Source organism: Abyssibacter sp. (assembly GCF_964229365.1).
Taxonomy (GTDB): domain Bacteria; phylum Pseudomonadota; class Gammaproteobacteria; order Nevskiales; family OUC007; genus Abyssibacter.
Genome location: NZ_CAXRDQ010000073.1, coordinates 1 through 57671, shown reverse-complemented (window position 1 = coordinate 57671; position 57671 = coordinate 1). Strand labels below are relative to the sequence as shown.

At 64.4% G+C, this 57671-nt stretch carries 47 protein-coding genes (1 of these 47 running past the window's edge); 22 read left to right on the top strand and 25 right to left on the bottom strand.

Annotated features, from left to right (window positions below; all coding sequences use genetic code 11):
- Both ACE1EY_RS12410 and ACE1EY_RS12405 read right to left on the bottom strand, forming a co-directional pair.
- Positions 1-2195, bottom strand: the 5' portion of a protein-coding gene (locus ACE1EY_RS12410; protein WP_370300289.1) for a PKD domain-containing protein. 6997 nt of this gene lie to the left of the window's left edge; only the first 2195 of its 9192 coding nucleotides appear in the window; it begins with the start codon at positions 2193-2195; the stop codon falls past the left edge of the window.
- 161 nt (positions 2196-2356) lie between these two features.
- A complete protein-coding gene (locus ACE1EY_RS12405; protein WP_291514649.1) occupies positions 2357-2881 on the bottom strand; it encodes a redoxin domain-containing protein in 525 nt (174 codons plus the stop codon).
- Positions 2882-3149: 268 nt separating this feature from the next.
- Between ACE1EY_RS12405 and ACE1EY_RS12400 the strand changes: the two genes are divergently transcribed.
- A complete protein-coding gene (locus ACE1EY_RS12400; RefSeq protein WP_291514648.1) occupies positions 3150-3575 on the top strand; it encodes a hypothetical protein in 426 nt (141 codons plus the stop codon).
- A 1-nt stretch (position 3576) separates the two neighbouring features.
- On the opposite strand, the gene ACE1EY_RS12395 is transcribed toward ACE1EY_RS12400, so the two are convergent.
- Complete coding sequence (locus ACE1EY_RS12395) at positions 3577-4722, bottom strand: aminotransferase class V-fold PLP-dependent enzyme (protein WP_370300288.1); 1146 nt, start codon at positions 4720-4722, stop codon at positions 3577-3579.
- An 87-nt stretch (positions 4723-4809) separates the two neighbouring features.
- On the opposite strand from ACE1EY_RS12395, the gene pip reads away from it, so the two are divergent.
- Positions 4810-5784 carry a prolyl aminopeptidase gene (gene pip, locus ACE1EY_RS12390; RefSeq protein WP_291514646.1) on the top strand — a complete coding sequence of 325 codons (975 nt, stop codon included), beginning with the start codon at positions 4810-4812 and terminating at the stop codon, positions 5782-5784.
- A gap of 24 nt (positions 5785-5808) precedes the next feature.
- Here the strand turns inward: pip and ACE1EY_RS12385 are convergent, their stop codons facing one another.
- Both ACE1EY_RS12385 and ACE1EY_RS12380 read right to left on the bottom strand, forming a co-directional pair.
- Positions 5809-6348 (bottom strand): HD domain-containing protein, encoded by a 540-nt coding sequence (locus ACE1EY_RS12385; RefSeq protein ID WP_291514645.1) that lies wholly within the window; start codon positions 6346-6348, stop codon positions 5809-5811.
- Positions 6345-7535, bottom strand: coding sequence for a trans-acting enoyl reductase family protein (locus ACE1EY_RS12380; RefSeq protein WP_370300287.1), 1191 nt, complete (start codon positions 7533-7535; stop codon positions 6345-6347). Before ACE1EY_RS12380 ends, ACE1EY_RS12385 begins: the two co-directional genes overlap by 4 nt.
- 347 nt (positions 7536-7882) lie before the next feature.
- Between ACE1EY_RS12380 and ACE1EY_RS12375 the strand changes: the two genes are divergently transcribed.
- Complete coding sequence (locus ACE1EY_RS12375) at positions 7883-8155, top strand: hypothetical protein (protein ID WP_370300286.1); 273 nt, start codon at positions 7883-7885, stop codon at positions 8153-8155.
- A 36-nt stretch (positions 8156-8191) separates the two neighbouring features.
- Positions 8192-8743, top strand: a complete 552-nt coding sequence (locus ACE1EY_RS12370) for a YdeI/OmpD-associated family protein (RefSeq protein ID WP_291515151.1) — start codon at positions 8192-8194, stop codon at positions 8741-8743.
- A gap of 46 nt (positions 8744-8789) precedes the next feature.
- Here the strand turns inward: ACE1EY_RS12370 and ACE1EY_RS12365 are convergent, their stop codons facing one another.
- The 4 genes from ACE1EY_RS12365 to ACE1EY_RS12350 are packed head-to-tail and all read right to left on the bottom strand — an operon-like array spanning position 8790 to position 20413.
- Positions 8790-11912 (bottom strand): efflux RND transporter permease subunit, encoded by a 3123-nt coding sequence (locus ACE1EY_RS12365; protein ID WP_291515152.1) that lies wholly within the window; start codon positions 11910-11912, stop codon positions 8790-8792.
- Entirely contained in the window at positions 11909-13108 is a 1200-nt protein-coding gene (locus ACE1EY_RS12360; RefSeq protein ID WP_291515153.1) for an efflux RND transporter periplasmic adaptor subunit, read from the bottom strand. Before ACE1EY_RS12360 ends, ACE1EY_RS12365 begins: the two co-directional genes overlap by 4 nt.
- Entirely contained in the window at positions 13105-15000 is a 1896-nt protein-coding gene (locus tag ACE1EY_RS12355) for a TolC family protein (RefSeq protein ID WP_291515154.1), read from the bottom strand. The genes ACE1EY_RS12360 and ACE1EY_RS12355 overlap by 4 nt, the downstream gene beginning before the upstream one ends.
- Before the next feature lie 52 nt (positions 15001-15052).
- Positions 15053-20413, bottom strand: coding sequence for a hypothetical protein (locus ACE1EY_RS12350; protein WP_370300285.1), 5361 nt, complete (start codon positions 20411-20413; stop codon positions 15053-15055).
- Between the two features lie 228 nt (positions 20414-20641).
- On the opposite strand from ACE1EY_RS12350, the gene ACE1EY_RS12345 reads away from it, so the two are divergent.
- Positions 20642-23134 carry a TonB-dependent receptor gene (locus tag ACE1EY_RS12345; protein ID WP_291514208.1) on the top strand — a complete coding sequence of 831 codons (2493 nt, stop codon included), beginning with the start codon at positions 20642-20644 and terminating at the stop codon, positions 23132-23134.
- A 32-nt stretch (positions 23135-23166) separates the two neighbouring features.
- On the opposite strand, the gene ACE1EY_RS12340 is transcribed toward ACE1EY_RS12345, so the two are convergent.
- Complete coding sequence (locus ACE1EY_RS12340) at positions 23167-23934, bottom strand: DUF1571 domain-containing protein (protein ID WP_291514209.1); 768 nt, start codon at positions 23932-23934, stop codon at positions 23167-23169.
- Positions 23934-24707 carry a hypothetical protein gene (locus ACE1EY_RS12335; RefSeq protein ID WP_370300284.1) on the bottom strand — a complete coding sequence of 258 codons (774 nt, stop codon included), beginning with the start codon at positions 24705-24707 and terminating at the stop codon, positions 23934-23936. The genes ACE1EY_RS12340 and ACE1EY_RS12335 overlap by 1 nt, the downstream gene beginning before the upstream one ends.
- Positions 24708-24895: 188 nt before the next feature.
- Between ACE1EY_RS12335 and ACE1EY_RS12330 the strand changes: the two genes are divergently transcribed.
- Entirely contained in the window at positions 24896-25810 is a 915-nt protein-coding gene (locus tag ACE1EY_RS12330; RefSeq protein ID WP_291514211.1) for a hypothetical protein, read from the top strand.
- Positions 25811-25828: 18 nt separating this feature from the next.
- Here the strand turns inward: ACE1EY_RS12330 and ACE1EY_RS12325 are convergent, their stop codons facing one another.
- The 4 genes from ACE1EY_RS12325 to ACE1EY_RS12310 all read right to left on the bottom strand — a co-directional run bounded on the left by ACE1EY_RS12325 (position 25829) and on the right by ACE1EY_RS12310 (position 35026).
- Positions 25829-27376, bottom strand: coding sequence for a S8 family serine peptidase (locus ACE1EY_RS12325; protein WP_291514212.1), 1548 nt, complete (start codon positions 27374-27376; stop codon positions 25829-25831).
- Positions 27377-27583: 207 nt separating this feature from the next.
- Entirely contained in the window at positions 27584-29026 is a 1443-nt protein-coding gene (locus tag ACE1EY_RS12320; RefSeq protein ID WP_370300283.1) for an OmpP1/FadL family transporter, read from the bottom strand.
- 90 nt (positions 29027-29116) lie between these two features.
- Complete coding sequence (djlA, locus tag ACE1EY_RS12315; protein WP_291514214.1) at positions 29117-29899, bottom strand: co-chaperone DjlA; 783 nt, start codon at positions 29897-29899, stop codon at positions 29117-29119.
- A 75-nt stretch (positions 29900-29974) separates the two neighbouring features.
- Positions 29975-35026 (bottom strand): choice-of-anchor U domain-containing protein, encoded by a 5052-nt coding sequence (locus tag ACE1EY_RS12310; RefSeq protein ID WP_291514215.1) that lies wholly within the window; start codon positions 35024-35026, stop codon positions 29975-29977.
- A 227-nt stretch (positions 35027-35253) separates the two neighbouring features.
- Between ACE1EY_RS12310 and ACE1EY_RS12305 the strand changes: the two genes are divergently transcribed.
- From ACE1EY_RS12305 to ACE1EY_RS12290, 4 genes are read left to right on the top strand one after another with little or no spacing between them, the layout of a single operon-like run.
- Entirely contained in the window at positions 35254-36099 is an 846-nt protein-coding gene (locus ACE1EY_RS12305; protein WP_291514216.1) for an ABC transporter permease, read from the top strand.
- Positions 36096-36854 (top strand): ATP-binding cassette domain-containing protein, encoded by a 759-nt coding sequence (locus ACE1EY_RS12300; protein WP_291514217.1) that lies wholly within the window; start codon positions 36096-36098, stop codon positions 36852-36854. The genes ACE1EY_RS12305 and ACE1EY_RS12300 overlap by 4 nt, the downstream gene beginning before the upstream one ends.
- Before the next feature lie 40 nt (positions 36855-36894).
- On the top strand, positions 36895-37878 hold the full coding sequence (locus ACE1EY_RS12295) for an MlaD family protein (protein WP_291514218.1): 984 nt from the start codon (positions 36895-36897) through the stop codon (positions 37876-37878).
- On the top strand, positions 37875-38810 hold the full coding sequence (locus ACE1EY_RS12290) for a hypothetical protein (protein WP_291514219.1): 936 nt from the start codon (positions 37875-37877) through the stop codon (positions 38808-38810). Before ACE1EY_RS12295 ends, ACE1EY_RS12290 begins: the two co-directional genes overlap by 4 nt.
- Before the next feature lie 27 nt (positions 38811-38837).
- On the opposite strand, the gene ACE1EY_RS12285 is transcribed toward ACE1EY_RS12290, so the two are convergent.
- A complete protein-coding gene (locus ACE1EY_RS12285; RefSeq protein WP_291514220.1) occupies positions 38838-39689 on the bottom strand; it encodes an OmpW family outer membrane protein in 852 nt (283 codons plus the stop codon).
- Between the two features lie 185 nt (positions 39690-39874).
- Here ACE1EY_RS12285 and ACE1EY_RS12280 point away from each other — a divergent pair, with 185 nt between their 5' ends.
- The 4 genes from ACE1EY_RS12280 to ACE1EY_RS12265 are packed head-to-tail and all read left to right on the top strand — an operon-like array spanning position 39875 to position 42845.
- Entirely contained in the window at positions 39875-40627 is a 753-nt protein-coding gene (locus ACE1EY_RS12280) for an ATP-binding protein (protein ID WP_291514221.1), read from the top strand.
- On the top strand, positions 40624-41292 hold the full coding sequence (locus ACE1EY_RS12275) for a response regulator transcription factor (RefSeq protein ID WP_291514222.1): 669 nt from the start codon (positions 40624-40626) through the stop codon (positions 41290-41292). Before ACE1EY_RS12280 ends, ACE1EY_RS12275 begins: the two co-directional genes overlap by 4 nt.
- A 57-nt stretch (positions 41293-41349) precedes the next feature.
- On the top strand, positions 41350-42120 hold the full coding sequence (locus ACE1EY_RS12270; RefSeq protein ID WP_291514223.1) for a tetratricopeptide repeat protein: 771 nt from the start codon (positions 41350-41352) through the stop codon (positions 42118-42120).
- Between the two features lie 17 nt (positions 42121-42137).
- On the top strand, positions 42138-42845 hold the full coding sequence (locus ACE1EY_RS12265) for a hypothetical protein (RefSeq protein ID WP_291514224.1): 708 nt from the start codon (positions 42138-42140) through the stop codon (positions 42843-42845).
- Here the strand turns inward: ACE1EY_RS12265 and ACE1EY_RS12260 are convergent.
- From ACE1EY_RS12260 to ACE1EY_RS12245, 4 genes are read right to left on the bottom strand one after another with little or no spacing between them, the layout of a single operon-like run.
- Positions 42817-43395: a hypothetical protein gene (locus tag ACE1EY_RS12260; RefSeq protein ID WP_291514225.1), complete on the bottom strand. Its 579-nt coding sequence runs from the start codon at positions 43393-43395 to the stop codon at positions 42817-42819. The genes ACE1EY_RS12265 and ACE1EY_RS12260 overlap by 29 nt on opposite strands.
- Complete coding sequence (locus ACE1EY_RS12255; RefSeq protein ID WP_370300282.1) at positions 43392-43934, bottom strand: pyridoxamine 5'-phosphate oxidase family protein; 543 nt, start codon at positions 43932-43934, stop codon at positions 43392-43394. Before ACE1EY_RS12255 ends, ACE1EY_RS12260 begins: the two co-directional genes overlap by 4 nt.
- A complete protein-coding gene (locus ACE1EY_RS12250) occupies positions 43931-44482 on the bottom strand; it encodes a glutathione peroxidase (protein ID WP_291514227.1) in 552 nt (183 codons plus the stop codon). The genes ACE1EY_RS12255 and ACE1EY_RS12250 overlap by 4 nt, the downstream gene beginning before the upstream one ends.
- An 11-nt stretch (positions 44483-44493) precedes the next feature.
- Positions 44494-45087: a DUF2845 domain-containing protein gene (locus ACE1EY_RS12245; RefSeq protein ID WP_291514228.1), complete on the bottom strand. Its 594-nt coding sequence runs from the start codon at positions 45085-45087 to the stop codon at positions 44494-44496.
- Positions 45088-45142: 55 nt separating this feature from the next.
- Between ACE1EY_RS12245 and ACE1EY_RS12240 the strand changes: the two genes are divergently transcribed.
- Together ACE1EY_RS12240 and ACE1EY_RS12235 are read left to right on the top strand one after the other, a co-directional pair.
- Positions 45143-47287, top strand: coding sequence for a protein-disulfide reductase DsbD family protein (locus ACE1EY_RS12240; RefSeq protein WP_370300281.1), 2145 nt, complete (start codon positions 45143-45145; stop codon positions 47285-47287).
- Between the two features lie 26 nt (positions 47288-47313).
- Entirely contained in the window at positions 47314-47919 is a 606-nt protein-coding gene (locus ACE1EY_RS12235; protein WP_291514230.1) for a thioredoxin family protein, read from the top strand.
- A 50-nt stretch (positions 47920-47969) separates the two neighbouring features.
- Here the strand turns inward: ACE1EY_RS12235 and ACE1EY_RS12230 are convergent, their stop codons facing one another.
- From ACE1EY_RS12230 to ACE1EY_RS12215, 4 genes are read right to left on the bottom strand one after another with little or no spacing between them, the layout of a single operon-like run.
- Positions 47970-48425 (bottom strand): MgtC/SapB family protein, encoded by a 456-nt coding sequence (locus ACE1EY_RS12230; protein WP_291514231.1) that lies wholly within the window; start codon positions 48423-48425, stop codon positions 47970-47972.
- A complete protein-coding gene (locus ACE1EY_RS12225) occupies positions 48422-48916 on the bottom strand; it encodes a hypothetical protein (protein ID WP_370300280.1) in 495 nt (164 codons plus the stop codon). Before ACE1EY_RS12225 ends, ACE1EY_RS12230 begins: the two co-directional genes overlap by 4 nt.
- A gap of 4 nt (positions 48917-48920) precedes the next feature.
- Complete coding sequence (locus tag ACE1EY_RS12220) at positions 48921-49688, bottom strand: slipin family protein (protein WP_291514233.1); 768 nt, start codon at positions 49686-49688, stop codon at positions 48921-48923.
- A 32-nt stretch (positions 49689-49720) separates the two neighbouring features.
- Positions 49721-51118 (bottom strand): nodulation protein NfeD, encoded by a 1398-nt coding sequence (locus ACE1EY_RS12215; RefSeq protein ID WP_370300279.1) that lies wholly within the window; start codon positions 51116-51118, stop codon positions 49721-49723.
- A 107-nt stretch (positions 51119-51225) separates the two neighbouring features.
- On the opposite strand from ACE1EY_RS12215, the gene ACE1EY_RS12210 reads away from it, so the two are divergent.
- Genes ACE1EY_RS12210 through ACE1EY_RS12190 form a run of 5 tightly spaced genes read left to right on the top strand, consistent with a single transcriptional unit; the run spans position 51226 to position 55396 of the window.
- The gene (locus tag ACE1EY_RS12210; RefSeq protein ID WP_373928084.1) at positions 51226-51912 is read left to right on the top strand and encodes a hemolysin III family protein; all 687 of its coding nucleotides are present in this window, start codon (positions 51226-51228) and stop codon (positions 51910-51912) included.
- 39 nt (positions 51913-51951) lie between these two features.
- The gene (locus tag ACE1EY_RS12205) at positions 51952-52563 is read left to right on the top strand and encodes a hypothetical protein (RefSeq protein ID WP_370300278.1); all 612 of its coding nucleotides are present in this window, start codon (positions 51952-51954) and stop codon (positions 52561-52563) included.
- A 23-nt stretch (positions 52564-52586) separates the two neighbouring features.
- The gene (locus ACE1EY_RS12200; RefSeq protein WP_291514237.1) at positions 52587-53339 is read left to right on the top strand and encodes a ParA family protein; all 753 of its coding nucleotides are present in this window, start codon (positions 52587-52589) and stop codon (positions 53337-53339) included.
- Between the two features lie 54 nt (positions 53340-53393).
- A complete protein-coding gene (locus tag ACE1EY_RS12195) occupies positions 53394-54161 on the top strand; it encodes an SDR family NAD(P)-dependent oxidoreductase (protein ID WP_291514238.1) in 768 nt (255 codons plus the stop codon).
- Positions 54162-54211: 50 nt separating this feature from the next.
- Positions 54212-55396, top strand: coding sequence for an acetyl-CoA C-acyltransferase (locus tag ACE1EY_RS12190; RefSeq protein WP_291514239.1), 1185 nt, complete (start codon positions 54212-54214; stop codon positions 55394-55396).
- A 305-nt stretch (positions 55397-55701) separates the two neighbouring features.
- On the opposite strand, the gene serA is transcribed toward ACE1EY_RS12190, so the two are convergent.
- The gene (gene serA, locus ACE1EY_RS12185) at positions 55702-56937 is read right to left on the bottom strand and encodes a phosphoglycerate dehydrogenase (RefSeq protein WP_370300277.1); all 1236 of its coding nucleotides are present in this window, start codon (positions 56935-56937) and stop codon (positions 55702-55704) included.
- Positions 56938-57081: 144 nt separating this feature from the next.
- Between serA and ACE1EY_RS12180 the strand changes: the two genes are divergently transcribed.
- Positions 57082-57372 (top strand): SelT/SelW/SelH family protein, encoded by a 291-nt coding sequence (locus ACE1EY_RS12180; protein WP_370300276.1) that lies wholly within the window; start codon positions 57082-57084, stop codon positions 57370-57372.
- The last annotated feature ends 299 nt before the right edge of the window (positions 57373-57671 follow it).

The following is a 57671-nucleotide window of genomic DNA, read 5'->3' as shown; positions in this document are numbered from 1 at the left end:
CACAAACCTTGCAGGTCTGGCCCGGCGTGGGTGTGCGTCTGCCCGAAAACGATGTTGTCGCGTGCAATCCCGCTGGCGGCGGCCACGGCGTCACGCACGCCTTCCTGAATGACGTTGCCCGCGCCGACGGCGTCCAGTACCAGGAACAACACCTGCGTGAGGCTGCCGTCGGCCTGCGGCTCTTCCACGGCCATGGCGCGAATCCAGATGTGCTCCTCGCCCGCATCGCCCAGGTGCAAGCGCTCGGACGCCGGCTCGGTCAGTGACTCGCCCAGCGCGCCAAACGGATCGGGCAGATTCTGCGTGGGGTCGATCCCGAAGCCACCCAGATTGAATTTCTGCAAATGCGTGGCGCCACCGATGCGAGGCTCCTCAACGCCATCGATATGCGCCTGCGTCGGTACGACAGATGCCTTGGCAGCGCCCACACGCAGCTTGCCAACGATGATGGGATAAACGGTGACGCTCACCTCATCCGTGGCCGAGCGACCACGCGTATCGGTGACGGTTACGGCGAACCGCAACACCGTGTCTGCATCGACCTCCGGGGCGGTCAATCCGGCCACCGCAGAACTCACGCCCGAAAGTTCGACGCCAGGACCGCCGATCTGCGTCCAGGCGTAGGCCGCGATCTCGTCATCCGGATCGTCGCTGCCAGCCGCGCTGAGCACCACCATCGAACCCTCGTCAGCGAACTGGTCTGCCCCGGCATCCGCCACGGGCGGCCGATTCGGTTCGATGATCACGTCCAGGGAATCGGTGGCACTGGCGCCTTCGTTGTCGGTCACGACCAGGGTGACTCGCACCGTGGTCGTCGCCGTGACATCCGGCGCCACGAATCCAGCAACCGGTCGGTCACCGTCGATCATGGTCACGGCCTGCGTGTTCGCGCTCCAGGCGTATTGCTGGATAACACCATCGGCATCGGTGCTCGCGGAGCCATCCAGCCTGATCGTCTGGCCCGCAAAACCGGCCTGGTTGGCGCCGGCGTCGGCCAGCGGGGGCGCGTTCACCGGCTCGACCGTGATGGTCACCGTATCGCTCGCCGAGGCGCCGGCGTTATCGGTGACGGTGAGTTCGATATCCAGCGTGAGCGGGGTTGTCGTCTCGGGCGCAACAAAACTGGCCTGGGCGGTATTCGCCCCGTCCAGGGTCAGATCCATGCTGCCGGTGACTCGCCAACGGTAGGCCGCCAGCACGCCGTCGGGGTCGGCGCTGGCCGAGGCATCGAGCCGCACCGTTTGCCCTTCGCTAACGATCTGATCGCTGCCGGCATCTGCTACCGGAGGCGTATTAACGGGTGGATTGCCCGGCAGATCGCGGATCACCACATCCAGCTCCGCGGAGGAGCGAGCGCCCTGGTTGTCGGTCGCGGTGACGCGGAAGCGCAAACTCGTGTCGGCGTTGACCTGGGGAGCCGTCAGGCTGGGCCGTGCCGTATGCGCGGACCCAAGGGCGACGTCCGGTCCACCGATTTGCTGCCACGCAATCGCGGCGATGCTGCCGTCAGCGTCGCTGATCTGTGCTGACAGCCGGGCCGAGCCGCCTTCATCAATATGGCGAGGTGATGCCACTGTGACGACCGGCGGCATGTTGGCCTGACCGTCATCCAGGTCGGTCAGGGTCGCCTCGAAATGCGCCGCGGCATCTTCGGCACTCACTAGTGTCCGCGCTGCCTTCCGGTTGCTTCCGGTGGCCGCATCAATAAACGCCAACACATCGGCGTCCGCGGCAAAGGCCGCATGTGACTGCGCAAAGTTCAGCGCGCGTGCCTGCCCTGCCGCGCGGGCCTGGGCAGTGATCTGCAACCCGTTCGCGGCATCGAAATCGCCGTCCAGGGTCAACATCAGGCGCACGATATTCAGCACCGCTGGTGGGTCGGCGAACAGGTCTTCGCCGGTCGCGCCGGGCACGAGCTGGATGGGCGTGACAATCGCGGCGCCGGTCGTGGCGCCCAGCAGGATGTCGCCGATCAAAAATTGCAGCGTGTCGTCAGCGGCGTAGTCGAACCGCCCCAGCGCGTCGGTTTGTGACCGCCCGGACGGACCCTCGACCTCCAGGCCGGCGACCCGGGCATCGACGAAGACACCGGTTAACGCGTTGACCGGCTCGCTCGATGAACCGCCGTCCCCACTTCCCCCACACGCGCACAGGACAGCTGTCGCCGCCAGCGCAACAACGCGATGCATGCTCATTATGTTGTCTCCCGCTGCCCGCACTGTGCAGGCCGCACCAGCTTTTGTTTTTTTATGACCGCCCGTCTTTAGTCAGACGGGCGTGTTCGGCGACCATAGTCGGCCAAGGGAGACTGTAACGAAATCGTAAAAATTACCCAGTGGCGCTCAAGGAGGACGGGCTAACGGTCGGCGATCAGCGCATCCAGCGCGCCGCGCACGGCCTGATCCTGCCGGTCACCGACGTGGGTTTCGCCGATGAACCGACCACGGATGACACCCCGCGCATCGAGCAGATAAAAAGCCGGCCAATAACGGTTGCCCATCGCATTCCAGTAAGCGTGATCGTTGTCGATCATCACCGGATGCTCTACACCCAGCACCTCACAGCGGCGCGCGACTTCATCCGGTGAGCGTTCGTAGTTGAACTCCGGCGTATGGATTCCAACGACGGTGAGCCCGGCATCGGCGTAGTCATCCAGCAGGGAATTCACCCAAGGGATCGATCGGCGGCAATTAATGCACCCAAAGGTCCAGAACTCGATGATCGCCGGCCCGTCGGACAGATCATCTAGCGTCAGCGGCGCGCTGTTAATCCAATCGCGATGCTCGGTTTGGGTGAATTCCGGGGCGACGGACGCCACCGCACTGGTCTCGGCACCGACAACCGCGAGGCAAGCAGCCCAGATCAAGCACAGAGAACGCATCGGATCACTCCTGAAGAGGGGTTGTGTCTGATTCAGGCAGTAGACCGTACCGGCCCCGGGCTCATCCCACCCGGCAGCAGCCGTGGTTCACCCCGGCTTCACCGCCGACGCGCCGCGGCCGATGAACGGTGGCGCCCACGGCTGAATATCGGGCGTAATCACAGCAAATTTTCACGCAAGATTAAGCGCCGGCCCCCTACTGTGAATTCATCGACAGCATCGTCGATGGTGATGTCGATGTCCGACATCCAAAGAGGGGAGACTCGCGGTGAAAAGCGATGACAACGACCGTAAACCAAAGGTCTGGGACAAGGGTTCGGCGCCCAGGTCATCCTTCGACCAATCGATCGAGCGAGCGGTTCAGGCCAGCCTGCTTCGCGATTCCGATGATTCGTTGAGCTGTCCCAAGCCATTGCGGGAGCTGGTCGACGCGCTGACCGACCGGATCGGCATACGCGCCAACGATGTCATGGCCGCGGTGCAACGCCTGGAGGCGCAACGCGCTGTGGTCGTGATCAGCACCGCCTCCGGCTGGTCCGTCAGGCTCGCCTCACGCGGCCAAGACCATCGGGCAACGGCGAGAACCGCCAGCAGCGACTCGCCTTGGACGATGATCCGTCGTCAGTTAAAGCTGATGCGTGCGGCCGAGGCGCAAGCACCTGTGCGAACCGCTCCGGAGCGCCGCACCGAGTAACTCAGACACAGCGGGCCAGCCGATGGATCAGGGCATCCACGTCCGACCCCGCATGGTAGAGGCCGAAGCCGAAGCGCAGCCGATCGCCTCGCACATCCGTCATCACCTGCGCCTTCGACAGCGCCTGCTGCAACGCCGCGGCACGTGGCGTGCGGAAGGTCAAAAAATTGCCGCGGCTGGCCGGTAGCGGCGGAATCAGTTCGTCCATCGTCAACCCGGCCACCGGTAACGCGGCGAGAAACTGCTGCTGCAGGCTTTCCACATGCAGCCGGATCCGCCGCGGCGTGAGGCCCTGATCTTGCAGCCAGTGCTGCACGGCGTTGAATCGATAAAGCGCGGTCGGGTCGAACGTGGAGCCGGCAAAGCGCATGGCAGAGCGTGCGTAGGGAACGCCCTGCTGGGCGCCCGACAATTCCTCGAACCCTGCAAACCAGCCGGTGTTCACCGGGCGCTCGCCCCAGCCAGGCGGACAGGCCATGAAGCAGGCGCCCTCCCCGGCCATCGCGTACTTGTAGCCGCCAGCCAGGTAAAACGCCCGATCCGCCGAGGCGGACCAATCCACCGGCTGGGCCATGAAGCTGTGGTAACCGTCGACTGCGATCAGCGCGGCGGCGTTCGCCACCGCCCGCACGGCCGCGTGAATATCCGGCACCACAAAACCGGAGTTGTAGAACGTGTGCGACAGGTAAACAAAATCCACGTTCGAGTCGGCCGCCGCCTCTGCCCAGCGGGCGGTGAAGGTGGAAAATGGCTCGACCGGAACGCGCACGGTGTCAGCGACTCCGGCTTCTTCCCAGCGCGCGAGTTGCCGGGCAAACGAGTGAAACTCCCCGTCCGTGGTCAATATGCGCAACGGCCCGTCACGTTCCACCGCGCTTGCCAACCGCACCACGCACTCGTGCAAGTTGGGCGCAAACACCACGTCGGCCGGGTCGGGCAGCTTGAGCAGGCGCGCAACATGTCCTTGCGCCTGCGGCACCACCGTGTCGAACACATGCGACCACTTGGCGTCGATCCATCGGGCGGCGTCGTCCCAGGCCTGCAGCTGCGCATCGCGGGCCACATCAGGCCAGGGGTGGTGGCTATGCGCCGCGAAATGCAGCCGGGTGTCATCGGCCAGGAACCGGGAAAAGGCTGCAGCGTACATGCGGCGCAGTGTATCGCGACCAGCGCAGGGATCGATGTGGCGGGCCGTGGTCTACATGACCCAGGTATCCCGGATAAGATCAGGCGCATGAAATCGCTATATCCAGAACTCCAAGCCCGGCGCACCGGCACGCTGCCGCCCGAAGACGGCCACACGATCTGGTTCGAGGAATCCGGCAATCCGGACGGCATTCCCGTCGTGTTCGTCCACGGTGGTCCCGGCGGCGGCACACAACCGCTTTACCGCCGCTTTTTCGATCCGGCGCGCTATCGCATCGTGCTCTTCGACCAACGCGGCTGCGGCCAGTCCACACCGCATGCTGAGCTCGAGCACAACAACACCTGGGCGCTGGTCAGCGACATGGAACGGCTACGCGAACTGCTGGGCATCCAGGCCTGGGTCGTGTTCGGCGGCTCCTGGGGGTCGACCCTATCGCTGGCGTACTCGCAGAACCATCCCGACCGCACGCTGGCGATCATCCTGCGGGGCATTTTCCTGCTCCGGCAGCAGGAGCTGGAATGGTTCTACCAGGATGGCGCCAGCCGCATGTTTCCGGACGCCTGGGAGCAGTACCTGCAGGCGATTCCGGACGACGAACGCGATGACCTGCTACAGGCCTATTACCGCCGCCTGACCCACCCGGACCAGACCGTCCGCGTGAGCGCTGCGCGGGCGTGGTCCCGTTGGGAAGCCGCCACCAGCAAGCTGATTCCCAGCCCATCGCTGGTCGAGTCCTTTCAGGATGCACGCTTCGCCGAGGCATTCGCCCGCATCGAGAGCCATTATTTTGTCCATGGAGGCTTTCTCGACCACCCGGACCAACTCCTGCACAACGTGGAGCGTATCCGTCATATCCCCGGCTTTATCGTGCAGGGACGCTACGATGTGGTCTGCCCGCCGCAGACGGCTTGGGATCTACACCAGGCTTGGCCGGAAGCCGAATACCACGTGGTGCCGGATGCCGGCCATTCCGCGACCGAGCCGGGCATTGTTGACCGGCTGGTCGACGCCACGGACCGCACGGCTGATCGCCTGTTCGGTCACCAGAGAACCGCTGGCTGAACTGCTCAGAGTTTTCCCTACGGGCTACCAGCGAAACATCGGTAGCGGCGACCACGGCCGACGCAGAAAGCGTTGGCCGCCCAGTTGCAGCAACCGCTTGTGGAACCCGGCATTGGCGAAACGCAGCCGGCCCGCGCGCAGGACATCGGCATCGATGCCGTAGCGAATCAGGCCCAGCATGACATCGGCCGAGTCGGCCCGGCGATAGGGCTCGACCGCCGCCGCATGCGCCCCCCGGTAGGCCCGCAGTTTGTGGTGCCACCGCACCATGGCGGTCACCGGGTCCACCCAGGCAGATTCGCCCATATCGAGCACGGCCTGACGGGCCAGTTCCGCCGAAGGCTCCAGATAATCCAGCGTGCCGTCGGTCCAGATACCCAGGTCGTGGTAAATCGTCGCCACCGCCGCCTGCCGCATCGCGGTTTCGTCCTTCACCATGCTGGCGTATGCGTGAAGCACGCGCGCGCAATGGTTGCGATAAGCGATGTGGTCCCGCCCCAGCTGCTCAGCGAACGGCTTCAAACCGTCGTCCAGGGTGATCAATGCAAGATCGAATGGCGTCATGTTTTGACCTGCTTTCGGCGTGTCCATTGAGTTTCGAAACGCATGCCCGCCCGCTGCAACCGATGGATCAACGCCTCGCCCAAGGCCGCCGCGGGCGTGATCACACCCGCCACAGGCGGCGTGTTGTCCTGCAGCAGGCACAGCGCGGCCTCGGACAGCATCTTGGCGGTTTCGTCATAGCCAGGATCTCCACCGCTCACCTGTGTGCGAATCGGATGCCCGCCGGCATTGGCCATGAACCGCACGCGAAACCAACTGCGTGCGCGGCGTTGCGGATCAGGCCCGTCACCAACGGCCTTTCGGGACAGCAGCCACTGCCGCGTGGGCTTGAACTGGGCCAGCGCGAACACCGTTGAAGCCCCTGCCGCGGTCGCCAGCACGAGGGGCAGGCGTTTGACCTCGAGATAGTGGGCATAACCGAAATCCGGCCCGTAGCAATCCAGCGCCCGCGCCGAACGGCGCACCACCTGGGGATCAATCGTTGGAAACGGCACCGCCCACTTGCGAAGCTGCGGCTCGTAGTGCACGCCCTGCATCAAGGCCTTGACGCGACGCCCATCCGCAGGGGCCACCGCGCCGCGCTGGCGCCGCAACCTCACGTAATGGCGCAACCGCGAGAACGCATGCACCGCCGAGTGCCAGGTGCCACCCGAAATACCCATCGAAACGCGCACGAAGCCACGGATGCGAATCGGCACGTCGGGTGGGCATTGCAGCACGGTGAACAGCACACCGAGATCATGCGGAATGGAATCGAAACCACAGCAGTTGATGATCTTTGCGCCGGAGGATCGGGCCACGGCGTCGTACTTCTGCAAGCACAACTCGACAAACTCCGGTTCGCCGGTCAGATCAACGTAGTGGGTTCCACGTTCCGCGCAGGCGGCGACCAAAGCCTCGCCGTAGTGGATATACGGCCCCACGGTGGAGATCACCACCTGCGTGGATTCGGCCATACGCGCCAGCGCCCTGGCATCGAAGCTGTCCGCCTGGACCAGACCCAGCGATTCGCAACGCGGGTAGGCCTGCGCAAGACGCCGCTTGACCTCCGCCAGCTTGCGCACGCTGCGGCCCGCCAGTGCCCAGCGCAACGACGCCGGTGCGTGCGCAGCCAGATAAGCAGCCGTCAGCCCGCCGGTAAACCCGGTTGCGCCGAATAGAATGAGATCAAATTGCCGTTTAGCCACGCCGTTCTCACAGCCAGTCCAACCATCGCATCCTGCGACAGCCACAGGGATTCGTACGCACTATAGGCCACTCGCCCGCGCCGTTCAGGTGGCGAGTTCATCGCAAGGCGGCGCTCTTAAATTTGGGCATCGGCACGATCGTCCAACTCGAATGTGGCTGAAAAATTCAGACGAGCCACGTACAAGATCGAGTTTAAGCCCGCGGCTGCTGGAGAGTCGGCGTTCCGCCAGTTCGTCTACCCCTACAGGTTGACTCGAGTTTTGAGTGGTTATGAGTCGCAGCAGGTAACCTTGTCATCATGAGTTCAGAACCCAGAGTGGACATTCTCCCTGCGCAGCCCAAGTTGATGACCGGAGCCGGCTGGCCCGAGCATGAAGGGCTGATCGTCGGCAACGAGCAAGGTTTGAGAAACCTGATGGCGGCCTGCCAGCAGGCGCTTGATTCCGGCGAGTGTATCTCGTCAAAGCTGGATGATTTTTCGGGGGTTCGGCGTCTTCCGGAAGGCTGGTTCGAGGAGTCACGGCAGCAGGCATCAAGCGTGCCGACCCTTGTGCTGCTGGTGTTCGTGATTGCGTTGGTGGTGATTGGTTTTGGCACAATCGTCAGATCTCTGATTTGATGCGGGTGCATTCGCACCCGACGGGAATGCATCGAGATGACCTCGACCGACACCCTGTCCCGATTTGATGCAAAGCTACTGCAACCCGCCAAGCTGGGCGACGAGCCGCCTTGGGCTTTTGTGGTCCTGCCGCGAGATATCAGTGCAAAACTGCCTCGACGAGGCCGAACCACGGTGGATGGCAGCATCAACGGGCACGCGTTTCAGGCAACGCTGGAACCGGATGGTCAGCTAAGCCATTGGCTACGCGTCACGGCTGAGCTGCTCGATACAGCTGGCGTAGGCATTGGCGAAACGGCCACGCTGGCAGTGGCCCCAGCAGCGCAGGAACCGGAACCCGAGCTGCCGGCAGACCTGCAGACGGCCCTGGCTGCGGCGCCCGACGCGCTGAAGACCTGGAACGCCACCACCACGCTCGCCCGGCTGGACTGGATTCACTGGATCACCTCAGCCAAGCAGGCCAAGACTCGCGCCAAGCGGATCGGCGATGCCTGCGAGATGCTGGCCGAAGGCAAGCGGCGAGTCTGTTGTTTCGATCCGTCCGGTTATTACAGCAAGGCCTTTCGCGCGCCCGCGCCGGCCGAATAGGGCCGGTGGGTTGGCTACCGACCTGGCGATATGCCCAGATGACGCCCTAAGCGGGGTCGCCTTGCAGTTCTGGCGTATCCACCCACACCAGGCTGACCAGTACCGGCACCAGGAACAGTGCGATGAACGTGGTGACAAGCACGGCCCAGGCCAGCGAGGTGGCCATGGGAATCAGGACCTGCGCCTGAGTCGAGCGCTCCATTAGCAGGGTTGATAGGCCAACGAATGTAGTCAGCGTGGTCAGCACAATCGGGCGGAACCGCAACACGCCAGCGGTGCGAATCGCCTCGTCACGGCTCATGCCTTCACGTCGGGCCCGGTTGATGTAGTCGATCAGCACGACGGAATCATTCACGCAGACGCCGAGCGCGGCGACGATGCCGGCGAAGGACAGCATGCTGAGCGTCAGCCCGAACACGAAGTGCGCGAAGATGGCGCCGACGATGGCGAACGGCAGTACGCCGAACACGACCAGCGTTTGCACGTACGAACGGAACAGGATCGAGATCGCACAAAACACGAGCAGAATGGCCGCGCCGCCATACAGGATCAGCCCGCGGATCACGTCACCCTGTTCCTGCTGGGCGCCGATGAAACCCCAGTGCAGGCCGGGGTACTCTCGTAGCAGTTCCGGCAGGTAGTTCAGTTTCAGATCGTCGAGAATCCGGTAGGTATTGCCCTCGTCGCGGTTGACGTTCGCCGAGATGATGTTGGTCCGCCGCTGGTTGACCCGCGTCACGCTGGTGCTGGTCTTGTCCGACTTGAGCACGGCGGCGTTGGCCAGCGGTATCGCCACGCCATCGCGGGTGCGGACCTGCATCGCCTCCAATGCGCTTTGCGAGCGGCGGCTGTTCGCGTCATAGCGAATCACCACGGGCACTTCTTCACGGCCGCGCTGGATGGTCTGCACGGTCTCGCCGAGAAAGCCCTGGCGCACTTGCCGCGCGAGGTCCAGGCTGGTGAGTCCCAGCGCCTGTGCCTCGTTGCGCAGCGAGAACTGGATTTCGTCGCGTGGGGGCCGCTCCGAATCGCTGACCTCGTGCACGCCGGGATAGCGCCCCAAACGCTCCTTGAGCGCAGCGGCGGCCGCCGCGAGGATCTCGTCATCACGCGAAGACAAGGCAACCTCGATATCCGCCCCCGGACGATTCAGCGAGTAGTCGAAGTTGATCGACGTGACGTAAGGCACACCCTCCACCGCCTCGCGCCAATGTTCGATCAGCGTGGGCGTGTCGACCTTGCGATGCTCGGACGGCGACAGCTCCACGAACAGCTGCGCGGCGTTCGTGCCTTCGCGCACACGGATGCCCAGGCCATCCGAAGCCTCGCCGATGGAGCGCATCAGATGACGAATCGTTGGCTCGTCATCGAGGCCCGCACCGTTGTCCACCCGTTCGGCCACCCATCGCAGCCGGGTTTCCACCTCGCGCACGGCGGCCTCGGTCTCTGACACCGGCACGCCGCCCTGCAGGGTGATATCGATAATGACCGAATCCGCCGCAACCAACGGGAAGAAGACGATCTTGACCTTGCCGCCGATCAGCAGCCCCAGTGTCAGCACCATGATTCCGACGAAGCCGGCCAGCGTTGCCCAGCGCCAGGTCAGCGCTTTGAGCAACGCCGGCTGGTAGATCTGGCTGGCGAAGCGCGACAGGCTGTCGGCCACCGTTTTCTGCACACGCGTGAGCCAGACCAGCCTGCGCGCGTCCGGCCGTTCCGGCTTCAGCCCGGACAAATGCTCCGGCAGGCACAACATCGATTCGAACAGCGAGACCACGTAGGCGATCACCACGATCATCGGCACGAAGGCCCAGATCTGCGCCTGCACGCCGGGTAGGAACATCAGCGGCGCAAAGGTCAGGATATTGGTCAGCACCGCGACGAGAATCGGCCAGAACACGCGGCGAGTGCCGACGATGGCGGCCTCCGGCCCCGACAGGCCGCGCTCATGCTCGACGAAGATCGCCTCACCGACGACGATGCCATCGTCCACGAGGGTGCCGAGCACCAGCAGAAAGCCGAACAATGTGACCATGTTCAGGGACACACCCAGCAGGTACATGCCCAGCAGCGTGCCCATGAATGTCAGGACGATGCCGCCGGTTACCCAGAACCCCACGCGCGGACGCATGAACAGCATCAGCGCCAGGAAGACCAGGCACATCCCCTGCAAGCCGTTGCGCACGAGGGTATCCACACGACTGCGGTAGAGGTTGGAGAAATCCCGCCACAAGGCGACCTGAATACCTGCCGGCAGCTGCGGCCGGAGTTCCGCGGCGTATTGCTTGACCGCGTCGGTCACCTCGACGATGTCCTGATCACCCACCCGGACCACCTGGACGGTCACCGCCGGCTGTCCGTCGAAACGCACGGATCGGTCGGTGTCGGCAAACCCGTCGGTCACGTCGGCAACATCGCCTACCACGACGCGGCTGCCATCCGGTCCGGCCACCAGTTCGATATTGGACAGCTCTTCGGCCGTGCGTGCCTTGGAATTCGTCCGCAGCAACACGCCGCCGGTGGCGGTATGCAACTCGCCCGCCGGAACATCCAGCGACGAGCGACGAATCATCTCTGCGACTAGATCAAAGCTGATGCCGTATTCGGTCATCGCCGCCTCGGATAGCTCGATCGCAATCTCATCGGCGCGCACGTTGGCCAGCTTGGCGCGCGTCACCGACGGCAGCGACAACACCTCATCTCGCACCCGTGTGCCCAGCGTCTTGAGCGTACGTTCATCCACCGCGCCGTAAACGGTCAGGTAGATCGCCGGCATTTCCAGCAGCAACTCGGCGATATGGGGGGATTCCGCGCCCTCCGGCAGATCAACGACGCTCTTGACCCGGCTGTCGATCGCCTCCATCACCGGCCGGACATCAAGCTTCGGATCAATCTCGGCGACCACAATGCCGACGCCTTCCAGACCCAACGACACCGTGCGAGCCACACCGTTGACTTCGGTGATCGCGTTTTCCAGAGGAATCAGCAGACCGGACTGGATTTCCTCAGGCCCGGCGCCGGGATAGGCAACGGTGACCTGGACACGCTGCAACTTGATTGCCGGGATGACTTCCCGCTGCAGATTGGGCGCCGCCCACAGGCCGCCCACCAGTAGCAGCAAGGTCAGCAGCTGCGCCGGGACCCTGTGCCGGACAAACCAAGCGATCACGGCGTGGTGGCCGTTCGCGTCGTCACGATCATGCCTTCTACCGGATACTCCGGCGGGCGCACGATAACCTGTTCACCGCTCTCCAGCCCCCCGCCCACAACCACCTGCTCGTCGTCGCGGAAGACGACGTCCACGTCACGCACCCGCAACCGTGATTCGTCATCGACGACATACAGGCGATTTTCGGAGAGCAAGGCCGCGCGCGGCAACGAGAACACGTTGTCGAACCCCGCCCCCTCGATGCGCGCGTTGACGAACTGGCCGGGCGCGAGCGCCTCCAGGGCCTGATCCGAATCCACTTCGGCGATGGCATAGGCCAGCCGCGTACGCAGATCGAAGGTCGATTCGACACGGGTGATTCCGGCAGACCAGGTGCGTGCCCGACCGTTGCTATTGGCGGTGAGCGTGACAGGCAATGCCTCGTCCAGCGGACCACCGAGACCTTCAATGCCAAGCAACAGGCGCTGCTTGTCGGTCAGCGGCAAGCGGACCTCCAGCGCATCCGCCGGAAACACCTTGGCAATCGGACGCCCCGGCGATACGAACTGGCCCAGGCCGATGGCCACACCCTGAACCCGACCGCGATACGGCGGCGCCTGGACTTCCGACCGTGCCACGGTGAGCTCGGCCCGGCGCACATCGGCCTGAGCCGTGGCCAAGGCTGCACGCGCCTCGTTGAGCTGGGGTTCACGACGGGCTAGCGGCGGCGGCTCGCCCTGCCCGTAGCGCTTCCATTCGCGAACGGATTGCTCGGCCTCCGCCTCGACCTGCGACATGGCCCGCTGCGCCTGCGCGACCCGTGCACGGGCCTGGTCCAGCAGCAGCTCATAGTCGCGGGCATCAACCCGCAGCAGTGGCTGCGATGGTTGCAACACGCCACCCGGCACAAAATTGCTCGCCATCCAGGTCACGCGACCGGAGACTTCCGGCGCGATCTCGGTTTCGCCGGTGGCCCGCACGGTGGCCTGTACCTCAACCGGAATCACCAGCGATTCAGGCTCGGCGGTCACCACCGAAACCAGCGGCGGCGGCGCCAGTGCTTCTTCGGGCTGGGCGGGCTTGCGGCTCTTGATCAGTACCACTGCAGCCACCACACAAGCGGCCAGGATGAGCCCCGCGACCAACGCCTGGCGCTTCCATGATGGCGCGGCGCCGCCGTTGTCTTGACCGGGCGATGTGACTGCTTCCGTGCTCATAACGGTCCCCAATTCATTGCCGTGGTAGACGACAGCCCGCATGCACCGGTTGGTTCGGCCATCCCGGCACCGAGTAGCTCGCTGCACGGATCGGCCTCGATTTGTGCGACCGGCGCAGCCGGTGCTTCTACCGCGGGCCCGGCTGCCTCGGCCGGCTCCGCGGGTTCAGCCGAGTCGGAAGAGGCTGGCTCTTCGAGCGGCTCCGATGGTTCGGCCGCGTTCACCGGTTCGGTGACGGCAACAGGATCGCCTACCTCGCCGGGTTCTTCTGCTCCGGCTGATTCAGGTGCCGTGGTTGCCTCCGTGGTCACGGTCGCGGCCTCGGCTGCCACCGGGTCGATCATGTTCGACGATTCGAGCGCCGCTTCCGCTTCCATGTGGTCACCAGGGTCGTCCGCTTCGCCGACGGCGACCGGCTCCGAGACCTCGAGCGGCTCCGCAGGGTCGACTGACTCGAAAGCACCGTCGCCCTCCAGAATCGGCGCGGCGCCGACCGCCACGTAGAGCGCCAGCCGGTTCTTGAGCCGCGTCATCTCGATATCCATTAGCTCTCGCCGCGCCTGCAAGGTATTCAGGCGCGCGGTGAGCAGCGTACGCGCATCCACCGAGCCGAGTTGAAAGCGCTCTTCAATATCGCGCTGCCCATCCTCGATAAGCGTGAGCGTCTCGCGCAGGCGAAGACTTTGCTCGCCCAGCGCCGCATCTGCGGCCAGCGCGTCCTCCACTTCTCGGAACGCGGTCAGCACCTTGTCCTGGTAGGTGTGAACGGCCTCGATCAGAAACGCACGTTGGGCGGCGATACCTGCCTTGATCTTTCCACCTGCCAGCAGCGGCTGGAAGATCCCGCCGCCTAGCGACCAGATGAAGGAATCATCCTGGAACAGCAGGTCACGGTACTTGGCCTGCGATGCGCCGGAGGCGGAGATCGAAAAGCGCGGCAGCAGGTTTTTCTTGGCCGATCGCAACTTGTCGTCAGCAGCGCGTAGCCGCAGTTCGGCAGCGCGAACATCCGGCCGCTGCTCCAGCAGGGAGGACGGCACGCCGGCCTCGGGCAGCGACGGCAGCGGCGGAAGTGCCTGGCTGGTTTGAATGGAACCGGAGGGATAACGGCCCAGCAACACTTCCAGCTCGCGCGCGGCCCTGTCGACCTCCATCTCGGCTGCCTGCAAGGCAGCGGCTTCACGCGCCTCGAAGACCCGCGCCTGCTGTAGCTCGGCAGCGGTGGTCAGGCCGGTGTCATATCGCTCCTTGATCATGACCGCCTGGTCGGCCCGCAGTTCTGCCATGCTGCTCAGCAGTTCGGCACGCGCACGGGACTCGGCCAGTTCGTACCAGCGCAGCACCGCCTGAGCGGCCAGCGAGTGCTTGGCGGCGACCAGGTCCAGCGACGCGGCGTGGATTTCACCTTCCACGGCGTTGCCGGCGTCGAGCACACGGCTCCAGACATCCAGCTCCCAGCTAATGCCCAAGCCAACCTTGAGCCGCGACACATGCACACGTTCGGGGATCACGTTGGAGTCGCCCAGAAAGTCGTTAATGACGTTCTGACGTCCGGCTGTCGCCTGCAGATCCACGGTGGGACGCGAACCGGCAACCTCGATCTCGGCCAGTGCAGCGTTGCCATCCCGTTTGGCGATGGCGCCCAACAGATTGTTGTTATGGGTCCAGGCCTCGACAACAATCGAGATCAGTTCGGGATCATCGAAGTCGGCCAGCCAGCCCGCCTCATCGATCAGGCTGCCGCTAGGCTCGGTCGTCCACTGGTCGGGAATCTCGGGCAGCAGTTCCGTGCTCTGCTCCGGCAGCTCGTGCTGAAAGATTGCGCAGCCGGACGCCAGCGTGGCCGCCGCCAGTACGACAAGCCACAGCGACGGCCGCTGGCCAAGGGCCAACGACCTCTCCGGATTGGGCAGACCGTCCATGGGCATCGTCAACAAGTGGCGATTAAGGCCGGATATCCGCCATGGCAAAGCGTGGATTGGTCACCCCCAACCCGTTCGCAGCCCAGTTCACCCAACTGTTGTCGATAGCACCGTTGCCGGCATCCGCCGCGGTGTCGGGTACCTGCACATAGGTCACGACGCCATGCGCCGGGGTGGGATTGACCGCCCCCAGCGCGGTGAGACCGCCGAGGTTGCCCAGTTCGTACGAGGTTTCGGCGTAGGCCGGCAAATCGAAGCAGACGCTTTCGGCCTGCAAACCGAGTTGGTCGGTCACGACATGGCCCTGCACGGTGAACGTCGTTCCATCCCCGGATTGGCTGACATCCTGGGTGGCGTCCGCATTGCTGTCGGCGGTCGAGGCCAGGTTGACCGTGACGTTCGCGGTGCTCGGGCCGGCGACATCGCAATCCTGGAACACGATGTTGCCGGTAGCCCGCACGGGTTCGTTGAAGCGGAACACGAAGTTCGTGCCGTCGTAGAACGCCAGCGACATCAATGGCGGGGTCTGGTCGCGCAGCAGCACGAAGGCCCGCGTGTCCGTATCCGGCGCATTGCCGTCCATGTCCTCGATGGCGCCGGTGAGCGCGATCTCGGCAGCACCGCCGCGGGCATCAGCCTGGAGGGCGAAGATGTCATCGACATCGAAGGCGGCGACATTGCTGGTCGTACCATCCTCACCGACCAACCCGTTGAGCGCGGTCAGGCCCGACAGCGTGGCGCTGACATTCGTCGTGACCGGAACTCCGATCGGCGCGATCTGTTCGGTGACGGCGATGCCGATACGCGGCGTCGTCTGGAGGAACGCGGCAGTGCCGTCGGCGTCACCGATGGCCGCTGTGGTATTCAGCGTCGCCGCGAAGGTCTCCAGCAAGGCGTTGGACAGACCCTGCAACTCGTTGGCGCCCTTCCAGTCATCGTTGGCAAACCCGGCCTCGGTGTCGTTGACATCGGCCGCCTGTGGCGTGATCGAATACAGCACCGTGGACGCCGTATCCGCCCCGTTGTCGACAATCGCGCTGCCAGAGCCACCCGTGGAACCGCCGCCTTGCATGCCGGCGATCAGTGCATCGAACAGCTGCAAGGTCACGGTGGGTGGTGACACATCCAGCAGGGTCATCGTCGCCGCACCACCGAGCGCACCACCCGGCGCGCGAGCCGTGATCGACAGCACATCACCGGGCTGCGGCGTGTCACCGCGCGGCGCGATAATCAGATCGAAACTGCTTGCGCCGCCGTCGTCGACCACGTAAGTCAGCGCGCCGAACGATGTCGGGCCGTTGTTGGCCGGCACGCCGGAACCGGTATAGACCGGGAAGAACAGCACATCCAACGGCTGGTTGGTGCGCTCCAGCCGAACCAGATAGTCAGCCGCGTTCGGGCTGCTCGCAACCGACACGCGGGCCACACCGGTGAACACGGTACGCGTCGACGTTTCGATGGCGTCCAGCAATTCGTTCAGCGGCGCGGAGGCTTCCGGTGCATTGAGCTGCTCCAGTCCATCCGTCTGACCCAGAGCCGTGGCATAGCCGATGGCTGCGCCATTGGGCTCGCGGGCGACACGAATGTCCTCGGCGTCGGCGATGACCGTGTCGAGCAGCGCCGAGGTCGTCAGGTAGGCACCGTCGGCCGGGAACAGCGTTGTCGCAGCCTGGCCGGTGATCACCGGCGCCTCGGCGGTGGCATCCGCCGGCGTGAATGTCGTGAACGACAGCACCAGATACTGGCTGGTGCCGTTGATGCTGTCGTAGGCCACTTCGGGGCTTTCGATGACGACGTTACCGGCCGGATCAACCAGCGCCTCACGGGCCAGCAACACATCCACCGGCGAAGCCTGGGGGATCGGGTTCATCACGGTAATCGTCAGCGTATCGCCCATCAGCGACGCCGATGCGATGTCCGCAAGGTACTGCTCGCCACCGGCACCCACTTCGATAATCACGTCAGAAGCGGCAAAGCCAGCTTGCAGGCTCTCGTTGAACCGGATCACGAATCCGTTGGCGCCAGTCCCGTCGATACGAGATTCCAGCGGCGCCGGGCTTACGGTCTCGTCGACCACCCCTTCGGTGGTTTCGACGAACGGCGCCTGTGCATCCGCCGCCCCACCCGTGGCCAGGAACAGCGTGAAGAACTGGGCATTGGCACCGGTGAAACCGTCGTAGGCGATGTTGTCGTTCAGATCGATGCTGTTGCCGACATTGTCCAGCAACTGCGTGGTCGGCACGCGTACCGTGACCTGGCTTCCGGCCGGCAGCGCTTCGTTCAGGGTGATCTCCAGCGTGGTGCCGCTGACCAGTTCGGTGGTCAGCACGCTGGCGAAACCGACATCAAGCTCCACCGTCACATCACCGGGTTCGATGATGTCCTGCATGGTCTCGCTGAACTGCACGACCAGGGGCGCCTCGGCCAGGCCGGTCACCGAGGCGTCCAGTTCGGCAGGGCTGCGCAGCGCATCGAGCACGCCGTCAACACCGTCGACCATCGGCGCGCCGGTATCGGGCACCGCCGCGGTGCGATAGCTCAGCACCAGATAGGCGTTGTCGCCGCTGTAGGCATCGTAGGCAACCTCGGCGCTCAGCACAGCCACATTGCCGGCCGTATCGAGCAGCGCCTCGCGCGCCAGCCACACTTCGACGAGCTGCCCGCCCGCGATCGGACTCGCCGTCTCGACGCTCACGGTGTCGCCGGAAATACCGGCTGCGGCCACGGCCACCGTTGCCTGATCACCGCTGGCACCAACCAGGACGATCACGTCACCGGCGTCCAGGCCGGGTTGTAGTGTCTCGTCGAAATGAATCTCGAAACCGTTCGGCGCGACGCCGTCGATCCGACTCTCCAGCGGGGCCGGCGTCACACCGTCGTCCACCACGCCTTCGGTGAATTCCACAAACGGGGGTTCCTCGTCCTCGGCTTCGCCGGTCGTCAGGAACAGCGTGAACAAATTCGCTTCCGGGCCGGTGAAACCGTCGTAGGCCAGCGTAGTGCTCAGCGCGATGCCGTTACCGGCCAGATCTAGCAGTTCGGACCGTGCGATCAGCACGGTGACGTCGCCGCTGTCCGGCAGCGCCTCGTCGAGCACGATCTGCAACTGGGTGCCACCGATCAGCTCGACCGTGCTCACGGCCACGACACCACCTTCGACCTGCACGGCAACGTCGCCGGGCTCGATGATGTCCTGCATGGTCTCGGTGAACACGACGGTCAGCGGTGCGGCGGCCAATCCGGTGATCGAATCGTCCAGCTCTGCCGGGCGGGCGGAAGGATCGGTGACCCCGGTGACGCCAGCCGCCATCGGAGCTTCGGTATCCGGCGCACCGGCCGTGCGATAGCTCAGCACCAGCTCGGCACTGGAACCGCTGAGGCTGTCGTAGGCGACTTCGTCGCTGAGCACGGCCACATTGCCCGAGGTGTCACGCAGCGCGTCGCGGGCCAGCCGCACCTCAACCAACTCGCCCTGACCGATTGCGACCGCGGTTTCGACCGTGACCGTATCCCCGGCAATCGCGGCTGTTGCCACCGCCATGGAAGTCTGGCTGCCAGACGGTCCGACGAGCACCGTGACGTCGCTGGCATCCAGGCCAGCCTGCAAGGTTTCGTTGAACCGGATGACAAATCCGCCAGCGCCCGTGCCGTCAAAGCCTGAGGCCAGAGGCGCGGGACTCACGGCGGGATCGATCACCCCATCGGTGGATTCCACGAACGGCGCCTGCGCGTCGGCGGCCCCGGTGGTCGCCAGGAACAGCGTGAAGAACTGGGCACTCGCGCCGGTGAAACCGTCGTAGGCCAGATCGTCGCTGAGCACGATGCCGTTGCCTTCGGAATCCTGCAGCTCGGTGCGATCAATCCGCACCGTGACTTCACTGCCGGCCGGCAAAGGCTCGTCCAGTGCGATCTGCAGCTGTGTCTCGCCCACCAGTTCCGTGGTGAGCACGCTGGCAAAACCGCTGTCCAACTCGACCGTGACATCACCCGGCTCGACGATGTCCTTGATGGACTCGCTGAAGCTGATGACGATCGGCGCGGAAACCAACCCGGTGACCGAATCATCCAGCGTCGCCGGACTCATGGCAGGGTCGGTCACGCCCGCCACACCCAGCGCGCGAGGAGCGGACAGATCCGGCGAACTGAACGTGCGGTAGTCCAGCACCAGATAGGCGCTGTCGCCACTCAGGCTGTCGTAGGCGACATCCGTCGAAGGTGCGGCGATGTTGCCGGCGCTGTCCAGCAAGGCTTCGCGCGCCAGCCATAGCTGTACGCGTTCACCTGCCGGCAATGCGGCATCCGTTTCCACCGTCACGGTGCTGCCGGATACCGTGGCGGCAGCCACTGCCACCGTTGTCTGTGTGGGTGCCTCACCAATGAGCACCAGCGCGTCGTCGGCATCCATGCCCGGCTGCAAGGCCTCGCTGAATTCGACGACAAAACCGTTCGGCGCCACGCCATCGATACGGCTGGCCAGCGGCGCGGGACTGACGCTGTCGTCGACCACGCCATCGGTGGATTCGACATGCGGCGGAATGCCGTCACCGTTCGGATAGGGATCGACGGTGACAGTGGCGAGATCCATGACCCCACCATCGTTGGTGGTGGCAAAGGAGATCGACGACGCGTCGGTCGGCTCGTCGTCCAGTTCGGTGCAGCTCGGCAGAGAAGCCGATGTGGTCACGATCTCGTGCCCGCCGACAGCGACGCGCACACACGAGTCGGCATAAACGCCGGCGAAGCTGAACAGGCCGGCACTGTCCGTGGTCGCCGTGCGATTGGCGCCGCTATCGTAGGTGGCGGCCACGCCGACATTGCCGTCCTGATCGAATTCCACGCCCTGGAACTCCAGGGTGACCTGCACGCCGGACACCGCAGCGCCGGTCTCGGCGTTGCGGACAGTGCCGCGAACCTCGGTATTCAACGCAGGCAAGCGCACCGGGCCTGTATCGACGTTGAAGTTGTTGATGAACACAGGATCATCGCCAGGGTTGGCGATGACATCGGCATCGGGGCTCACCCGAACCGTCGCACCCATGTGGGGCATCTCCAGTTCGCCGGTGTCCAGCACCAGAGTGATCGGTCCGTTGGCGTCGTTGGCGCCGATACCGGACGTTCCGGAGACCACGACCCCGGGCAACTCGAACTGACCCGCATCATTCGTGACGGCCGATACCGCCGCCTTGACGACCGCGCCGGTGTACCGAACAACGACCCCCTCAATCGGGCTGCCGTTGCTGTCGAGCACCGTGCCGGTCACCGTGCCGGACAACGTCGTCACTTCATTCGGCGTGTCGTCTTCGTCGGGCGACATGCAGCCCGTAAGCGCCAACGCCATACAGACCATGCCGGCCTGAACCCACCGCAAACCACGAAAAGACATACCAACTCCCCGGGCGATCTCTTGGATCGCCGCTAACCGTCAATGGTCCGGTGGCGCGCGGCCACCCAACATCATGTTTGCTTGATTCTTGCCTACGATTCCCCGAACGTCGCAAATGTGTATTGCGCCGCGCCTAAAGCATGTCGCAAGAACGGTGCCTTAATCCACACGCAGCGTACAGTATCCAGGGAACTCGCCCCGACATGGGGCGAAACACGGGGTGGGGTCATGATCGAATCGAGCACGATGCGTCGGGTGTGCGCGGTCTGCGCGTTCGCGGGGATGGGACTGGTACCAGCGGCGCTGGCGCAATCGGAGGCAGACGAGATCGAAACCGTGCCCACGATTCCGGTCGCGGCACTTGATCCCGAGGACGTTCCGACAGAAATGGATGCGGACACCATCGAACTCGAAGAATTGGTGGTCACCGCGCAGAAAACGCGGCAGACACTGCGCGAGGTTCCGGCGTCGGTCTCCGCGATCAGCGGCGAACAACTGGCCGAAGCCAACATCCTGCTGCCCAACGACGTCAATAATTACGTTCCCAACCTCACGATGAAGATCACGCCGTATCTCAGCGAGGTACGTATTCGCGGCTATGGCACGACCATATCGAACCTCGGGGCCGAGTCCTCGGTCGGCACGGTCATCGACGGCGTGTATTACGGCCGCTCGACATTCCTGTCGTCGATGCTCTACGACGTCGGGCAGTTCGAGGTCATACGTGGGCCGCAGGGTTCGTTATTCGGCAAGAACACCATTGCCGGCGTGCTCAATCTGACCACCCGCGAACCGGAGCCGTACAGCGAGGCATCGATCCGGCTGATCGGCACGGACAACCTGGATCAGCGCATTGCCCAGGGCGGCGTGACCATCCCGCTGTCTGACACGGCGGCGGTGCGCATTGCCGGCGCGTCCTACGGCATCGACGGGATTCTCTACAACACCTTGCTGGATCGCCCCGAAGCGGATTTCAACGCAACCTACGGCCGTATCAAGCTGCGGCTGCCGGAGTTCGGTTATGGCGGCCGCATCACCCTGGGCGCCAGCATCGCGAACCAGTCGTTCAACAACAATGCGTTTCAGATCGCGGAGCTGACACCCACGGTTTTCGAATACATGCAGCAGTTCGATCCACAGGTGGAAACCGACCCGCTCAACGAGCTCGTGTCCAGTAACGTGCCGGCGTTCGCGAAGGTCGAGACCCGCTCCGCACAGGCCAACATCGAGTATCCGCTGAACGGGTGGCTGGGCGTTCCCACCGTAGATCTGACGTCCATTTCCGGGTATGCACGAACGACGACGATCGAGCGCGACATCGACTTCGATTTCTCCCCCGTACCGGCGCTGCTCTACACGCTGCAGGAACCCAGCCCGTATGAACAGTACTCGCAGGAGCTGCGCGTCAGCGGGCTGGCCGACAGCCTGTTCGGCCTGTTCGGCGAAACCGAGTTTATCCTCGGCGCTTACTACTTCGACGCCGATTCGTTCAATAACGAGTTCATCGAAATCGAGGACCTGGGCGCTCTTGCCGGCCTGGTGCTGGCCAACCAGGCGGACAACCCAGGCAGCGGCGATGTCGTGCCGACGCCAGGCCTCGGTGGCGGTATTCCGATTCCGCCGGCGGTGGTCGACGCGCTGACCCAGATCGTCATGTCGCCGCTGGCCGCGGAAATCTTCGCCGCGCAGGGACAAAACGAGAACGTGCTGCTGACGCTGTCGCAACAGCAACGCTCCATGGCACTGTTCGGACAGGTCACGACCGAAATCCTCAAGGACCTCCACGCAATTGTTGGATTGCGCGTAGGACGCGAAGACAAGGATGCGTATCTGACCTCGACGGCGCCAGACGGCGCGATCTTCATTCCGGCAGTGATCGGACAATCCAATCACCAGTCATCGCTATCGCGCTCCGAAGATGAAGTCTCGCCCAAGCTGGGACTGCGCTACGACATGGGGCGTCGCGCATCCACTTACGCCATCTGGGCGCGCGGCTTCAAGAGCGGCGGCTTCAACGGGATTCCTCTCAACGATGAGAATCTGGAATTCGAACCGGAACGCGCCGACAGCTATGAAGTTGGCTTTAAGGCCCGCCTGCTGAACAACACGTTGCACACCAATATCGCGATATTCCATACGGATTTCGAGAACTTGCAGGTCTCCACGTTCACGGGCTCCGAGTTGTCGGTGCTCAACGCAGCGGCCGCACGGACACGTGGTTTTGAGGCCGATCTGCGATGGCTCCCACCGATCCGCGCATTCGAACTCGACGCCAGCGTCGGCTACACCGACGCCTATTACACCAGCTACCCCAATGCGCCGGCGCCGGCGTTCAGCGACGACAGCTCGCAGGACCTCACCGGACAGACCCTGCAGAACGCACCGAAGTGGTCGGTTAGCGTGCTACCCAAGCTTCTGCTGCCCGGCTTTTCGCCATCCTGGGGCATCATCGTCAATCTGGAAGCGCTCTACACCAGCGAACGGTACCTGGACGTGGATCTGGACCCGGCCACGTTGCAGGACGACACGATCACCTATAACGCCCGCCTGTCCGTCGGCGCGGTGGACCGTGCCTGGGGCCTGACCGTCTCGTTGCAGAACATCACCGACGAGCGCGTCCTCAGCCAGGTCACGGACCTGGCCGTGGCGCCCGGCAACTATGGTGCAGTGACCACCACCGTGGGGCGCAGCGTGTATGGCGCACTCAGCTTCGAGTTCTAAGGTCCGTCACGGCCAGCGCGGCAAAGCACGGATCAGAAGTCGTAGTCGTCATTGTCGACATCAAAGTCGACATCGGTGAGGCCCGGGTTCAGCGCAAAGTCACGGAAGGTGTAGAACTCCATCAACTGGCCGTCGGCATGCCACATGCGGATCTGTGCCGGCAGGCCATTGTCCTCGTAGAAACAGAGCTCGCGCTTGCCGACCGGATAAGGGGCGTTGTCGTCGTCCGGCGGCGGCCCTTGCGGCAGCAGACAACGGGCGGGCGCCTGGTGCACGGAGCGATCGGAGATATCCACAGCCGGCTCGGTGCCTCCCGAGGTCGCACGCTGCGCCTCGATGCCGGAGTGCAGCTTCTGCGCGAGATTGAAGATGCCACCTTCATGCGGCGGCCGCAGATTACCCGCGCGTTTCACGAACGAGCCCTGGGGATCCAGCGACATGGTCCACCCGAACCAACCCGGCTGGTGAAACTTGATCTTGCCCTTGTAACGGTCGGTGCAAAAGATGATTTCGCGCCCCTCTTCGGGGCCGGGCAGCCAGCGCATGTACCGGCATTCAGGCGAACGCTGATGCTTCATGAACAGCGTCTCGACCGGCTGCAGTTCACCATCGACGCGCTGCTGCTTGGTCATCGTCGCGGTGTAGCCGTCGAGGCGGGAAACCGTGTCAACGAAGCGCAGCAGCAGCTCCGCCGCCTGGTCGCGAGTGGACGCCGCCGCTTCCTCGACTGGGTCGCCGGCGTGTAGTGGTGGCGCGGCCACGGCCCAGACCAGCACAGCCGCCAAACCCAGCCTGCTCATCAGATTCCGAACCCCACCGATAACGTTGCATTCACATAATCGGACTGGATGCCGGCTTCACCGTTTAGAAACAACGCACCAAACCAGCGCGACACGCCGACCGCAAGGCGGGCAGCGTTCACGGTTTCAGCATCCAGTGAAGACTCACCGAAAGACACATCAAAGCGGCTGGTCGACCAACCGGCATTGCCGTAGACCGTCATCGTTCCCAGTCGACGCCGCAGCGCCAGGTCTGCGCCGATGGAGTCCAGCTCCACGTCGTCCTCCCCGATCAGCGAGGAGTAGGCACCGCGCGCCGCGACCTCCCAGCCGGACATGCCGGAAACGGGCCACGCCCACCCGATACTCGCACCGAGCACGCCGTAGCCGGAATCCGGTATGGCGGAAGCCATGGCGCCCAGCGACCAGCCGGAATCCAAGGCCATCTCGCCGGCCACACCAATCTGCCCCAGCAGCGTCGTGTCCTGTCCGAACACGCGGGACCAGGCATCGTCGTGCTGCACCGACGACATCGACGCGACGCCGGCACCGAGCCCCCAGTAGCCGGACAGCGGGCGGACATGCTGCCACTGCCGAAACTGGTAAGCGTTCGCGGCATCCTCTGCAATCGCTTGAAAGTCCGCCTGCGAGGCATCGCGCAGTCGATCGAAATCGAAGGCCTGTGCCGCCGGCGCCGCCGCCCACACAAGCAGCCACAGAACTCGCCGAACGACACGGGCGAATACGGCATCACACTGCCGGTGATTGTTGGCTACCGCCATCCGATCCTTCATAGACGTGCACCTCATTGGCCTGCCCTGGCGAGTCTGGTCCTGCTCCCCGTCGCTGAACGCCGGACGTAACGCCCGGTCATACCCTGACGCACCAGCGATTGATAAGCCGCGCGGGAGCGCATGATGCATACAACGGCAAGATTCTTGCCGTCTGGCAGTCTACATAAGTCGAATCCGGAGAAACGGCCATGAAGTCCGTACGCAACCTGGTTTTCTCATCGGTGGCCTGCCTCGCAGCGCTCGGCACGGCCGCGGCCCAGGAATCCGGCGCGGAAGCCGAGGAACCGTCGCTCTGGGAACGCCTGGCCGCCGAACGCAACGTCACGTTGCCCCCGCGATACGGCGTGGGTCTGATTTACGTCGGCTACAGTCACGACATTCGGATCGACGAGTTGCGCATCGCTTCCGACGACGGTCGCCGCGGCGGCATCGACTTCGTTGAATCGGACGACTCGGAAATGACCAATCGGCAGCTGCAACTGCGCGCAGATGCTTGGCTGCTGCCGTTTCTGAATGTCTTTGCGCAGGTGGGCGCCGCGGACAATACGCTGAGTACGAACGTCAGCGTGGACGGCGAGGACATTGTTGCGTTCGTCGGCGACGAGAGCCGCTGTGCGCCGGACGCCTCGCCGCGGCCGGCGCTTTGCGACCAGACGTTCACGGCCGTGGGCAAGCAGGAACCTGGTGGTGAGGTCTACACGCTGGGCGCCCTGCTCGCGCTCGGCCGCGGATCGTATTTCGCGCTCGGCGGCCTCGCCTACACCTGGGCGGACCTGGACACGGCGGATGCGCCCATGGAAACCCTGGCGCTGTCCCCCCGGATAGGTCGCCGCTTCGGCCTCGGAAACCACGGCGAACTGGCGGTTTACGTCGGCGCGTTGCACATCGATGCCCATGTGGAGTTCAGCCGGAGTGCGACGGTGCCCACACCGAATGGCAGCACGATCGTGACCCTGACCGCCGACATCACCAACAAGGATCCGTGGAGTTACGTGCTTGGCACCAATTGGGACATGCAAAACGGCTGGAACCTTCAAGCGGAACTCGGTCACGGCGCGTCACGCGATGGATTCATCGCTTCGCTGACGCGCCGATTTCCCTAAGCGGCGCTTTATCCGCCGCTAACGCGTTGCGGTCGGTGTTGCTGTCGACGCGGCCGTTGGGCTAGAACCACCGCCGAGGTACTGCCAAGCCGCGTACAGATCAATCAGGCCATAACCGTAGGCGTCATCCACACCGCGACGACCCAAATCGATGGCGGTGGCGGTCAGCGCCTCGCGCACCTCGGCTCCGGTGAGCGTCGGATCGCTGCTGAACAGCACGGCCGCGGCACCGGAGACATGCGGCGCCGACATCGATGTGCCGTTGTAGAGCTCATAGGAATACTCTTCCAGCATCGTCGTAACGGTGGCGTCCACACCCACCGATGTCAGCAAGGCCGATCCGTCTTCCTGTGAAATGCTGATGGCCGGAATCGACGAACTGTCCTCGCCCAAGGTCCCCAGAAAGGCACCCGGTTCGTTGTTGTAAATCACCACGGCGGCGCCGCCACCGGCCTCGACCGCCGCGATTTTCTCGGCAAAGGAATTGTCGCCACGCTCACACAGCACGACCCGACCGCTCCAGGACGACGACCGCTTGCACAGCCGACCGTAGGCCAGCGCGCCGGTTGCCATGCCGTAGGCGGCATTCTCCAGCGCATTCGCCTCGTAGGCGCTTCCGTCGACCTCGAGGTCTGCCTGCTCGGTGAACGGCACCGTGCTCAGTACCCCGACGCCAGGCGCGGCCAGTTCCACGGCGTCGTTCTTCTGTGAAAAAAGTGCAACGGACATGGTGTCGTCCACCGCCGCGACGGATACCACGGACGAATAGCTTGCCGGGTAATTGTAGGCGCGCGTGCCGCTGTTCCCCGCCGACGCGATCGACAGCGTACCGACGCTTTCGATCCAGTCGAAGGCCGCTTCTTCCAGCGTCTGCGCACTGCCGCCGCCGAGACTCATGTTGATCACGTTGGCGCCCGCCTCCGCGCATTGAAAGGCGATGTCCGCGAGCGTGGACGAGTACGACCACGCACATTCGGGGCCGTCGAAGACCTTGCCGATTAGCACGTTCACCTGTCCGGGCGACACGCCGACAACGCCGAGGTCGTTATGAACCGCGGCGATGGTGCCGGCGACATGCGTGCCGTGACCACAGGTATCGGTATCCCAACCCGTCGGCGTCCCATCGACCAGATTCAGGGCCGCGAGATCATCGTGTGCCGCAGAGATCCCGGAATCGATGATGCAAACCGTGGCGCCTGCGCCGGTCGCCGCACCAGAATCGATCACACCGTCGCGATCCAGGTCCCAGACGTCGCGTGCGCGCACCATGTCGATGCCATAGGGCACCTCCTGCGCCATGGGGTAGCGTTTAACGTCCGGCTCGATCGAAAGGATCCGCTTGTTACGGCGCAGCCGGTCGATCACGCCCGCCGGCGCCGAGACCACGAAGGCGTTGATCGCATCGAAGCGGTAGTGCCGTTCCAGCGAGCTTTCTTGGCCCAGTGCATTGGCGACCGCAGCCATTTTTCCCGGCTTGACTTCAATCCAGACCCGCTGCTTGGCCGCAGCCGAAGCACTGCTGACGTACAGACTCGCCATGATTGCGAGCACGACAATTCTCAACATCGCGTGAAACCTCCCTATTCGGATCGATTAACCGCAGTTCCGTCTGCCACACTCTAACCGTTCGATTTCAATGGCAAAGCCCGACACGGTCGACAGTGCAGGCAAGGCTTGCCATGCACGACGCCTGTATTCAATGCAAATTCAACGCCGATCTTCGCAGATGCCGGAGCCAAATGGAGGGCGCACGCGGCCGGACTGTCGCATCGGTCACAAACGCCAGCGCATTCGCAGGCCGAACCAAAGCAGTGTCAGTGGCTGGTAACGGCCCGTGACTCGGTTGCCGGTCATCGGGTCGACATCATCAACCTCGCCCCCGCGGCTACGTAGCACTCCGGTACTGAAGTCGACCGTCCGTCGCTCGTTGACCACCCAGCTAAACCCGCCCGTGAGGTACAGGCGGCCTGCATCTGCAGAAGTCGCGCTCCGATTCTCGTCACTGACGGCGGCCGACTCCCCGGCCACGCCTGCAGACAGCGTCCAGCGTTCGTTGAGCTGGTAGCGCATGCCGAGCGCAACCAGGTAGGCGTCCTGGAATTCCAGCCGACTGCGAACCGTGGGCGTCGCGTTATCGAAGCGGATGATGACTTCGTCGAACCGAGACCAGCGGGTCCATCGCAGGCTGCTGGCAAAGGTCCAGCGATCAACCGTCCAAGCGACGCCGGAGGACAGCGTCTCCGGCAGCGTCAGGGTGAGGCCGAACCCGGTATCGGTGGTGGCAGCCCGCACCAGCGCCACGACCTCCTCTTCAAAGGAGCCGCCCGTTGCCAGCAAGGCGACGCGCGTGGTTGAAAAACAAGGGTCGTTTTCAAAGTCCTCCAGGGTCCAGCCCAGGCGTTGACGTGTGGCATCACCGTGCAATCCGTGCTCGATCGGGGACAGATAGCTCAACCCCACGGCGACCTGGTCAGTTAGCGCCATCCGCAGGCCGGCTTGCCAGGCAGCGGTAAAACGGCTGGCCTCGGCGCGGTGACGGAAGTCGTACTTGCCCGGCAATGTCTCTTCCCCGGCGAGGGCGCAAGCCGGCGTGGCCAGATCCGCCCCGGCGCGCGCCTCAACCTCGCGCTGAACGATTGCGCCCAGGTCGACATCGTTTGAATACTCGAAGTCGAACCAATGCAGTCGCGCGCCGACCCCAACACGCAGCCGCGGAGTGACCTGCCAGGCAGCACCGGGGGTGAGCTCGATCCCTCGAATGACCGTGTCGATGGCGTTGTAGCGCCCCTTCCAATCCGCATCCCGGTGTTGGGATGTGCCGTAGGGGGCGGCCAGCGTCACGCCGACGGCGAAGCGGTCGCTCATGCGTCGCGTCCAGGTCCAGTCCGGAATCGGGGCGTCCACACGACCACTGCGGCCGCTGTTACCGCCGCTGATCGTTGAGCCGTCGGTACCCTCGCGAACCGCGACTCCCTGGAACTGTGTCGACAAATGGGCAAAATGTGCCCCGGTCGCCAGACCCGATTCCAGGGCCAGGCCATGCAGGGCCGGGTTGCGGACTGCGGCACCAGGATCGTAGTCAGCCGCATCCACGCCGGCGAAGCCCATGCCGCTGGCGCCGACCGAATCAAACGGCAATGAAAATCCGCCCGCTGCCCAGGCTGGGGACACGCCCACCAGCGCAGCGCTAACCAAGGTGCCGAGCAATCTGCCCATCGCGTATCGCCCGTCCAATCGGAAGCGCTATGGGCAGCAGGAATCAGGCCAGCCGTTACGCTGAACGTGAACGACGGGATTCCCCGGTTTTTACTCCGCCCGTGCCTGCTTGATCAGGTCGTAAGCCCGGGTGATTTCACTGGTTTTCTGCTCCGCCACGGCGCGCATCGACTCAGGCAGGCCTTTGGCTGCCAGGCGATCCGGGTGGTGTTCGCTCATCAGGCGGCGGTAAGCCTTCTTGACCTCGGCGTCGCTGGCCGATGCGTCAACGCCGATGATCTTGTAAGCGTCGGCGAGTTCGTCTCGCTGCGGCGGCCGGCGCCCCCCGGCCGACCCGCCGCCCTGCGCCATGCGCAGCGATGCATCAAGGCGGGCGAGATCCTGTTCAGACAGCCCGAGCCCCCGGCCAACGCGAAAGATGAGTTCGCGTTCGTTGTCGGTGATCTGGCCATCGGCAATCGCCACCTGAATCTGGGCGGTCAAAAAGACCTGAATCAGATGGACCTGCCCGCGGCAAGTACTGCGAAAACTGCGCACCTCGGCGTCCACGTCGAAACCCGCCTGCTTGCCGCGATTGAACGCGGCGATGGCCTGTTTGCGCTGCTCTGGGGTGAATCGGAACCGCTGCATCATGGTCTCCAGCGCGGCGATCTCGGACTGGTCCACCCGGCCATCGGATTTGCTGATGGCTCCGGCTACCGCGAACGTCGCTTCCAGAAACTGGTGCTGGGCCGCGCCAGCGATCAGACGTGTGGGTGACACACGGCTGATCTGCCGCGCCAGCCACCAGCCGGCGGCGGCCCCAAACAACAGGCCGGGCAGCCGGCCGAACGCGAAGCCGATCACGGCTCCAATGAGGATTGCAGGAAACATGACGCCGGATTCTACGCCAACAGGAAACGACAGCGCCGCCGGTGGCGACGCTCCGGCAGCGCTGTCAGGGCATGTCTAGGGACGGAAGTCCATGAAGATCCGGCCGGACCGCACCACCGGCTGGCCAAAGGCTTCCAGCACCTGCTCCCAAGCCGGGCTGTTGGACGACGTACCCGGCAGGTTGGCCCCTTCGAAGCGGGCGCCGTTGTCTTCGCTGACCCACAGCCTACCCTGAGACGCGGCCACGACGACGTAGTTGCCGACACCACGCACATCCGAGGTTCCACCGCTGAACACGGTGGTCCAGTTCACCAGGTCGTCGCTGTAGGACAGCCCACCCGTGGTCGTCACGAAGTACCGACCGTTGATGAGCCGAATCTCATTGATGGGGCTGGACACGCCGGGCGGCAGTTCTGTCCAGTTGGTCAGATCAGCCGAGCTGTACAGCTTGCCGCTGCCACCGCCAAACAGGTACTGGCTGCCGTCGTGCATCACGTCCAGCGGATGGAAACGGCCCGTGGTGCCGCTATACACCTGCTCGGGCAGCGTGCCGGAGATGTCCGTCCAGCCCGTTCCCAGATCGCGGCGAATCTCGCTGCTGGAGAATCCGAACTGCGGGTAGGCCAGGAAGGTGCCAGCCGCCTCGTCGAGATCCGCGTAGGTGCCGCGGACCAGCGTATTTTCCAGCGTCCAGTTGCGACCATCTGCGCTCACGTAGCCGATGACGCGGTTGTCGCTGCCGTCCTCCCCGAAGGTCGCCGAGGTGATCGGACCGCCAACCGCGACGAACTGCATACCGTTCCATTCGATTTCAAACAGCGGCACGCGACCGTTGGGCGACTGGTAATCCATCGGCAGGGGCTGCTCCTGCCAGCTGAATCCACCATCCTGGCTAATCGCGATGACCGGAACTTCGCCGTCCTCGTTGCCCTGTTCGTCCAGCACGATCCGGCCACCCGCAGCCACGAGACGCTCACCGGCCACGACCACGTCGTTAATGGTGAACGACGCATGGTGGCTGCGGGTATCCCAGTTGCGTGCGTCGGTGCTAGCCCAGATCTGGCCGTCGTGGCCGACCGCCACGTAGGTGGTGCCGTCGTAGGCGATGTCGTTGAGCTGCTCGACGGCTTCGCCGACACGACCCTCGTTGGTCCAGCTCTGCCCGTCGGTGCTGGTGTAAACGTAACCGCGCACACCCACCACGATGAACTGCGAGCCGTCGTGGATCATCGCCCGCGGTGCGCCCTGGTTCAGGAAGTGCTGGCCGGACACCGTGACCCAGCTTCGGCCATCTGCACTGCTCTGCAGCGTGTTGCCGTTCAGGATGCGGTAGAACGTCGTGCCGTCGTACGCCACCGTTGGGCTCATGTTGGCCTGGAGAGCCGCGATGTAGGGCGTATCGTCAGCGGCCTGGGTCCAGCTGTGACCGTCGGGACTGACATAGGTCGTGCTGCCATCACGGCCCACGAACTGCGTGCCGTTGTGGTAGATCTCGGTGACAGGTTCCGCAGGTTCGACCTCACCCCACAAATTGCCGTCGAAGCTCTTGAGCGTCGTGCCGCGTGAGACTGCCGCGATGAAGGTCTGGCCATCGGAGGCAAAGGCCCCCAGATTCCCCGATGTCGAATCGACCAGCGCCGGCGTGTTCGCGGCCACCCACAATTCGGTGTTGGTGCTGCGGAAGATCTGGCCACGACCACCAACGGTGATGAACTGCGTGCCATCCCAGACCACCCGGTTCAGGTCATTGTAGGTCTGGCGGGGCGATACCATCCGCCAGGCATCGGATGCCTTGGGCGGCGCGGTGTCCTGCGGATCCCCAAAGAACCCGAGGCTGCTCTGACCCAGCGCGATCGTGCCAATCGAGCCCGTCGCGATCGTGTAGAGATCACTGGACAGCGCGTAGCCGGTCAGATCGCGCAGACTCGGCCCGATTAGCATGACATCGTCACCGACCAGCACGTACAACCCGTTGGCGACGGTGATGTCGCGGATATGGCCGTTGATACCGCCCAGCGACAGCCAGTTGAACCCGTCGGCACTGATGGCCAGTGCGTTCTGCCCCACCGCCACGAACTGGCTGCCGTCCCAGATCACCTCGCGCAGGTCGGGGTTGTTGGGTATCGGTGTCGCCAGCGTCCAGGTGTTACCCCCATCGATACTGGTGAGAATCTGACCATCGAGCCCGGCAGCCACGTAGGTCCCGTTGTGCTCGGTGATCGCGTGAAGGTTGGTCGACCCGCCGGTCGCCACCTCCGTCCAGTTGCTCAGATCGCTGGACAGAAAGGCGCGACCACCGAGCCCCACCCCCACGTACCGGCCCTGCTGAGCGTGCAGGTATTGCATGTTGAGAATGGCCTGGTTGCCCGGCAGGTCGGTCCAGTTCGTGCCATCCGTACTGGTCGACAAAAACGCACTGCGCAGGGCGATGAACTGGCTGCCGTCGAACGCGATATCGGTCGGCCCGCCGCCAAAGCTGCCGCCGCCGGTGAAGGTCTGACCGTCGGTGGTCACGAACGGCAGGCTGTTGAACTGTCCGGCCATGACGAAGCGACCATTGCCCCATTCCACATCGAGAATCGTGCCATTGGGCGGCGTGGCGATCGGTGCCAGCCCGCCGATCACGTCGGCACAGTCCGCATTCAGGATCAGGTCACGCGCCGGGATGCTGCCCGCGGCCGAGGTTGGTGTCGGCGTGCAGCGCTGACCGGCCGGTTGGCGGATGATCTCCAGCGTGTAGGACGCCCCCTCCTCGGCGGTGCCATCAGCAATGCGCACGGCGGAATTGGTCTGCGTGTAGGTATCTTCCAGCGGCACGCCATCCAGCGTGAAGCGGTAATCCAGCGTGGCTCCGGCATCCATGCCGGTGATGAACAAATCAACGCTATAACGGCCCGCCTCAGAGCAGGTGATGTCGATGTTCGTGATGTCCGCGCCGCTGACAGTCCCGCTGCCATTGGCCACGTTGCAGACCAACCCGGAGGACGGTTGCGCACGGACCGTGTAGTCGCTCCCATCAGCAACGCTGGCTGAGTAGGTCACCGCAGCATTGCGCAGCGCTCCGTCATTGGCGAGACCGCCGCCGACCAGCAGTTCCCACTGTCCCATCGAGGAGGTGCCCGGCACGCCGGAGATGGTCCCCGACAGGGTGTAGGTGCTCGGAGTCGAACAGCTGATGTCCACGCCGGTGATGTCACTGCCGGACACCGTACCGCTGGCATTGGCGACGCTGCAGACCAACCCGCCCGCCGGCGAGGCCGTGACTTCGTAGCTCGCACCATCGGCCACGCCGGTGGCGTAAACCACGGCGCCGTCGGCCAACGGGCCATCCGCCACCAGCGAGCCGCCGACAAAGGCTTCCCACTGGCCGCTGCTGCCGCCCGTACCTGCGCCGGAAATGGCGCCCGAGACCGAATAGGTCGCGGCCTGAGTACTCATGCAGTTGATGTCCACGCCCGTGACATCCGCACCGGACACCGTACCGGCTGCCTTCAACACCGTGCAGCTGAACCCGGCCGGGGCGAACGCACGCACGATGTACGCGGCACCGTCGGTAACGGGAGAGAGGTTGTAGGTGGCAGCCCCATTGGTCATGGCGTTGCTGGCGACCACCGTGCCGTTGACTTCCAGCTCGTATGTGCCGGTTGAACCGGAACTCGGCAGGCCGGCGATCGTGCCGCTGATGTCAAAGCCCGCCGCCTGCGAGCAGTTGATATCCACGCCGGTGACGTCACCACCGCTGATCGTGCCCGACGCGTTCGCCACGGCACAGCTCAAGCCACTGACGGGAGAGGCGACAACCTGGTAGCTTGCGCCATCGGCAACCGGTGCGGCGTTGTAGGTCACCGCGCCATCGTTGAGCGGCCCGTCATTGACCAGCCCGCCATTGATGAACAGCTCCCACTGGCCAGAACTGCCCGTGCTACCCGCACCGCCAATCGCGCCGGCGACGTCGTAGGTGGCTGCCGAAGCCATCGTGCGCGAGGTGAACGCCTGCATCACCGTGCCGACGGTCAGCGTCGTGGTCACGGTGGTGTCGAATGTGCTCGCCGAGCTGTGCCGCACGCAAAGCGTTTGACCGACTTCGACCACGCCATCGGCGGACGTGAAGCCGCTGGGCTGACAGTTCGGCGACCATTCGCCGCCTGTCACCGATACGTTCACGGTGGAGTCGATGCCGGAAATCGTGACGGTATTCGAGGTGACCACGGTATCCAGCGCCACGCCGGTCTGATCGGCGAACGCGAAGGCATCTGGCGTGTTGTCCGGCCCACCCGTGGAACCCATCCGGAGTTGACCCAGAAAGGCCGGCACGCCACTCCCCTGCGCCTGACTGGCATCGCCGATGTTGATTTCGTTGAAGTTGCCTGCGTGATTGTCCGACAGGGCATATTCGATCTGCGTTGTGGCATCCAGCCAGATGATCTCTGCGGTATTCGGCGTGCCGCCGAAGCTCCGGTAGAACGGACTGCTCAAACTGCCCGCCGGCACCATCAGGCTGCCGTTGGCCGCGACGGTCACCGCCACGGTGTCGCCGTCGCTGAACGGACCGCCCGCAGCGGCCTCGCTGTACGTCAACGTGTAACTGCCGACCAGCGCGCTATTGATCGTGGCCGGGGTCGTGGTGCCGCCGCCGGTGGTCGTGATGCCCGGCGCGCCGGGGTCGACAATCACCCCGTTGGCGACGCCATCGTCGTCGCCGCGACCGCCGTCGACCAGCGTCAGGATGACAGTGCGTCCATTGAAGCGCGCGCCGTCGACGCCATTGAAATCGAACTGCGAGAACTGCCCGTTCTGCACCTTGTAGTAGGTGTTCGGATTGGAACCCGACGGCAGCCGGATGGTGACATCCACCGTACCGCCCGGCGTCAGTCCGGTCACGCTGAAGTCATAGAATCCATGGGCGAAGTTCACGCCGGCCGGAGCGGCATTCGGTGCCGGATTGGAGATGACCCGCGCCTGGCTGAGCGTGCCGGCCGATGTCGTCAGCGTGACCGTACCGCCAGGTGCCGTGAGCTGCGTTTGACCCTCAGTCGTGTTCAGCAGATTGATTTCTGCAGGGTCACCGCAGGCGGCAAGCAAGAGCGCAACGATGGCGCAGATCAACACTCTGAGTCGTACAGGCATGGCTTCCACTCCCCGGGGACTTGGTCCAGGAAACTCTAGGCATGAGCCACTTCGGTCCATACCCCCCAGACGGGGGTGTGCCGGTCTCGTGCCTCGGCGCCGCTGTTTCCTCTTTTGGAGGAGGCACGTCGAGCACTTGCGCTTTACCCTCCGGCTTTCATAATCGGATGCACAGGCTGCAGGGGACCGTCACCGGTGGGTGTCGGCGGCCGCGACGGGGACAGCTCTTGGGGGACGCAAGCTCGCAAGTACAGGGCAGCCGCTGGCCAGCGGTGGGGCGACGCGTGGGTGGCTTCCCGGGTGCGGTGGGACGCAGCGCCAGCGCCTCGCTGCTGTTTGTCGTGGACCTGGTGACGTTCATGCTCCAGGCCTTGCTGCACTGGTGGCAGCGCAGCCCCGTTCGCAACCGCGCCACGCGCCGTGCGGTGGTTGTCCAGATTCTGTTCAGCGGTGTCGATGCCCTGCCCCTGCTACTGCTCATTGGCTTGGCCATGGGCATGGCGCTGACCCCACCTCTACTGATGGCAGGGTCCTCGATAGGAGAATCCGAAGAGCTGGCCCGCTTGCTGGTCGTCGGACTGGCGCTGCAACTCGGCCCCCTGCTCACCGCAGTGATCCTGATCGGGCGCAGCGGGTCGGCCATTGCGGTGGACCTGGCGCAGATGAAACTGAACCGGGAGGTGGCCGCGCTGGACCTGCTCGGGATTCGGCTCACGGATTATTTCGTGGCCCCGCGCCTTATCGGTGGTGCGATTTCCCAGCTGGCGTTGGCGATTTACTTCGCCGCCGTCGCGCTGATCGGCGGCAGCCTGATCAGCCCACTGCTACTGAGCACCGAGCAGCTGTCGCTACTGCCGGCGCTGGCCACGGCCATCACGCCCGGCGATGGCCTGATCTTCATCTTCAAGAATCTGCTCTTCGGCATGGTCGTCACGGGCACCGCCTGTTTCTGCGCGCTCAAAGTCGAGGTTTCCCGGACGGAAGTGCCGCAACGCACGCAGCAGGCAATCGCATCGAGCTATGCGCTGGTCTTCGTGATTGCCGCGTTTTTCTCGTTGCTGGAACTGCCATGAATCTCGCTCTGCAATGTCGCAATCTGACTCCTGCAGGTTATCCGTCGTCAGCCGCGGTGGATCTGGACGTCCCGGCTGGCAGCGTCCTCGTCATCGCGGCACGCGGTGGCCATCATCGCAACCGCCTGCTGTTCGCGCTCGCCGGATTGGAGCCCGCGCAGTGTCAGACGCACTCGTTGTGCGGCGTCGATCTGCTGGCCCCGGATCGCCGACGGCGCCGCCGCGCACGCAATGGGTCGGCGGTCATCAGCCACGCGTTTCCTTTGCTCAGCAACCTCAGCGCTTGCGCCAACGTCATGTTGCCGTTGATGTACCACCGCAGGATGCCGCGCCGCGATGCCATGGCCGCGGCCCATGAATTGCTCGATGCGGTGGCATTCAAAGCAGATCGCGATGCGCTGCCAGCCTTCCTGAACCAGGACGCCCGCTGGCGTGCACTACTGGCCCGAGCGCTGGGCAACGGGCCGCCGATCCTGTTTCTGGATGAGCCGTTCGAGCTGGACAGTGTGGAGGAGTGGCGGACCCTCGCCGACCTGCTGCTCGCCGTTGCGGAGCAATTCAATTGCACGCTTGTGGTCGAGACCGCCCATCTCGAGTTTGCGCGGCATCACGCGGACCAGACCATCTACCTGGACGCACAGGGGTCCGCTGTCTTCTCTTGCGAACAGGCCTTCGCGCTCACCAATCGACACACCAGCTGGGTGGCATATCTGCGCCGCCTGGGCACCTACACGCACTCGCATGCAGCCATCTGACAACAGGCCGGACACCCCGGCAATGGGACCTCCGCGCCGTGTGCACTACGTACACACGCTGGACTACAGCTGGCAGGAACGCCTGGTGGGTGTCTTCGTGATCGGTGCGTTCTTGCTGCTCATCGCGGGCCTGACATTTAACGATCGCATCGGATTTCTGCTGACAGACAGCTTTGCATTGCATGTACTCACCGACCGGGCAGAAGGCTTGAGCACACGCACGCGGGTCTACGCCGCAGGCGTTGAAGTCGGGCGGGTGCGCTCGATTGAGGTCGACGAGGCCGGGCGCATCGACGTGGCATTGCAAATTCGATCGACCTACGGCGACCTTATCCGGAGTGACTCGGTGGCCACGGTCGGCGCGCCCTCGATGCTGGGCGGCGCCACGGTCGACATCAGCAGCGGCAGCGAGCGAGCAGCTCCGGTGCTTCCGGGAGCCCGGCTTCAAGCCCAGGCGGGCGCATCGCTCAATGACGCGATCGGTGAGATCGGCCCGGCAATGCAGAATCTGGCGGACATCCTGAATCAGCTCAATGCGCCCTCCGATCAGGGCGTCTCGCAACTGCAGCAGATGGTCAACGATGTCGCCTCCGTGACGGGTAGCCTGCGTCAGCTGGGCGATTCGTTCGTGAGTGGCGATGGGACCCTGCCGCGGCTCATTCGTGAGCCCGACGCGCTGCAAGCGCTGGAGCAAACACTCGCGAACACGCAGGCATTAACGCGCGACCTCCAGCAGCAAGTCGCGGCATTCGGCCCGATGATGCAGAACGTGTCGGCGGCGACGGCAACGCTCCCGCAGCTATCCGAAAGCCTGATGGTGCTGGAAGCCAATGCGAGCCAGTTGATGGCCACGCTGGCCGACCAGGGCGAGGTCATGCCGGGCATGGTGCGGGACGTTCAGGCCCTGCTCGACGAGGTCGGCAAGACAGTCGAGGCAGTCAATACGACATGGCCAATCTCACGCGGCGTAGAACGCCAGGAAGCCGCGGAACAACCCACTCGCCAGGTCCTTCCGCCCCAATGACGCACCGCTGGATCACATGGCTGGCGGCCGGCGTACTCGCTGCATGTGTCGGGCGGCCTGATGTCGCCTCGAGCCCGTCTGGCGAAGCCGAGCAACTGCTGGGCGCAGGTCAGCGCGCCCTTGCCGCCGAAGAACTCAACCGGGCCCGCGGCCGGTTTCGTGATGCCCAGCAGGTGGCCCGCGCACTCGACGACACCGATGTGCAGCTGCGCGGACTCATGGGTGAACTGGAAGTGGCGTTGATCCGCGGTGAGATCGAAACCGCTGCCGAACTCGCACCGACTCTTGACGCATTGGCGCGACGCCAAGCCGTCCCGGCCATCACGCGAGCGCAGTCCGCCTATATGCTGGCGCGTGTCGATGCCGCGCAGGGCCACAGCCGTCTCGCGATCCAACGCGTCGAAACACTTATACGGCGTAGCGACGCGCTGGGCGAAGTTGCCCGCCTTCTGTCCTGCCGTGAACAGCTGCGCCTGGGTCCATCCGACTGCGCGGTATCTCTGCACGCGAGTGATGCAACAGTCGGCGCCCGGATCCAGCGGCTGCGCGCCACTGCAGCGGTGCGGGCGGGTGACCTCCCTATCGCGACACAGTGGCTGGAGTCGGCACTGGCCCTGTATCGGCAGCAAGGCGTTCGAGCTGGCGTGGCGGCCACGCTGGATGAGCTGGGTGCGGTGTTCCAGGCCGCCGGCAATCAACCGGGCGCCTGCGATGCCTGGATCCGCGCGCTGGGCGCTAGTCTGGCCATTCGCAGTGCGGCATCCGCTCGGCGTATCACCGCCAGCCTGTCGACACACTGCGTCGAGAATCAACGCACACGGGCAACACTCCTGCAGCTACGCGGAGCCCTGCCCGATACCGGCGCGGTTCGCTGGCACCAAGCCGCCTCGCAACTGCAACGCTTTGAAGCAGAGCGATACCAATCACCATAACCGTCCGGCCCGGTCAGATCGTCGCATTCAGAATCGATACCCCAGCAGCAAGGCGCTGATCACCGGATCGACATCGATGTGCACTTTACTGGTGGCGAGGCGCTCGCCGTTAGCCGCGTGAATCGCGATGGTCGAGGTCTCGGCCAACCGAAGAAACGACACCGACCCGATCACCGACCAGCGTTCGGAAAACCGCCAGTCGAAGCCGACATTGGCGATGTAGCCGAAGCCGCCTTCGGCTTCTGCTGAAACCGACGTTTCTCCGGGATTGCCCGTCGCCAGCGCCAGGGTGCGGCCGAATTGCTGATTGAGCGCGTCCCGGAAGTCGGGGTCCAGCTCCTCGTCGGTGTAGAACGTGTAGGTGGTGCCCAGCGCCACACTGGGGCGAAACGCGCGGGAGGGGTCGCGGAACACGTACTGGAACAACACCGTCGGCGCCCAGAGCCTCGCGGAGGCCAGCGGATTGTTCTCCGGCGCACCAAGGTCCACCTGGATCACGTTGCCAGACGGCCCCGTAGGCTGCACCACGCCTTCGCCTTTCAGCTCAAACTTCGGGGGGATGCCGCCTTCCAGCTTGACCGTGAAATGATCGGTGAACGCACGCGCATAGGCGAGCAAGATCGTCTGGGACTCGGAGACATGCGCCTTGGTGCCCGGCGAGGTGAACGTCGGATCGATACCCAGCACCGCGCCCAGCGCGCTGTCCTGCAACTCGGTGTAGGTTGGGTCGCTACGCTCTCGCGGTGAGAAATAGGCACCGCCGATGAGTAGCTGATTGTTGCCGTCGCCCCACGCGGTTGACGTGGGGCTGACACCGGTGAGGGTGATCACCGTGCAAAGGCAGACCGCCAGAGACCGGGATCGTTTGTACTCGCTCATCTCGCACCATTCGGTCGGACCACCCCCGCGCGTGACGTGCTTCGCTTGAGACCGTCTGCGGCACTGATTGTTCAGCTTGAACGTACAGCCACGCTCGGTTAACACTGGCGACAGGGAGAACTCGCTAGCCATGTCCAATAAGAACAATCACCCACCGTGGGACCGCCCCGCAGGAGGATGGCGCCGTGCCTGAGTGGTGGCTGGTCGCGGCGTTGCTCGCCGCCGGTATGGTCCTGCTGGCGGGCGTCTGTCTGCGACAGCGGCGGGCAATACAGGTCTTGCGTGCGGCCGCGGCGTCGCTGTCGTCTGCGCAGAATGCGACCGAAGCGGTCGCCACCGAGCGTGAGCGCATCTACCGGGATCTGCACGACGACATCGGCGGCCGCCTGCTCACGCTGGCCCATGGTGAACATGCGCCCGAGGTCAGCGCGCTGGCCCGCGACGTGTTGCAGGACCTACGCGCGGTGGTGTCCAGCACGCAATCGGCCGAGGGGTCGCTGCTGGAAATCCTTGCCCAGATCCGCGACGAGATGGAACAGCGGCTGGACACCATGGGCGTGGCGCTGATCTGGCAGCAGGCGCCGAACGTGCCCGACCCGCAATTGCCCGAAGCCGATGCCCTGCACCTTTACCGCATCGCCCGCGAGGCGATTAGCAACAGCGTTCGACATGCCGGTGCCTCGCGCATTCGTATCCGCGTCAGCGCAACCGATCAGCTGTTGTTGATGGACTTCACCGACGACGGCGAAGGCTTTCCGCAGGAGCGCATCGGCAAGGGGCGGGGGACATCGAACATGCGCAAACGGGCAGAGGAACTACACGGCAACATCGACTGGGATCCGGGCACCGAAGGGGGGACCAAGGTCGTGCTGCGGGTGCCGATCCCCCCATCTGAGGGGAGCCCGGCGACCGAGGTTCAGGCGATGATCGCGTCATGAACGAAGCATCCGCCAGCGACACCGCCTCCCTGCTGCAGGGTTTAGTGGTCGAAGATCTGCCCGCCTCGGCCGTCTGGCTATGCGATGTGCTGGAAGAGGTCTTCCCCGACATGGTGGTGCGACAGGCCGATTGTGTGGAATCCGGCCGCAAGACCATTGATGCCGCTGTTCCGCAACTCGCGTTGATCGATCTCGGACTACCGGACGGCTCGGGCATCGAGCTGATCCGCAAGCTGGCCCATGGCGGCCAGACGCCGCACATCATTGTTTCGACAATTTACGCCGACGATCGGCACCTGTTCCCTGCACTGAGGGCTGGCGCCACCGGTTATCTGCTCAAGGATCAGTCCCGCGACCGTGTGATCAAGTCGCTGCGCGGCATCGCGGCCGGGGAGCCGCCGCTGTCCCCACGCGTGGCGCAGCGGCTGCTGCGGATTTTCGCCCATGAACACGAAGAACCGGAGGTCCCGCTGTCGCCGCGCGAGCGCGAGGTCTTGACCCTGATCGCCAAAGGCTTTCGTCTGCCGGATGTGGCCGAGAGCATGGGGGTCACGCGCAACACCGCCGCCGGCTACGTCAAGGCGGTTTACCGCAAGCTCAATATTTCCAGCCGCGCCGAAGCCGCGCTGGAGGCCAGCAGGCTGGGCCTGGTAGGCGATTTGTAAGCACCGCGCACCACACCAGCGATTTTCAAGGCGCAAGCCGGCGCGTACCCTGCGCATATGCGCCCCGCCCTGCTTCTGATCGCGACTGCACTGGCCCAGGCGGCCATTGCCGCCGAGCCTCCGGCTCTGCACACGGTCATCAATGACCCGATCACCACTTATCGCACCGGCCCGGAAGTCGTGGAATCCGCCGAGCTGTATTTCCGCTCACAGGGGTGGAAGAACCGCGACTGGCACGACGTCTGCCTGACGCCGGACTACGTGGCCAAGCCCGCGCTTTGCGATGAACCGATGGATCACATTCCGATGACGCGGAACGTACCGCCGATCATTTCGGACCTGCGCCCCGGAATCGATGCACGCGACCTCAGCAGTCAATGGTCACTGGCCAATCACTACGATCAGGGCCGCTACATTCCTCGCGATTATCCGGAGGCGGCGAAGTGGTATGCCGTGGCCTCGCGCGAAGGCATGGCCGCAGCGCAACACGAACTCGGCACGATGTATGAGGAAGGCGTGGGTGTTGACCGTTCCAAGCAGGCAGCCTTTTCGCTTTACCGCTCGGCAGCCGATCAAGGCTACGAGCCGGCCTTGAGACGCGAGGCGCATCTGATCGCGGGCCGCGATTATCACGTCCGCATGGACGGCGGCGTGCTCTACGACCGACCGGAAGCGCTATCCGGCTACGGCCTGCGCCACGCGCTGGCTGGCGGCATGGAGGTGCTGGTATTCGACCGGATGCCGCACTGGTATCGGGTGTACGTGCGCGACCTCGATCGCTGGGGCTGGATCCGGCGCGAGCACGTCGAGTTCCGCGTCGACGGCTGACCAGGTCCATCGCGACCATGCAAATCGTCGCTCATCAACGCAGGCTCTCCGTCGCTCCGCTGGGCTGGCTAAGCGGCGGTCTGCCCTTGGTCGCCGTGCTGATCTGCACGGTGTGGTCGATGCAGCAGGGGCTGGTCCCTCAGTGCATGCCACTGCTGGAAGGTTGCACTTCGGTCAGCGCCACCGGACGCCATGGAACGCCTTATTTCATCTTCAAGGCGCTGGTGATTCCGGCAGGCGTCGTGCTCATGGCGTTCTGGATGGTCGCCGGGCTCTGGTGCCTGGACCTGCGTCGAAACCTAGCGGGGATCACCTTGCTTTGTGCGGGGTTCGCCGGCGGCCTGTTCCTGATTCTCTATGCCACCTTTCTCGGATCCGACGGCCCCTGGTACGACTGGCTGCGTCGTTTTGGCGCCCGGATGTTTTTCGCGCTAACCGCCTTTGCCCAGCTCATGCTCACCGCCGCGACCTGGCACGGCCTGGCGGATCGGCGCCCGACGACCCTGCGGATCATGCTGGCGCTTTGCATCGTGCAGCTCGGAATCGGGCTCGCCAGCCTGCCGGCACCATTGCTGCTGGACGATCCGGATGCGATCCAGAACCTCGTCGAATGGAACTACGGACTGGCGATGCTGCTGTTCTTCCCCGCGGCCGGCGAACTGATGCGCCAGCAGGGCCTGCGACTGGGGCTGACCGCTAGGGCAGCCGCCGAAACCCGAAGCTGACCAGCATCAGCGGAATATGCGAGGCCACGGCCGGCACGCTGAGCACCATGTCATTGGGAACGGCGAAGCAGTCGCCGGGACGAGTGTCCTCGGGAACGATAAAACGATGCTGCGCCAGACTGGCGTGCTGGAACAGGAAATCCGTGTCCCCGGAGAGCACATAGGTCAGCGAGGCCACGCTATGCTCGGGCTGGTGCGCCGGAATCTGCTGCCCGCGGCGCACCACCAGCACGTCGGCCGATTGCAGGGCGATGGCGCTGGTGTTCATCAGTGCCCGACAGAACTTGACCGCACGCAGGCGCAGCAATTCCGCTTCCGGCACGTCCCAGGCATCGAATTCCTCGATGCGCGCATGCCCTCCGGCACGCGGCGCCGCGCGGGTCCGGTCTTCCTCAGCCTCGGCCAACGCCTCGAACAAGGCCTCGTGATAAAGCGCATTGTCATCGAAGCGAATACGGCCAATCGTGGGGGTTCGGTGCACCAATTCGATTGAGAGGTGTTGTGGCCACACGGGGATGGCGCCGCTGTCGATCTCCATTGTCTGGGTCATGGGGCAATCCTCTCCGGCGTCCAGCCGTGCAGGCGGCGAAAACGAACCCGGCGATGTCTGTCATCGCCCAGCTCCAGCAGGTCGATCTGCTGCACCGTCAGACGCAGCAACGCGAAATGAGCACGCCCTGCATCCTCGGGCATTTGTTCCGGCGACGGCGCGACAGGCTCACCCGGTGCGCTGACCAGAGCGTACTCCCGTCGCTGCCCGGTGTGCAGCGACGACCACGCCGCGTCGACCGCCTCACCCTGCGTGTCCACCGCCCCTTCACCCGACAACCGCAGCTGCCAGCGGCGGCTGGCGTCGTAGACCATCCACTCCGCGGCGGGGTTTTGCTGCAGGTCGCGAACTTTGCCGCTGCGCGCATCGGTGTAGGCCGTCAGACACTGCGCAGCGCGATCCACGCCTCGCAAGACAACGGTCCGCACGGCGGGCCGCGTCCGAGCACTGGTGCCCAGCGCACCCAGGCGCATCGGATGCCGCGGCTCGGCGACGGCGGATTCCAGCGCCTGCCAGAGTCTGTGCCAATCGTCGCTCAAGATCCCAGCGCGTCTTCGATCGCCCGGACCAGTTCGGGGTCAGCCGGTTTGATTGCGCTGGGAAAGCTGCGAATCACCTGTCCGTCACGGCCGATCAGGTATTTGTGAAAATTCCACTGCGGGTAACCGCGGTTGTCGGCGGCCAGCGCGACGTAGAGCGGATCATCCGTGCCTTCCGCCGTTGGCGTCTTTTCGAACATCGGAAAGCGCACGCCGTAGGTCAACCGGCAGAATGACGCCACCTCGGCCTCGGTGCCGGGCTCCTGTCCACCGAAATCATTGGACGGAAAACCGAGCACCGCGAAGCCCTGCTCCCTGTACTCATCGTAGAGCGATTCCAGTCCGTCGTACTGCGGCGTGTAACCGCATTTGCTGGCGGTGTTGACGACCAGCACGACCTGATCGGCATAGGCCTCACAAAGGCGCACGGCCTCCTCACCCGCCAGGCGCCGCTTGCTGACATCCAGCGGTCCATCACAAGTGGCTTGCGCCCAGGTCGTTACAGACAGCAGCGCTGCACCCAGCGCAAGTGTGTTCCATCGCTTCACGTTCGATTCCTTCATTGTGACCGGTAGCCGCGCTCGCCCACTTCCACATCAACGACGCGGCCATTCTCGATCCAGGCGATCCGGAGCAATTGATCCGGTCCAAAGTTGTAGATCCATCGTTCTCGCACGACTTCCACCCGATGTCCCTTCAGGTGCGCGCCGTAGCCGCGGTAGTCACGCGGGCCGACCGGTCTGAGCACGCGAGCGATCTCGGTGTCGTCCGGCTGGCCGCATTGGACGATCAGACGAAACTTGGAGAGCCCCTCGACCACATCGAAGGATCCGCATCGGCCTTCGCCCGTCGACCGGAAGCCGTAACCGTCCTGATCGATATCGATCAGCGAGCCGCGCCGGAACCGCAGCACGCGAATGAGCTGGCGCGGCCCGAAGTTGTAGTACCAGGTCTCGCTATCGGCGGCGACCGCATGACCGAGATAGTAGTGGCCGGCCGCATCCACCAGGTCCGGCTCACCGCAGAGCGAACGGACGCGCAAGCGGCTATCGCCCGTCTCGACGATCTGGCCATCACAGCGGAAAGCCGCCTCGGCCTCCGGCATGACGAGCAGCGCAGCGGCTGCGAAAAATATCGCGATTATCGGTCTCATACCCTGTGAGACAATCGTCCTCGGTCATCGTCGTCCATTCAGCCAGACCTCATCGATGGAACAATCTTCCCGCTACGCTGCACGCCGCGCCGCCGGCCCGCAACGTCTGTCTGCCCTCGCCCATCGCGCAGTGGCCCTGCTGCTGGCCGCCTCGACTCTGTTGCCGCTGGGGCTACAGGCCGAACCGGTTCGCCGTGATCACATCAATGTCGAGCTGGTGGCGGCGATGGACGCAGCCGTGCCGGGCGAACCGCTAACCGTAGCGCTACGCCTGGAGCCGGACGACCACTGGCATACCTACTGGCGCAACCCCGGCGACTCCGGTCTACCCACGCGCATGAGCTGGACCCTGCCGGAGGGCCTGCAGGCCGGCGATATTCTGTGGCCGTTCCACGAGCGCCAGCCAATGGGGCCGCTGACGAACTTCGGATACTCGGGCGAGCATTTCCTGCTGACCGAAATCGACATCCCGGACACGCTAGAGGCCAGCACGCTACCGCTGGTGGTCGCCGCGAGCTGGCTGGTCTGCGATGACGTGTGCATACCCGGCTCAGCCGATCTGACACTGGAGCTGCCGGTCCGCGACGCCGCACAGCCTAGTCAGTGGGCGACTGCACTGGCGGCCACCCGCAAGCGCATCGCCACCCCGCTGGTCGTGCCCGCGCAATACGCCGTTGACGGCGATCGTCTTCGCATCCAGCTACAGCCAGACGCACTGGGGGATACCGCCAACGCCGTTTATTTCCCGGCAACGCCCGAGCTGGCCAGCAACACCGACGAGCCGGTGTTCCAGCGCACTGACGATGTGCTGGAAATTTCAGTCGGCACCAGTGAATACCTGGGAGAACCGCCGACGCACACCGAGCATGTCGTCGTGCTCGACGACGAACGCGCCGTGCGCTTTCAGGCGCAGCTCATCGGTCCCGAAGCACTGGTTCCGGTGGAGGCCGCATCGGCTCCAGGTGGCAGCGGTTTCAGCCTGTGGCTGGCGATTCCGTTCGCGCTGCTGGGCGGCCTGATTCTGAACCTGATGCCCTGCGTGTTCCCGGTGCTGTCGATCAAGGCGGTGTCGGTGGCGCAGCAGTCGGGCAGCGAGGCCGCGCACCGGCGCGCCCATGCACTGTTCTACACCGGCGGCGTGGTCGGCGGGTTTGTACTGCTCGCGATCGGTCTTCTCGTATTGCGCGAGGCCGGTGAACGCATCGGCTGGGGCTTTCAACTGCAGTCGCCGGTGTTTGTCGCGATCCTGGCCTGGGTGATGTTCATCCTCGGGCTGAGCCTGGCCGGCGCCTTCGAGGTCGGAACACGCCTGATGGGCATTGGTGATTCGCTGACGCATCAAGGGGGCAACCGCGGCGCGCTGATCACCGGCCTGCTCGCCTGCCTGGTTGCCACCCCCTGCACCGCGCCGTTCATGGGGCCGGCGATGGGTTTTGCGATTACCCAGCCCGCCGTGATTGCGCTCACCGTGTTCGCCGCGCTGGGCCTGGGCATGGCGCTGCCGTTTCTGCTAATCGGCTTCGTGCCGGCGGCGGCGCGGCTGCTGCCACGACCCGGCGCCTGGATGCTGACCTTCAAGCAGCTCATGGCCTTTCCGATGTACCTGACGGCCGTGTGGCTGATCTGGGTGCTGGGCCGGCAAACCGGCGTCAACGGCATGGCCATCGGCCTGACCGGCATCGTGCTGCTGGCCTTTGCCGTGTGGCTCTGGGGCCGCCGCCCGGCATCCGGTCCGCAGCGCGTCGTGCTGGCCGCCATGGCCTGGGCCGCGGTGCTGCTGGCGGGCGTGCTACTGGCCTCGCCACTGCTCCGCAGCGCACCGGCGCAAGCCGTCGAAACCACCTCGGCCCATGGGGGCGACTGGGGCGACTACGCGCCGGACCGCGTGGCGGCATTGCAAGCGAACGGCCAGGCCGTGTTTGTGAATCTCACCGCGGACTGGTGCGTCACCTGCCACGTGAACGAACGCGTGGCGCTGAACACGGGCGAGGTGATCGCGGCAATGGAACGCGCCGGCGTCACCAGACTCAAAGGAGACTGGACCAATCGTGATCCGGTGATCACGACGGTGCTAGAACGCCATGACCGGACCGGCGTGCCGCTTTATCTGCTGTATCCCGGCACGGCCGGCGCGGCGCCTCAGGTCCTTCCGCAATTGTTGACACCGCAGCGAGTGATTGCTGCGATTGACGCACTCTGACCCCGTTTTGCCCAGGAGGCTCGACCATGCGCAAGCTGCTTGCTCCGATCGCCCTGCTCGCCCTGTCTGTCGGTACCGTGGCCCAGGCCAAGGTCGCACCCGGCAATCCCGCTCCTGACTTCACGCTGCCCAGCGCGTCAGGAGAGACCATTTCGCTCAGCGATTTCAGCGGCAAGACCGTGATTCTCGAATGGACCAACCACGGCTGTCCGTTCGTCCAGAAGCACTACGACAGCGGCAACATGCAGTCGCTGCAAACGCAATACACCGGTGACGAGGTGGTCTGGTTGTCGATCATTTCGTCAGCGCCCGGCAAGCAAGGCCATGTGACGCCGGACAAGGCCCTGGCGCTCACGACATCCCGCGAAGCGGCACCCACGCATGTGCTGCTGGATGAAGACGGCACGGTGGGCAAAATGTACGGCGCCAAGACCACGCCGCATATGTACGTGATTGATGAGGAAGGCACGATGCTGTCCTACATGGGCGCCATCGATTCCGTCCCCAGCGCCGACAAGGCCGATATCGACATGGCGACCAATTACGTGAAAACGTCCATGGCCGCGCTGGCTCAGGGAGAGCTGCCAGACCCGGCGTCAACGCGCCCCTACGGCTGCTCGGTCAAGTACTGACGATTGCAAACAACCGGCAAGGCGCTGCGCGCGTCTTGCCGGTTGCTCTGTCACTTCTTCCGCGGGCCGACTCCACCCAGCACATGTAGCGTGAACAGCGTGAGCAAGGTGACGCTCAGCGCGACAATCCACGCCTCGACCGCGACGATGACACCGACACCGGCCACCATCAGCAACGAGGCCGCGGTGGTCAGGCCGCGCACCCGATCCTGGCCCGACACGAAAATCGTGCCCGCGCCGAGAAACGACACGCCGGCGACAATGGCCTCGACCACGCGAATCGGGTCCGTACGCATCGCGTTACCGGCATCTGCGCCGAAGCGGTCAATCAGCAAATCGGCCGACCCCACCAGCAGGGCGGCGGCGCCACCCACCAGCATATGGGTGCGAAAACCGGCCGCCTTGCCATCGGTCTCACGCTCAAAACCGATGATGCCGGCCAAGGCCATGGCGACAGCCACCTTGCCGACCAGTATCGCTTCTGGAATCACAACGTCTTGAATCACAACGTCGGAACCTCCTTGCTCCGGCCATTCAGATAATTTTCGAGCGCCTGCAGTTGGCCGAGGTGCGGCTCAACGCCGGCCCAGTCCTTTCGTGACGGAGCGGCCTTGGTCGCGTTCTGCAATTCGATCAACTCCGATTCGAATTCGCCTTGCTCGATCATCCCGGCGGCACGCATGTCCTTGAGACGCTGGATCTGCTGCCGCTGCTCGCTGTCGTCCACGGCGCCCTGGGTGAGCGCAGCCCGTGCCTCGGCGATGCGAGCCCCGTGCGCCTGGAACTGCGCGGCGCTGTCATAGCCAGCGGCGGCGAGACGGTCAGCCTTGTGCTTCGACTGCGTGGCCTGCGCGGAGTTCTCGGCCGCAAGCTGGTGCAAGGCCAGACGGGTTTGCATCCAGCGCTGGACATCCGCTTCGCTCAGCCCGCCGGCCACGGCGGCCAGCGCCAGGCCCGGCATCACCAGCGCAATCCAAAGCCACTGCCGCCGCCGCATCGGATCAGCCCTTGTCGGCTTCGAGTTTGGCCATCAGCGGTTTGATCAGGTCCATCGGCAGCGGGAAGATGATGGTCGAGTTCTGGCCGCTGCTGCCGGTGCTGACGTCGAGCAGGGTTTGCAGATACCGCAGCTGCATGGCCTGCGGCTGGGCCGATAGGGCCTTGGCGGCCTCGGTGAGCTTCTCGGCAGCCTGCTGTTCGCCCTGGGCATGGATCACCTTGGCGCGCCGCGAGCGTTCGGCCTCGGCCTGGCGGGCAATCGCGCGGATCATCGATTCGTCCAGATCGACATGCTTGATCTCCACATTGGAGACCTTGATGCCCCAGGCGTCGGTGTGGCGATCGAGAATGGTCTGGATGTCCTGGTTCAGCTTGTCGCGCTCGGTGAGCATGTCGTCCAGCTCATGCTGGCCCAGCACCGAGCGCAGCGTGGTCTGGGCGAGCTGGCTGGTCGCTGCGTAGTACTGCTCCACCTGCAACGTCGCCTTGCCGGCGTCGACCACACGGAAGTAGACCACCGCGTTCACCTTCACCGAGACATTGTCACGGGAAATGACATCCTGGGTCGGCACGTCCATGACGATGACGCGCATGTCGACCTTCATCATTTTCTGCAGAAAGGGAATGACCAGTATCAGCCCCGGCCCCTTGGTTCCGGTATAGCGACCCAGGGTGAAGATGACGCCGCGCTCGTACTCGTTGAGGATCTTGATCGACGAAACGATCAGACCGACAACGGCCGCGACGATGATGGAAATCAGTGGTGTCATGTGCAACCTCCGTCGTTGTTCGTGCCAACCGGCTAGTCGGCGCGTTGTATCGGCTCGACCTGCAACTCCAGACCCTCACGGCCCGTGACGCGAAACCGCTCGCCGGCCTCCAGTGCCCGCGCAGGACGAATCTTCCAGGTTTCTCCGGCGACGACCGACCAGCCAGCCTCACCGGCGGCCAGCGGCGTGTCGGCATAACCGGTTTCTCCATTCAGGGCTTCGGAGGCCGTGGACACCGGCGCACTGCGCGATCGCATGAGCATCCACATGCTGAGCCCCATGCCGGCGCAGCCCACCAGGGCAACCCCGCCGATCACGCCGAGGTTGACGCCGTAGCCCGGCACGTCGGCGTCCATCAGCATGATGGAACCGAACACGAACGCGGCGACACCGCCCAGCCCGAGCGCACCGAAACTGGGCGCGAAGGCTTCAGCGACCATTAGCGCGACGCCCAGCGCCATAAGCGCGAGCCCGGCGTAGTTGATCGGCAAGGCCTGGAAGGCGAACAGGGCCAGCAGCAGCGAGATCGCACCGACCACGCCAGGCACGATGGCGCCGGGACTATAGCCCTCCAGCAGCAGGCCGTAGATGCCGATCATCATCAGGATGTAGGCCACGGTGGGATTGGTAATGATCGACAGCAGTTCGATGCGCCAGTCCGGCTCGACGCGCTCCACGGTTAGCGCTGCCGTATCCAGCGTGATCTGCCCGCCGGACACCTGCACGCTCTGACCGTCGATCTGAACCAGCAGATCGGCGACATCGGTGGCGATCAGATCCACCACGTTCTGCGCTTTCGCGGCATCTGCCGACAGGCTGACGCCTTCCCGAACCGCGCGCTCGGCCCAGTCGGCGTTCCGGCCGCGGCGTTCGGCAAGGCCACGGATATAGGCCACGGCATCGTTCACTGCCTTGCGCCGGGAGGCCGTGCCGGCGTCAGCGGGACTGTCGGCTCCGGCGTCGTCCGCCTCGGCGTCTTCGCCCTCGTCATCGTCATCGTCCGGCGAAGACTTCGGCTCAGGAGAACCGCCGGGCGAGCCGCCGACGGGAATGGGCGTCGCCGCTCCAAGATTGGTGGCCGGCGCCATCGCCGCGATGTGACTGGCATACAGAATGTACGTGCCGGCGCTGGCGGCCCGTGAACCGGACGGCGATACGTAGGTCACGACGGGAATCGGGCTGCCGAGAATGCGCTTGATGATGTCGCGCATGGCGCTGTCCAGCCCGCCGGGCGTGTCCAGCTCAAGAATCAACAGGCTTGCGCCGTCAGCAATCGCCGCATCCAGCGACGACTCAAAATACGCGGCGGTAGCCGGGCTAATCGCGCCATCCAGGGACACGAGCACGGCCTGACCGGAGGCGTCGGCCCGGCTATCGGGGGCGGCGAGCAGCGCGCTCAAACCGACCAGCAGTAGAGCAATCCATTGCATGTGGCGAGCCTACCACCACTGCTCGGTCAACGCCGTTACCGCAGCGGTCGTTAACACCTGCCGGGCATCGGTGACCGGACGGATGACAAGCGCCGGGGCTTCTGCCAATGTCTGGGTTCCCTACGCTTGATCCGGTGCTACCGCGCGTGAGCGTGACCTATTCAATCGGCGAAGAAGTCGCCAACACCGTGACCCATGGTCTGGGCGCCGTGCTGGGCATTGTCGGCCTGGCGGTGCTCGTCGCGTATGCCGCGCCCACCGGGGATATCAAGCTCATCGTCGGCTGCAGCGTGTTCGGCGCCACGTTGATCATCACCTACGCGGCATCGGCGCTTTACCACGGCATTCCGATCGAGACGGCCAAGCCGGTGCTCAAAGCCATCGATCACGCTGCGATCTATCTGCTGATCGCGGGGACGTACACACCCTTCACCTTGTCCGTGCTGGCGCCCCCCTGGGGTTGGAGCCTGTTCAGCGTGGTCTGGGGCCTCGCCGTGGTCGGGGTGATCTTCAAGGTCTTCACCGCCGGGCGCTACGAATGGTTTTCGGTCGCGCTTTACCTGGGTATGGGCTGGGTCGCGATTGTCGCCACCAAGCCGATTATCGAACTCTTCCCGACCGGTGGCATTCTGCTCGTGTTCGGAGGCGGCATCGCCTACACGCTGGGCGTGGTGTTCTATCTGTGGCGTTCGCTCCGGTACCACCACGCAATCTGGCATGTGTTCGTGATCGCCGGCAGCCTGCTGCATTATTTCGCCGTGCTGCTGTACGTCATCCCATTTGTTGACAGCTAAAACGAATCCACCCGTGGCGGTGCAGCGAATAGTCTGACGATGAGCAAGCCGCCACCCAGCCCCGCCGAACACTCGCCACGTACGCCGCGGGCGTTACGTCAGAAGATTGCGCAGCGGGCGCCGGAGTTGGAACGCCGCGCCTACGCACGGTTTGCCCGACGTAGCCGATGGGGCTTCGAAGTCACACGCGTGCTGCCGATTCTGCTCGGCACCTCGATTGGCCTATGGGCCTTTGCCCCGCTGGACACCATGCGGCTATTGACCCCGTATGTGGGCGCCGCAGCCCTGATCTGCGCCGGGCTCTACCTCTTTCGCGTGCTGGCCCGCATCGGACATTTTTCCAACGAACATCTGGCGCGGCTACCCGAACCCAATCGGCCATCGCTGATCCGGTTGAAACGCTCGCTGTACAAGATGGCGAGCGTCCTGGTCGGCACGCTGATCATGGCGGGTTGCTACTTCGTTCTATCCGCCATGGTGCTGTCCGAGCCTCGCGGCGCCAGCGAACCAGGTTTGCTGTGGACACTGCCGATCGGCGGGTTGGTCCTGTCGATTTTCTTCGGTGAGGCCGTGACCCGACTGATCGAGGTCGTCGAGGAAACCATGGAGCAGATCGCTGCGTCGACACCACCGGCCTCCCCCGAAGACTGAGTTCGCTGCGTAGAATGCGCGCCATGCAAACGCTGGCTCTCTACCATCTGAAAGGCGGCGTCGGAAAAACCGCCGCGGCGGTCAATCTGGCCTACCTTGCCGCTCGTGACGGCTACCCGACGCTGTTCTGGGATCTGGACCCGCAAGGTGCCGGCTCGTGGTACCTGGAGGCCGAGGCCTCGGAGGCCATCGATGCCGACAAGCTGGTCAAAGGCAAGCTCGCCGTCGGCCGCCTCGTGCGCCCGACCCGATTCGAGAACCTGTCGCTGATGCCGGCTGATTTCTCGCTGCGCTACCTGGACATTCTGCTGCGCAAGGTCCAGGGGAACGACGCCCTCAAGCGACTGTTGGCCCCGTTCCGGGAGATGTTCACGCTGGTGGTGCTGGACTGCCCTCCCAGCCTGTCGCATCTGGCCGCAAACATCTTCGCCGCCGCCGATGCCGTGGCGGTGCCGATTGTCCCCAGCCATTTGTCGCTGCGCGCATTCGACTTCGTGCACGAGGAATACAAGGCGCAAGGCCATAAGCCACGGCGCCTGCACCCGTTCTTCTCGATGGTTGATCGGCGTCGCCGGCTGCACAACGAATTGCTTGTAGACGCACCCAAACGGCTGAAGCGTCGGCTGGGTACATCCATCCCCTATGCGTCCGTCATCGAAAGAATGGGGCAGGAACGTGCCCCTGTCGGTAGTTTTGCGCCTCGCCATCCGGCGTCGCTGGCCTACGAAGCCCTCTGGCAGGAGCTCAAGCAACGACTCCCGGAGTTCTCGAACTGACCGGGGGATGCGGTAGGCTTTCGTCCCCCAACAAACAATGAAGAACGAAACCAAATGGAGTTGAGAGACAGCACAGTTCTGGTCACCGGCGGAGGCTCTGGCCTCGGCGGTGCAACGGCCCGCGCCCTGGTGGCTGCCGGCTGCCGCGTGGTCATCGCCGATGTGAACGCCGAAGGCGGCCAGGCGCTTGCCGATGAGCTGGGCGAATCCGTCCGCTTCATCCGCACTAACGTGACCGACGAAGCCGCCGCCAAGGCCGCTGTCGACACCACCGTCGAACTCGGTGGCCGGATCGATGCCCTGATCAACTGCGCGGGTATCGTCGTGGCCGGCAAGGCGGTCGGACGCGATGGCCCGCATGACCTCGCGGCCTTCAGCCGCTGCATTCAGATCAACCTGATCGGCACGTTCAACATGATTCGCCTAGCGGCCGCTGCCATGCAGCAGCAGGACGCCAACGCGCAGGGCGAACGCGGAGTCATCGTCAACACCGCCTCCGTCGCCGCCTATGACGGCCAGATCGGCCAGGCTGCGTATGCGGCCTCCAAATCCGGTGTGGTGGGCATGACGCTGCCGCTGGCCCGCGAGTTCGCGAAGACCGGCATTCGCGTGCTGACCATCGCGCCAGGCCTGTTTGAAACACCAATGATGTCGGCGTTGCCGGAAGCGGCCCGCGAAGCGCTTGGCGCCATTACGCCGTTCCCGTCACGGCTCGGAAAACCGCACGAATTTGCCGAACTGGCCTGCCATATCCTGACCAATACCATGCTCAACGGTGAGACCATCCGCCTGGATGGCGCCGTGCGTCTGCCGCCAAAATAGTCGGTCCGAGGACCGACGCGAGCGACCCCGTTCCAAGAGGATTTTTTGTAATGAGTGACGACCCGATTGTGATCAGCGGTGCCATCCGCACTCCCATGGGCGGCATGATGGGCAGCCTGTCCGCAATGACCGCTTCCGAACTCGGCGCCCTGAGCATCGGCCAGACACTGGCCGCGTCGGGCATCGCACCGGATGCGGTCGATGAAGTGATCATGGGCAACGTGCTTGGCGCGGGACAGGGCCAGGCGCCGGCACGCCAGGCAGCGCTGGGCGGAGGACTGCCTACCCGCGTGAGCTGCCTGACGATCAACAAGATGTGCGGCTCCGGCATGAAGGCAGTGATGCTTGGCCATGACCTGCTCAAGGCGGGTTCGATCCAGTCGGCCGTGGTCGGCGGCATGGAATCGATGACCAATGCGCCATACCTGATGCCCAAGGGCCGCATGGGTTATCGCTTCGGCCACGCCGAGCTGCTGGACCACATGGCGCTGGACGGGCTGGAGGATGCCTACGAGAAACGCACGCCGATGGGCGAATTCGCAGAGCGGACCGTGGAGAGCTACGGCTTCACCCGAGAGGACCAGGATGCCTTCGCCATCGAATCGCTGCGCAGGGCTCGTGAGGCCAATGAAGACGGCACCTTCGGTTCTGAAGTGATCGCTGCCACGATCAAGGGTCGCAAAGGCGATGTGACCGTCGAACAGGACGAGCAGCCCTTCAAGTCCGACCCGAGCAAGATTCCTTCACTGCGGCCCGCATTCCGCAAGGACGGCACGATCTCCGCCGCCACCGCGAGTTCGATCTCGGACGGTGCGGCCTCGATGCTGCTAACGCGGCAATCAAAGGCAGAGTCGCTGGGCCTGAAACCGGTGGCGAGGATACTCGGCCATGCCTCGCATGCGCGCATTCCAGCCGAATTCACCATCGCCCCGGTTCACGCCATCCGCAGCCTGCTGGATCAGCTGAGCTGGTCCGCCGGCGACGTCGACCTGTGGGAGGTCAATGAGGCTTTTGCCGTGGTCGCCATGGCCGCGATGAAGGACATCGGAATCCCGCATGACAAGCTGAACGTGCATGGCGGCGCCTGCGCCCTCGGCCACCCGATTGGCGCCTCCGGCGCGCGCATCCTCGTGACCCTGCTCAACGCAATGGAGAAACGCGGCGCCAAGCGCGGCGTGGCATCGCTATGCATCGGCGGCGGGGAAGCCACGGCTGTCGCCGTGGAGCGTCTCTAGCCAGCATCAACGCAGCACGCAAAGCGCCCCGGTTTAACTGGGGCGCTTTGGTGTCGGGCACCGAATTCTGCTGGAGACCTAGGGAAACTCTGATCTATCCCGCCGCCAAGTTGCCGCCTGAAAACAGGCCAGGCAAGGCGCGAGAAGCGAAGTTTGGTCATTCCAAATAAGCGACGAGTACCCATTCGCCGGGAGCGAATTGAAACCGCCGATGGCGGGCCCGCCGGGGGAGGCGCATGGACGCGCCGACTAACGCCGCATGGCCTGTTTTCAGGCGCAATCCGTATGGAACGGGCCGGTTTTCCCTAGTACAGCAGCCGCGTCCGCAACGTGCCTGGCAAGGCGGCGAGCTGCTGGCGCATGGCATTGGCGCCCTGCGCATCGGCATCGATGTCGATGACCACGTAGCCGATCGAGCCACGGGTTTGCAAAAACTGGGCATCAACGTTGACCCGGCTGCCCGAGAACACATCGTTCACCGCCGACAGCATGCCCGGACGGTTTTCATGGATGTGCAGCAGGCGCCGCGAACCGGCGTGCTCGGGGAGCTGGACCTCGGGAAAATTGACGGCCGATAGCGTGGATCCGTTATCCGAATAACGGATCAGCTTGCTCGCCACCTCGCCGCCAATATTGACCTGGGCCTCCTGCGTGCTGCCGCCGATATGTGGCGTGAGCAGCACGTTATCGATGCCGACCAACGGTGATTCGAAACGATCCTTGTTGGTCTTGGGCTCCTTGGGGAACACATCGACGGCGGCACCGGCGAGATGGCCATCTTTCAACGCCTCGGCCAGCGGTTCAATCTCGACCACGGTGCCGCGTGAAGCGTTGATGAGCATCGAGCCCTTGCGCATGGCGCGGATCTCACTCTCGCCGATCATCATCCGCGTGGCTGGCGTGTCCGGCACGTGCAGGGTCACGACATCCGAATGTGCCAGCAGGTCACGCAGGCTGGAGGCCGGCCGGGCGTTGCCCATGGCCAGCTTGGGCTCGACATCGTGGAACAGCACCTGCATGCCCAGCCCTTCGGCCAACACGCCAACCTGCGTGCCGATGTGTCCGTAGCCGACGATACCCAGCGTCTTGCCACGGACCTCATAGCTGCCGCTTGCCGACTTCAGCCAGCCACCGCGGTGGCAGGCCATGTTCTTCGCGGGAATGCCGCGCATCAGCATGATCGCCTCGGCGAGCACCAGCTCGGCCACGCTGCGGGTATTGGAATAAGGCGCGTTGAACACCGGGATTCCGCGCCGCTCGGCCGCTTCCAGGTCCACCTGATTCGTGCCGATGCAGAAACAGCCCACGGCCATCAGCCGCCGCGCCTGGGCAAAGACATCTTCGGTCAGTTGTGAGCGCGACCGAATCCCGACCACATGAGCATCGGCGATGGCGGCCTTGAGGTCGTCCGACGACAAGGAACCGTCGCGGTAATCGATCTGGGTGTATCCGGCGTTGCGCAGCGTATTCACTGCCGATTCGGCGACGCCCTCCAGCAAAAGTATCCGAATCTCTTCACGCGGGAACGATGTTGCGGTCATGCCTGGGGACCCTGCTCTGGCTGAGGCGCGCGAGTTTGCCTGATTTCGCCACCGAATCGAACGCCGTGGCGCAAATCGCACACGGATATAGCTCGCGGGGTTCTACGACTACACTGGAAGGACGACGTCATCCGCCCATCACTCATGCCCGACAAGCCATCCATCGCCATCGAGTACTGCACACAATGTCGGTTCGTTCTGCGCGCGGGCTGGCTGGCGCAGGAGCTGTTGTTCACCTTCGCCGACGACCTGGCGGAGGTCGCGCTGCGCCCGTCCTCCGGTGGCAGGTTCCGCGTTCTTCTGGACGAGGCGCCGCTGTTCGACCGCGCCGACCATGGTCGCTTTCCCGACGCCAAGGAGCTCAAGCAGCGGATTCGCGACGTCATTGCACCCGGCCGCGATCTGGGCCATTCCGATCGTAAAACGGAGGCTTAAGAAAACACTGAGTTATTCACACCACCAAGACGGAGTCGGTTTTCCCGCAAGCCCAGGCGGAGTGAGCGCGGTTTGGTCATTCCAAATGAGCGAACGACACGAATGCGTATGGAACGTATTCGGACGGCCGGAGGCCGGCCCGAAGGGCGAAGCGCCTGGACGCGCTTCGCAACGCAGGCTTGCGGTAAAACCGGCCCGTTCCGTACGGTTTGCGCCTGACAACAGGCCATGCGGCGTTAGTCGGCGCGTCCATGCGCCTCCCCCTGCGGGCCCGCCTTCGGCGGTTTCAATTCGCTCCC

Coding starts and splice junctions, on each gene's coding strand:
- ACE1EY_RS12405 (WP_291514649.1), bottom strand. CDS start 2,881: ATGCGTTCTCTGTGCTTGATCTGGGCTGCTTGCCTCGCGGTTGTCGGT.
- ACE1EY_RS12285 (WP_291514220.1), bottom strand. CDS start 39,689: ATGAGCGAGTACAAACGATCCCGGTCTCTGGCGGTCTGCCTTTGCACG.
- ACE1EY_RS12195 (WP_291514238.1), top strand. CDS start 53,394: ATGGAGTTGAGAGACAGCACAGTTCTGGTCACCGGCGGAGGCTCTGGC.
- ACE1EY_RS12215 (WP_370300279.1), bottom strand. CDS start 51,118: ATGCAATGGATTGCTCTACTGCTGGTCGGTTTGAGCGCGCTGCTCGCC.
- ACE1EY_RS12210 (WP_373928084.1), top strand. CDS start 51,226: ATGTCTGGGTTCCCTACGCTTGATCCGGTGCTACCGCGCGTGAGCGTG.
- ACE1EY_RS12275 (WP_291514222.1), top strand. CDS start 40,624: ATGAACGAAGCATCCGCCAGCGACACCGCCTCCCTGCTGCAGGGTTTA.
- serA (WP_370300277.1), bottom strand. CDS start 56,937: ATGACCGCAACATCGTTCCCGCGTGAAGAGATTCGGATACTTTTGCTG.
- ACE1EY_RS12180 (WP_370300276.1), top strand. CDS start 57,082: ATGCCCGACAAGCCATCCATCGCCATCGAGTACTGCACACAATGTCGG.
- ACE1EY_RS12220 (WP_291514233.1), bottom strand. CDS start 49,688: ATGACACCACTGATTTCCATCATCGTCGCGGCCGTTGTCGGTCTGATC.
- ACE1EY_RS12300 (WP_291514217.1), top strand. CDS start 36,096: ATGAATCTCGCTCTGCAATGTCGCAATCTGACTCCTGCAGGTTATCCG.
- ACE1EY_RS12265 (WP_291514224.1), top strand. CDS start 42,138: ATGCAAATCGTCGCTCATCAACGCAGGCTCTCCGTCGCTCCGCTGGGC.
- ACE1EY_RS12245 (WP_291514228.1), bottom strand. CDS start 45,087: ATGAGACCGATAATCGCGATATTTTTCGCAGCCGCTGCGCTGCTCGTC.
- ACE1EY_RS12235 (WP_291514230.1), top strand. CDS start 47,314: ATGCGCAAGCTGCTTGCTCCGATCGCCCTGCTCGCCCTGTCTGTCGGT.
- ACE1EY_RS12205 (WP_370300278.1), top strand. CDS start 51,952: ATGAGCAAGCCGCCACCCAGCCCCGCCGAACACTCGCCACGTACGCCG.
- djlA (WP_291514214.1), bottom strand. CDS start 29,899: ATGTTTCCTGCAATCCTCATTGGAGCCGTGATCGGCTTCGCGTTCGGC.
- ACE1EY_RS12310 (WP_291514215.1), bottom strand. CDS start 35,026: ATGCCTGTACGACTCAGAGTGTTGATCTGCGCCATCGTTGCGCTCTTG.
- ACE1EY_RS12225 (WP_370300280.1), bottom strand. CDS start 48,916: ATGCGGCGGCGGCAGTGGCTTTGGATTGCGCTGGTGATGCCGGGCCTG.
- ACE1EY_RS12335 (WP_370300284.1), bottom strand. CDS start 24,707: ATGAAGGATCGGATGGCGGTAGCCAACAATCACCGGCAGTGTGATGCC.
- ACE1EY_RS12270 (WP_291514223.1), top strand. CDS start 41,350: ATGCGCCCCGCCCTGCTTCTGATCGCGACTGCACTGGCCCAGGCGGCC.
- ACE1EY_RS12320 (WP_370300283.1), bottom strand. CDS start 29,026: ATGGGCAGATTGCTCGGCACCTTGGTTAGCGCTGCGCTGGTGGGCGTG.
- ACE1EY_RS12330 (WP_291514211.1), top strand. CDS start 24,896: ATGAAGTCCGTACGCAACCTGGTTTTCTCATCGGTGGCCTGCCTCGCA.
- ACE1EY_RS12360 (WP_291515153.1), bottom strand. CDS start 13,108: ATGAGCACGGAAGCAGTCACATCGCCCGGTCAAGACAACGGCGGCGCC.
- ACE1EY_RS12395 (WP_370300288.1), bottom strand. CDS start 4,722: ATGTACGCTGCAGCCTTTTCCCGGTTCCTGGCCGATGACACCCGGCTG.
- ACE1EY_RS12345 (WP_291514208.1), top strand. CDS start 20,642: ATGATCGAATCGAGCACGATGCGTCGGGTGTGCGCGGTCTGCGCGTTC.
- ACE1EY_RS12350 (WP_370300285.1), bottom strand. CDS start 20,413: ATGTCTTTTCGTGGTTTGCGGTGGGTTCAGGCCGGCATGGTCTGTATG.
- ACE1EY_RS12290 (WP_291514219.1), top strand. CDS start 37,875: ATGACGCACCGCTGGATCACATGGCTGGCGGCCGGCGTACTCGCTGCA.
- ACE1EY_RS12370 (WP_291515151.1), top strand. CDS start 8,192: ATGACCTCGACCGACACCCTGTCCCGATTTGATGCAAAGCTACTGCAA.
- ACE1EY_RS12200 (WP_291514237.1), top strand. CDS start 52,587: ATGCAAACGCTGGCTCTCTACCATCTGAAAGGCGGCGTCGGAAAAACC.
- ACE1EY_RS12240 (WP_370300281.1), top strand. CDS start 45,143: ATGGAACAATCTTCCCGCTACGCTGCACGCCGCGCCGCCGGCCCGCAA.
- ACE1EY_RS12190 (WP_291514239.1), top strand. CDS start 54,212: ATGAGTGACGACCCGATTGTGATCAGCGGTGCCATCCGCACTCCCATG.
- pip (WP_291514646.1), top strand. CDS start 4,810: ATGAAATCGCTATATCCAGAACTCCAAGCCCGGCGCACCGGCACGCTG.
- ACE1EY_RS12340 (WP_291514209.1), bottom strand. CDS start 23,934: ATGAGCAGGCTGGGTTTGGCGGCTGTGCTGGTCTGGGCCGTGGCCGCG.
- ACE1EY_RS12260 (WP_291514225.1), bottom strand. CDS start 43,395: ATGACCCAGACAATGGAGATCGACAGCGGCGCCATCCCCGTGTGGCCA.
- ACE1EY_RS12385 (WP_291514645.1), bottom strand. CDS start 6,348: ATGACGCCATTCGATCTTGCATTGATCACCCTGGACGACGGTTTGAAG.
- ACE1EY_RS12325 (WP_291514212.1), bottom strand. CDS start 27,376: ATGTTGAGAATTGTCGTGCTCGCAATCATGGCGAGTCTGTACGTCAGC.
- ACE1EY_RS12375 (WP_370300286.1), top strand. CDS start 7,883: ATGACCGGAGCCGGCTGGCCCGAGCATGAAGGGCTGATCGTCGGCAAC.